Below are 54,305 nucleotides of genomic sequence, written 5' to 3' on the forward strand. Positions count from 1 at the left end.
TGCCCCGGAAGGCCGGCCGGGGAGCCGCGCCCCGGGAGACCGCGCCCGGCGCGGTCCGGGCCGGAAGCCGGTAGCCGTGCGCATGCTGGGGTCTTTGCCGGTACGGGTCCTCGACGACCGGTACCGCGCGGAGGCGCTCGCGATCCTCGACGCCGACCCGGTGGCCAACGTGTTCGTCGGGTCCCGCGTGCACGCGGCCGGGCTCGACCCGCGCCGCCTCGGCGCCCAGATGTGGGGCTACATGCGCGACGGCCGGCTGTCCGCGCTGTGCTACTCCGGCGCCAACCTGATCCCGGTCGCCGCCGGGCCGCAGGCCGTCCGCGCGTTCGCCGAGCGGGCGCAGGCGCAGGGCCGCCGCTGCTCGTCGATCGTCGGGCCCGTGGACGCGGTCGGCGACCTGTGGGAGATCCTCGCGCCGTACTGGGGGCCGCCGCGCGCCGTCCGCGCGGCGCAGCCGGTGATGGCGACCTCCACCGTCCCGGACGTGCCCGCCGACCCGGGCGTCCGGCGGGTGCGGATGGAGGAGTTCGACGTCGTCTACCCCGCCTGCGTCGCGATGTTCACCGAGGAGGTCGGCGTCTCCCCGAACAGCGGCGACGGGGGAGTGCTGTACCGCGCGCGGGTCGCCGAGCTGATCCGCGACGGCCGCGCGTTCGCCCGCATCGAGGACGGCCGGGTCATGTTCAAGGCGGAGGTCGGCGCCGTCACCCCGCGCGCCTGCCAGGTGCAGGGCGTGTGGGTGCCGCCGGACCTGCGCGGGCAGGGCCTGTCGGTGGCGGGCATGTCGGCGGTCGTGCGGGAGGCGCTGCGCAGCATCGCGCCGACGGTGTCGTTGTACGTCAACGACTACAACACGCGGGCACGGGCCGCCTACCGCCGCGTCGGCTTCGCCGAGTACGGCTCGTTCATGTCGGTCCTGTTCTGACCGTCCGCCGCGTGATGCCGCCGGACTTGTCGTTGTCTGCCGGATCTGCGATGGATGCCTGACTCGATGCCCCCCGGCCGATACGATCCGGCCGTGGAGTTCGCCGTGGCGTTGCGGCAGGCCGTCCAGGCCAGCGGGCTGACCCTGGAGCGGATCCGCCACCGGCTCGGCCGGCGCGGCGTGGCCGTCAGCGTGGCCACGCTGAGCTACTGGCAGCGCGGCCGCAGCCGCCCCCGGTCCCGCGCCACCGTCGCCACCCTGGAGGAGGTCCTCGGGGTGCCGCCGGGCACGCTGACCGGCCTGCTCGACGGCGCCGCGCCCGCCCCCGGGGTGCCCGGCGGCGCGCCGCCCACCGCGCCGTCCGCCCTGCCGCCCATGACGCCGGCCGCCTCGGCGAGCGAGCTGTGGCCGGACCCGCGGCGGTACGCGGCGCTCGTCGGGCAGCTCGACCGGTCCGGGGACCACCGGCTCGAACGGCTCGGCGTCCATGACGTCTACCGGCTCGGCGCCGACGGCCGGAGCTGGACCCTGTCGGTCCGCGCCGTGCTGCGGGCGGCCGGCGACGACATCGACCGCGTCGTCTGCGTCCACCGCACCGGCCCCGCCGACCCGGCGGACGAACCCGCCGAGCCGCCCGGGGACGCGGCGACGGCGGAGCTGGCCGCCGTCCGGTACTGCCGGCCCGGACGGGTCCGCGCCGGCGGCGGGCTGACGGCGTTCGAGCTGGTCTTCGACCGCGTGCTCGCGGCCGGCGACACGGCGGTGGTCGAGTACGACCTGCGGCCGTCCGGCCCCCGCCCGCCCGGCCCGCCGGACGGCTACGACCGGCGCTTCTCCCGTCCCGTGCACGACTACGTCGCGGTCGTCGAGTTCGCCGCCGGACGGCTGCCCGCCCGCTGCTACGGCTTCACCGCCGACGGGCCGGGCGCGCCCCGGCGGCGGTTCGGCGAGCTGTGGATCGGCACGTCGGGGAGCGCGAACATCGCGGTCGGGGCCGTCCGGCACGGCATCGTCGGAATCGAATGGGAGTGGCAGTGACCGAACCGGCTGTCGACTTGCCGTCCCCCGGGCCTTACAGTGAGGCTGAAAGTTGCAAGCCCATCAGTCAAGGCCGTAAGGCGGGGGCCGGCCGGAGCGGATCCGGAGGCCGAGCAGTGCAGAGCGTCGCGGAGGACGATCTCCTCCAGGTCCTGCGGTACGGCCCGTTCAACGTGGCGTTGCAGGCCGCCATCCAGGCCCGCGGCCTCAGCCTCGAATCGCTGCGGCGCCGCCTCGACGCGCAGGGCGTCGCCGTCAGCCTGTCCACGCTCAGTTACTGGCAGCGCGGCCGGACCCGTCCCGAACGCGCCGGCTCGCTGCGCGCCGTCCGCGGCCTGGAGGTCATCCTCGAACTGCCCCGCCACTCCCTGCTCACCCTGCTCAAGCCGAACGCCGAGCGCCCGCCGGGGCCGTGGCCGCCCATCGAGGAGCTGTGTCCCGAACCCGGCGTCCGCGACCTGCTGGACGAGATCGGCGACGGCGGCGAGCGCCGGCTCACCGGGCTCAGCCTGCACGACCAGCACGTCATCGGCCGCCGCCGGGAACTGCGCGAGGTGCGCACCCGCGCGGTGTTCCAGGCGCAGCAGCGCGGCGTCGACCGCTGGATCGCCGTCTACCACCACCCGCACGGGCTGCTGCCGTCGTCGCGGACCGCGCGCGGCTGCCGCTTCGGCCGCGTCCGGATGGACGCCTCCAGCGGCCTCATCGCCGCCGAGCTGCTGTTCGACCGGGCCCTCGGACGCGGCGAGACGTACCTGCTCGAGTACGGCTTCGGATTCGACGAGACCGGCCCGCCCGTCACCGAGGAGGGCCGCGGGTTCCGCACCCCCCAGCACGAGTACCTCATCGAGGTGGGCTTCCACCCGGCCGCGCTGCCCGCCCGCTGCTACCGGACCTGGCGCCCGGACGGTCACACCGCCCTGGAGGACGCCGCCGACCTGCGGCTGTCCAGCTACCACAACGTCCACTTCATCGAGTTCGGCATGCCGGCCGGCTACCACGGCATCCGCTGGGAGTGGTCCTAGCCGGTCACGTCACGAGCAGGCCGAGGAGCCGGTCGAGCTCGGCGGCCGGGTCCCCGGTGAGGCCGGCGTGCACCGGCCCCGGCTGGACGATCGTGCTGCGCGGCGCCGTCAGCCAGCGGAACCGCGCGCCCGGCGCCTCCTTCGATGCCTGCCCGGCGCCCTCGCCGCCGCAGCAGATCGCGTCCACGCCCTTCAGCGCGGCCCGCACGCCCTCCAGGTCCAGCGCCGGGTCGAGCGCGAGCAGCCGCCGCTCGTCCAGGTGGGTGCGGCAGCCGAGGTAGTCCAGCGCCCGGCAGTACACCACCACGCCCACGTTCATGCTCTCGCCCCGCTCGACCCGCGGGACGACGCGCAGCGCCGCGTACTCGAACACCGTGGGCTCGCCCGCGCTCCGGATGTTGCTCACGAGGGGCCGCCCAGCCAGCCCGGACGGTTCTCCCCGCGCCGCGTCCCGGTGTCCGGCCGGTGCGCGCTGACGTCCAGGTCGGGCAGCCAGCCGCGCGGCTTGCCGGCGCGCGGCAGCAGGATGTCCACATAGGCGTCCCGCAGCTCCTGCGGGCCCGCGAACCCCGGCTCCCCTTCCAGCCACAGGTCGGGCACCAGCCCGGTGACCTCGCGCAGCAGCTCCTCGGTGATCCTCGGGGCGAGGTCGGCCTCCGCCTCCTCCAGCCGCGTGGCGAACGGGGTCAGCACGTGGTCGTCCACGTCGTACGGGCCGGAGAACAGCCGCGCGGCGTTGGCCCACGCGTGGTGGAAGATCAGGCTCGCGCCGTGGTCGATGAGCCACACGTCCCCGTGCCAGACCAGCATGTTCGGGTTGCGCCAGCTCCGGTCGACGTTGCCGATGAACGCGTCCAGCCACAGCACCCGCGACGCGAACAGCCGGTCCGGCTTCCAGCCGAGCGGGTCGAACCCGAGCGAACCGGGCAGGAAGTCGACGCCGAGGTTCCAGCCGGGGCTGGCCTTCAGCAGGTCCTGCACGTCGGGGTCGGGCTCGTGCCGGCCGATCGCCGGGTCGAGGTCGATGAGCACCTGGTCGGGCACCCGGAAGCCGAGCCGCCTGGCCAGCTCGCCCGCGATCACCTCGGCGATCAGCGCCTTGCGGCCCTGCCCGGCGCCGTGGAACTTCATGACATAGGTGCCGAGATCGTCGGCCTCGACGACGCCCGGCAGCGACCCGCCCTCGCGCAGCGGCGTCACGTACCGGATGGCGGTCACATGTGGCAACACGCCGCAACGCTACCGGGTGCGCGTGCGGCCGGGATAATCGGCGGCATGGCCGTTGAGCTGCTCGACCTGTCCGTCCCGATCACCACGGGGATGCCGGTGTACCCGGGCGACCCCGAGGTGGAGGCCGTCCCGGCCCTGACGGTCGCGGACTCCGGCGTGAACGTCCTGCGCCTGCACATGGGGTCGCAGACCGGCACCCACGTGGACGCCCCGTTCCACATCGACGACGCGCTGCCCCGCCTCGACGAGCTGCCCCTGACCCGCTTCACCGGCCCGGCGGTCGTCATGGACGCCCGCGCCCTGCCGCCCCGGACCCCCCTACCGCCCGACCTGCTCCCGAAGGGCCTGGCCCCCGGCGTCGTCCTCCTCATCGCGACCGGCTGGTCGTCGCACTGGGGAACGGACGACTACCTCGCCCACCCCTACCCGTCGCCCGAGACCGCCGAGGCCGTCGTCGCCGCCGGTGTCCGCACGGTCGGCATCGACGCCCTCAGCGTCGACCGCACCCCGCCGCCCGGCTCGGACGACTTCTCCCTCGCCGCCCACCGCGTCCTCTGCGGCGCCGGCGCCGTCATCGCCGAGAACCTCACCGGCCTCGGGCCGCTCGTGGCCGCGCAGGCCGAGGGCCGCCCTTTCGAGGTCTCCCTGTTCCCGATAGCCCTCGCCGCCGCCGACGGCGCCCCCGTCCGCGCCGTCGCCCGCCTCGGCCGCCACAAAGAAAACTCACCATGACAACGCCACCGCGGCATCGTCATGATGAGCACCGGCCTCATCCGTGTGTCAGACACGGTCCACGTAAGCTACGTGAATCTCCTTTGCCCGGTCATCAATGGCGTACCAGACGCGGTACCGGTCCACGCGCAGACGTCGATCGACGTCGCCATAAGGGAAGGCGGACCGGGGCCGCGGGTCCTCGCTGAGTTGGTCAACGGCGTCGAGGACCGCTTTCGTGCCCTTCGGGTCATCGAGGAAGCGGGAGAGCATGCCCGTCGCTTTGGTCTCCCAGACGATGGCGTAGCTCATGCCCCATCGAGGCCGAGCAACTCGCGAACCTGGTCGGTCGTCATGCCGGGCGGATTGGTGCCGTCGGCCTTCCGCCGGTGGTGCTCGAGAAGGGCGGCCAGCCCTTCGGCCTCGATCTGCGCTTCCCGCATGCGCAGGTACTCGTCCAGCGGGACGACGACGGCGGTCTCGTCTCCGAGGTGAATCGTGTTGCGAGGCTCGTCCGCCGGCAGCTCGTCCATGGCGGTCATGGTATCCGGGTGGTGCTGCGGCCTGTGGGGCGCGATGGGGGGCCGATCGTGGATCGGTAGCTCGCTCATGACGTTGAGGATATAGACGATCACCCATCGTGTTCGCGAGTTGGCGGACGGGCTCGTCCGCTAGTCCGCGTAGCGGCGCGCGAGTGTGCGGAACGCGAGCTTCGGCTCCCAGTGACCGGTCTTCTCGTAGCCGAGCCGCGAGCCCGGCGGAAGCACCTTGACCAGGGAGAATCCCGCCATGTCGAGGTCGTGGCGCGGGTCGGGCGAGGTCGGGGAGCCGGGGTCGATGAAGTTGTAGACGAACGCGCCGTGCACGCCCGCGGCCTCGTAGACGTCGAGCAGCTCGGCGATGTAGCGGGCCTGCGCCCTCTCGTCGCGGACGTACCCCGGCGGGACGACCGGGGGATCCTGCGTCCAGTCGACGATGTCGAACCCGTCGCCGCCGCGCTCGTCCGCGCCCCGGTAGGTGCAGCACCCGAACTCGGTGATGACGACGGGCTTGCCGAAGCGGTGCAGCGCCCGCACGTCGCGGACGTAGGTCGCCTCGTTCGAGGAGTCCCGGTACAGGTCGACGCCGACCACGTCGAAGCCGCGCCAGTCGACGTCCTCCCAGACGCCCGACGTGTAGGTGAGGCGCCCGCCGAACAGCGGCCGGACGGCCCGCAGGGCCTGCCGGAGGAACGCGTTCAGCCGCTCGCCGTACCCCGCGCCCGCGGGCGTTCCGAGGTTGCCGGCGCGCTCCTGCCAGTCCTTGCCGGGCACGAGCCCGGCCATGAAGATCGTCAGCTCGCAGCCGAGTGAGAGGCCGACGCCGGGACGCGCGCGGCGGAGCCGTTCGGCCTCCCGGGCGACCGACGTGACGAACCGCAGCGTCGCGCGGGCGTCGCTGTCGAAGTGGCGCGGCTCGAACCAGACGAACATGCCCTCATCCGCCGCGCAGCGCGCCGCGAGCATGAGGCGCCGCAGGTCGGAGCCGAGGATGATGAGCGCGTTGCAGTGCAGGTCGCGGCGGATCGCCCGGATCTCGCGCCGCACGTACGCGGGGTTCCACACCTCGCGCTCGGTGTCGTAGTTGACGCCGCGCTGCGGCAGCCGCCGTCCCGGAGCCGCGGCCCGCGCCGGCCGGACCGCGGCTCCGTACGCGACGGCCGCCGCCGTCCCGGCGAGCGCCGTCCTGCGGGTGATCGGTGCCTGTGCCATGGGTGCTCCTCGCTGCTCGGGCCGCCTGCGACGAGTCTTTCCGGGACGGCGCGTACGGACAGCGACCACCAGGCCACACCCGCCCCGACCAAAGTCGCCGGACGCGGGAGCCGAAGGTCGACCGTTCGCGCACGGCGGCGAGGCGGCGCCGTCCATCATGGGAGGCCGAGGACGCGCGACGGAGGGAGACCCGGTGCGGGTTTCGTGGGCGACGGACCAGGGGAGTCCCGAGCGGCTCAACGAGGACTTCGTGGCGGCCGCCGGCGGGGCCGTGGTGGTGCTCGACGGGTGCGGGCTTCCGCTCGGCACCGACCTCGGCTGCGTGCACGGGACGGCCTGGTATTCACGCTCACTCGGGACGCGGCTGCTCGCAAGGATGCTGGACGGCCTGGGCCCGCAGGCCGCGCCGCCCGTGGCGCCTCCGGAAGGAGCGCACCGGCCCGGCCGCAGGCCGCTGGTGGCGCGGCTGGCCGGGGCCGTCGCGGACGTCGCGGCGGCGCATCGGGCGACCTGCGACCTGACGGTCCCGGCCACTCCGGCGGCGACCGTCCTGGCCGTGCGCGTCCGGGGCGACCTGGTGGACTACCTGGTCCTCGCCGACTCGACGGTCCTGCTGGAGCGCACCACCGGCGAGGTCGAGGAGATCACCGGCGGCCCCTACTACGCGGCGGCCGACCCGTCGGTGGCCGACTTCGCCATCACCGGGACGCTGCCGGTCGGGGAGTTGCGCCGGATCGTGATGCTGACGGACGGGGCGACGCGGCTCGCCGACACCTTCGGCGTCACCGACTGGCCGGGCCTGGCCCGGCTGGCCGCGGAGCACGGCCCCGCCGCCGTCGTCGAACGGACCCGAGAGGCGGAACGCACCGACCCGCAGGGCCGGCGGTGGCCGCGCCGCAAGATCCACGACGACGCGACCCTCGCCGTCTGCGCGTTCCCGGGCGCCTGACGCGCGAGCTCAGCGGCCGGTCGCGCCGTCGATGAGCTCCCGCAGGATGTCCGCGTGCCCCGCGTGCCGGGCGGTCTCCTCGATCAGATGGGTCAGCGTCCAGCGCCGGGACGGCGCGCGGCCGCCGGGCTTCACCGGGCGGGGGCCCGCTTCGGCCAGGTCGTCCCAGGAGGCGATCCGCTCGTTCGCCGCGGCGTTGGTCTCCCGGTAGGCGGCGAGGATGCTCTCGGCCGTGTCGCCCGGGGCGGGGTGGAACGTGGCCTTCCAGTCGGGGACGTCCTCACCGAGCAGCCAGCACCGCTCCACGTAGGTGAGGTGCCTGACGAGTCCGAGCAGGTTCGTCCCCGACGGTACGCCGGGGGCGCGGGCCTGGTCTTCGGGCACGTCCTCGGCCTTGGCCGCGATCGCGGCGCGCAGGTAGTCGAGGAACCCGGCGAGCACCTCCTTCTCTCCGGGCCCGGTCGACGGCGGTCCGGTGTCGCGTTTCCGCCTTGTGCTCATCGTCCTCCTTGCGGATCCGTCGGATGCCCGCTCCAGAAGCGGGCGGTTCGAGTGATCATTCCCTCCTCGCCGGGTCGGTCGTGCACCACCCTTGCCGGGCCTGGCGCGAAACGTGCCATTGGTTTGCCGATCCGGCAAAGGGCGCCGGCGACCGCTCCCTGTCGGTGGGACCGCTGAGCGAATGCTCGATCAGGGAAAAGTAGGGTGGCGCCGACCGAGGGAGAGGGAGGCCGTAGTGCGGCTGGGGATCACCATGTTCGCGACCGACCTGACCATGCCGCCGCACGAGCTGGCCAGGGAGGCCGAGGAGCGCGGGTTCGCCTCGCTGTACATTCCCGAGCACACCCACATCCCGGTGGCGCGGACGACGGCGCCGCCGACCGGCGACGCGGCCCTGGCGCCCGAGTACGCGCGCACGCTCGACCCGTTCGTGGCGCTCGCCGCGGCGGCGGTCGTCACCGAGCGGATCACCCTCGGGACCGGCATCCTGCTGCCCGCGCAGCGCGAGCCGATCGTCACCGCGAAGGCCGTCGCGACGCTCGACCGGCTCGCGGGCGGACGGGTCGCGCTCGGCGTCGGCTACGGCTGGAACGCCGAGGAGGGCGCCGACCACGGCGTCCCGTGGAAGCGGCGGCGCGCGGTGGTGCGCGAGCACGTGCTGGCGATGCGCGAGCTGTGGACGCGGGACGAGGCGTCCTTCAAAGGGGAGTTCGTGAGCTTCGAGGCGAGCTGGTCGTGGCCGAAGCCCGCCGGGCGCGTCCCGGTGCTGCTGGGCGGCGCCCCGGGGCCGACGCTGTTCGCGCACATCGCCGAGTACGGGGACGGGTGGCTGCCCATCGGCGGCGCCGGCATCCGCGAGGCGCTGCCGGACCTGCGCCGCGCCTGCGCGGAGGCGGGACGCGACATGGTCCCGGTCGTCCCGTTCGGAACGGTCCCGAGCGCGGCGAAGCTGGACCACTACGCCTCGATCGGCGTCGGCGAGGTCGTGCTGCGCGTCCCGGCGGGCGGGCGCGACGCCGTCCTCCCCGTGCTGGACGAGTACGCCGGCGCCTACCTGTGACGCGCGGCTAGCGGATCATGCGGAAGCAGAAGAACGTCGGGAACCGGTAGTACTGGCGCTTGCCGGCCTTCACCGCGCCGAGGATGAGGAACACCCACTGCCCGATGAGCAGCTCCAGGTAGGGGAGGATCAGCGGGATCAGGAACGCGGGCTGCTCGGTGATGATCGTCGGCGGGACGCAGACCGCCGCCACCGCGAGCAGGTGGATCAGCATCGTGAGCTGGAAGTTCAGCGCCTGCGCCGCGTGGAAGCGGGCGAACGGCGAGTCGCGCATCTTCACCAGGTAGATGACGAGGGGCGCGATGAACGAGACCACGAGCGTGCCGACGTAGGCGAAGATCGCCCACGTGTCGTCGTTGTCGCGCGGGGGACCGTACTGCGGTCCGTAGGGAACGCCCGGCGGCCCGTACCCCCACTGCGAGTCGTACGGCCCTTCGGGCGGCGGGCCGGGGGGCTGCCCCGGCGGCTGTCCGTACGGCTGGCCGTAGGGCGGTGGCTGGTCGGTCACGGGGGATTCCTTCGCGCCTGCGGACGGGTCGTCGCATGAATCATAGGCAGCGGCCGGCCGAGCCGGTCCGCCCGCTGGGCGGGACCCGGCGCACCGGGCATCGGCCCGCGCATTTTAGAATCTCGTTCGGCTCAGAAGGAGGCTGCATGAGCGGGGCGATGACCGAACGGCACATGCTCGGCGAGGACGAGGCGGCGCCGCTGGCCGGGCTCGCCGCCCGGGTCCGCGAGCTGACCGAGGCCGCCGTCCTCACCGGCGTCGACGCCGGCGAGGCGCGCGCCGTCGCCGACGAGGTCGCCGCGCTCACCGCCCGGCTCCGGGCCGTGCGGCGGGACGCGCCGCCGTTCCTCGTCACCGACGGCCACCGGATGGACCGGCAGGGCGGCAACCCCGTCAGCGGCGTCCTCAACCCCGTCGCGCCGCCCGTCGACCTCGACGTCACGGCGGACGGGATCGTCCGCGCCGAGTTCACCCTCAGCGACGTCTACGAGGGGCCGCCGTCGTACGTGCACGGCGGGGTGTCGGCGATGGTCCTCGACCAGGCGCTCGGCATGGCCGCCGCGCACACCGGCACCGGCGGGATGACCGCGACCCTCGAGCTGCGCTACCGGCGGCCGACCCCGCTCGGCGTGCCGCTGACCGTCGAGGCGAAGGCCAGCCGCGTCGAGGGGCGCAAGATCTACGCATCCGGGACGATCGCGGGCCCCGACGGCCGCGTCACCGTCGAGGCCACCGCGATGTTCGTCACGCCGCAGCACTTCCTCGTCCAGGAGCGCTGAGCACGAGCGGTCAGGCGGGCGCGGCGGCCTCCCGGACGGCCCCCGCCCGCCGCGGGTCCGGCAGCAGCGCGAGCGCGCCCAGCGTCAGCACCGACGACACGATCATCGCGACCGCGATCGCCCACCAGCCGTAGTCGTGCAGCAGCCAGGTCGCCAGCAGCGGCGCCGGGCCGCCCGCGATGACCGACGCGAGCTGGTAGCCGATGCCGGCGCCGCCGTACCGCAGCCGCGTCGGGAAGCTCTCGGCGATCAGCGACGCCTGCGGGCCGTACTGGATCGCGTGCGGGATCTGCGCCACCACCACGGCGATGACCACCAGCGCCGCCGACTCGGTGTTGATCAGCCCGAAGTACGGGAACGCGAACACCGCGATGAGCAGCGACCCCACCGCGTACACGCGCCGCCCGCCGACCCGGTCCCCGAGATGCCCGGCCGCGGGGATGGTGAACAGCTCCAGGACGGCCGCGGCCGTCACCGCGCTGAGCGCCAGCCCCTGCTTCATCCCGAGGTCCTTGTGTATGTAGGTCAGGGCGAACGAGGTGAAGATGTAGAACGGCATCTGCTCCGAGCACCGCAGCAGCGCGCTCAGCAGGATCTCCTTCGGGTGCCGCCGGACGACCTCGACGACCGGCACCCGGGAGACCTCCCGCTTCTCCACGACTTCCGCGAACAGCGGCGTCTCCATCACCCGGACCCGCACGAACAGCCCGACCGCGACGAGCACCAGGCTGAACAGGAACGGCACCCGCCACGCCCAGTCGTTGAACGCCTTGTCGGCCGACAGCGCGATGGCCGTCATCATCCCGGTGCCGAGGATCAGCCCGATCGGCACCCCGATCTGCGGCAGGCTCGCCATCAGCCCGCGCCGTTTCCGGTCGCCCCACTCCATCGACAGCAGCACCGAGCCGCTCCACTCGCCGCCGACCGCGATGCCCTGCAGGATCCGCAGCACGACCAGCAGCACCGGTGCCGCCGCGCCGATGGAGTCCGTCCCCGGCAGCACCCCGATCAGCGCGCTGGAGATCCCCATCAGCACCAGGGTGACGATCAGCATCGCCTTGCGGCCGAGCCGGTCGCCCCAGTGCCCGAAGATCGCCGCGCCGACCGGCCGCGCCGCGAACCCGACCGCGTACGTCGCGAACGCCGACAGCGTCCCCGCGTAGTCGCTCGACGCGGGGAAGAACACGTCCTTGAACACGATCGCCGCGGCGGTGTTGTAGAGGAAGAAGTCGTACCACTCGATCGAGGTGCCGATCACGCTCGACACCGCGGCCAGCCGCACCTGCCGGCGCCGTTCGCCGCCCGCCGCGCGGGCCGTGCCCGCGCCCCCGGGATCTGAGGCCATGGGAGCCATCCCTTCCGACCGCCCCCGCCGGTCCCAGCGTTGTGATCACGGGGATTCCCGGCCCGCCGCACCCGGAAACCGCTTTCTTTCGCCGGTGGACCGCCTCGTGGACCGCCCGTGGACCGCCGGTGGCGCGGCGTCCGGTTCCGGGCTCGGACCAGGGACGCGACGGGCCGGGCCGGCGCGGACGATCGAGGCGCGATGCCCTATCCGGCATTAGGCACGAATGGGGAAGTTGTTCGGGTCGCGAACAACGATCACCACTGCCGGACGGCACGCGAAATCTTCGATCATATCGGCGCGCCGCCGAGACCGGCCCCGTGGAAATACGGGCATCGCCGCGGCTCCCTTTCCGATCTTCGTCCTCGGGGACATCCGCCGGGCCGTGCCGCATTCTGCGGTGAACCATCGTCACCGAACCGGCGTCCCATATGGTGTTCGCCCTCAAAACGGGATGCGAGGCCGGGAGTTGATCGAAGCCTTTGTGCTCGGCGTGATCGGAAATGTCCTCAGCAATTACATCAGCGGCCTGCTGACCAACAGGCAGACGGAGCGCAACCGAGGGGAGATCGTGGCGCTCATCGAGAGCAAGGTCAAGGAGAACCGGGCGCTGGAGAGCCGGCAGGCGATGGGCGTCGCGGTCCGCGAACTCGACGCGGTCGTGGGCAAGGACCGGGACCTGACCTGGCGGGACGACCGCCTGGTCATCCGGCCGTCCGGGCGGATCCGCAGGTCGCTGCCCGATCCGCAGGCGGCGCTGGAGGAGCTCGTCAACAGCGTGGCCGCCCGGCGGCGCGAGCTGGGGCTTCCGCTCGCCGCCGGCGAGCCGGCGCCCGCTCCCGGCGCGCCGCCGATGGGCGGTTCCGCGGCGGTGGCCGGTTCCGGCAGCGAACCCGCCGAAGGCGATCTGATCCCGCCGGATCGGCCCGCCCCCGCCGGTTCCGCACCGGATCTGCGCGCCGAGGTTCTCGGGCTGCCGGCCGAGGTGCTGCGGGAGAAGGAACGGCGCCGGAGGGAATCCGGGCGTGGCTGAAGCGATAGCGCAGCGTTTCTCCGATGCGGTCGGCCTGCATCTGATCGCCAATTTCCGGCCCGACGTCCAGCCGGGCACTCCGCTGCTTCTGGGCATCCAGGGGCCGCCGGGCGAGGGAAAGACCTACCAGGCCGAACGGATCCTGGAGGACGCCGGAATCCATACCGTCCTGCTGTCCGGCGGTGAACTGGAAAGCCCGAACGCGGGAGCGCCCGCGGCCCGGATGCGGGCCGCCTACCTGGAGGCCGGCGGCTACGCCGACGCGGGGACCCCCGCCGTGGTGCTGCTCAACGACGCCGACGCCGCGATCGGCAGTTGGGGCGAGCTGACGCAGTACACCGTGAACACCCAGAACCTGATCACCGAACTGATGCACCTGGCCGACTACCCGGCCCGGGTGGAGGGCCGGCGGGTCCGCCGGACCCCGGTCATCCTGACGGGCAACGACTTCACCCGCCTGTACGCCCCGCTGCGGCGCAGCGGCCGCATGCGGATCTTCAGCTGGCGCATGCAGCCGGCCGAGCGCGCGTCGGCGGTGCACTCGCTCTTCCCCTGGCTGAGCGAGACGCAGGCCGGCGACCTCGTGCGCCGGTTCCCCGACGAGCCCATCTCCTTCTGGGCGGCGGTGCGGCGGCGGATGGACGACGCCGCCCTCACCACGGCCCTCTACCGGCACGGTCTCGGCGACCTCGCCAGGAGCCTGGTCTCGCGCAGCAGGGTGCGGATCGACGACCGCCCGCACCCGATCGAGGACATCCTCGTGGTGGCCAAGAGCATGGCCGCCGACACGGCCCACGACTTCCTCTCCTCCTAACCACAAGGAACAGGCATGGTCATCGCCAGGACCGCCACGTACACGGCGACCTACGCTCGTGCCGAGCTCATCAAACTGCAGGTCCAGCGCGTCCTGGCGCGCAGCTCCCAGGACCGGGACTTCATCCGCCGCCTCCTCGTCGGCGTCGACAGGCGCTGGATCAGCGAGATCTCCGTCTACGGGCTCGACGGCGCCGACGCCTGCCACGTCGAGCTGTTCATCAGGATCGACTGGGACCGCAACACGATGCACATGTCGGCCGGCCGGGACATGGTCCAGGTCGACGCCGGCTGGGACGGCGGCGTGTCCACCGAGATCGACCTCGCGCTGCAGAAGTTCGAGCTGGTCACCCGCGAGCTCGGGCTCCGCAAAGTGGTCCATTCCCGCTACGCGCCCGGTGTCGACCGGGCCCGGGTCAACCGGGAGCTCGGCTTCCGCAACGCCGACCGCGTGCAGTGGCGCAGCGGCTTCTACGGCACCACGATGAGCATCCCCGAACTGGACGAGGTCACCGTCGGCGTCAACCTGGCCGGCCAGGGCTGACGCCCTTCCCGCTCGGAGGAATGATGGACGGGGCGGCGACTGCCACGATCCCTGGGCTCCGCACTACCAGCAGCTGGTGCAGCCCGCGCCGCACTACCAGCAGGTCAGCGGCGAGCAGCGGCGCATCTGGGACGCCAAGGGCAAGCGCGGCATGGGGTTCGGCGCCGCGTGGTTCCTCGCCGGCCTGCTCATCACGCTGATCACCTACGGCAACGCGTCCGGCCCGAGCGGCGGCGTGTACGCCGTCGCCTGGGGCCCGATGCTCTACGGCGCCTACCGCGTCATCTCCGGCTACCTCATGTTCAAGAAGAGCCGGCAGTAGCGCCCGGAGGCCACGAGGGCGGGCGGTCCGGCACACGGACCGTCCGCCCTTTCGCGTGCGCTCCGAGGGTCGTGGCGCCGGGCCGCCGCCGGCATCGACGCGCGTGGTATGCGCAAAGTGGGTGGTTATTCTGCGCGAAACGCGCAGTAGGCTGCACGGTGTCTCCGGGACGCGCGGTCCCGGGAAGCGTTGTCACGGGAGTGCGCCATGCAAGTGCCGATCAAGAAGAGCCTGGAGCGGGTCCCCGGCGGGATGATGATCGTCCCGCTGCTGCTCGGCGCGGTCGTGCACACGCTGTTCCCCGGCGCGGGCGACTACTTCGGGTCGTTCACCGGCGCGCTGTTCAGCGGGTCGCTGACGATCCTCGCCGTCTTCTACGTGTGCATGGGCGCGAGCATCGACGTGCGCGCGACGCCGTACATCGTCAAGAAGGGCGGCGCGCTGTTCGCCTCGAAGGTCGTCGCGTCGATCCTGGTCGGGCTGGTGCTCGGGCACTTCCTCGGCGAGGGCCCGGTGAGCGGCGGGTTCTTCGCGGGGATCTCGACGCTGGCGGTCGTCGCGGCGATCAACGACACCAACGGCGGCCTGTACATGGCGCTGATGGGCCAGTTCGGCAAGCCGAAGGACGTGGCGGCGTACTCGATCCTGACGATCGAGTCCGGGCCGTTCCTGACCATGGTCACGCTGGGCGTCGCCGGGCTGTCGGCGTTCCCGTGGCAGACGCTGGTGGGCGCGCTGCTGCCGCTGCTGGTCGGCGCGGTCCTCGGCAACCTGGACCACGACATGCGCCGCTGGCTCGGCGGCGCGGCCCCGGTGCTCATCCCCTTCTTCGCCTTCGCGCTCGGCGCCGGCATCGACCTCGAGAGCGTCTGGACGGCCGGGCTGCTCGGTCTCGGGCTCGGCGTCGCGGTCGTCCTCTTCAGCGGCACGATCCTGTTCACCGCGGACAAGCTGACGGGCGGCAGCGGCGTGGCGGGCCTCGCCGCGGCGTCCACGGCGGGCAACGCGGCGGCGGTCCCGGCGATCGTGGCGGGCGCCAATCCCGCCTACAAGGACGCCGCCGCGCGCGCGACCGTGCTGGTCGCGGCGGCGGTGGTGGTCACCGCGATCCTGGTGCCGATCCTGACGGCCTGGTGGGCGAGCCGGGTACGGCACCGGGAGGAGGAGGAACGGGTGGACGAGCCGGTGGACGGCCAGGAAGGCGGGGCCGCGTGATGCGGACCGTCATCGTCGCCGACGACCTGACCGGCGCGGCCGACAGCGTGGTCGCGTTCGCCGGCGCCGCCGTCGCGCTCGACCCGGAGAACGCCTGGCCGGACGCGTGCGTGGTCGCCGCCGACACCGACAGCCGGTACGCGCCGCAGGACGTGGCGGAGGCGCGGGTGCGGGCGGCCGTGCGGCGCGCGGAGCGGGCCGGTGCCCGGGTCGTCAAGAAGATCGACTCCACGTTGCGGGGGCACGTCGGGGCGGAGGTCGCGGCGGCGGCGGAGGCGCTGGGCGCGCGGCTCGTCGTCGTCGTGCCCGCATTCCCCGCGACCGGGCGGACCACGCTGGGCGGCGTCGTGCACGTCGATGGCCGGCCCCTTCCGGAGCGGCGGCACGGCGGGGACGTGGCGGCGCTGCTGGGCGAGGCCGGGATGCGCGTCCGGACGATGGGGCTCGCGAAGGTGCGCGCCCCGGACCTCCATGCGCGTTTCGCGCAAATCGATGGCGTGATCGTCTGCGACGGCGAGACCGACGCGGACCTGGACGCGGTGGCCGCGGCCGTCCCGGAGGGCGCGCTGCTGGTCGGGTCCGGCGGCGTCACGGCGGCGCTCGCCGGGCGTGCCCGCGCGCCGCGCGCCGTCCGCGCGGAGGCGGGTCCTTCGCTCGTCGTCGTCGGCAGCTACTCGGCGCTCGCGCGGTCCCAGCGGCTGGCGCTGATCGAGGCCGGCTGGACGCCGGTGACGCTGCGCCCGGACGGACCGGGGCCCGGCGAGGCGGGCAAGGCCGTCCGCGCCGGGCTCGCGCAGGGCGACGTCGTCCTGTCGGTCGATCCGGACGCGCCCGTCGACCGGAGCCAGGCCTTCGCCACCGCGCAGGCGCTGGCGGAGGCGGCCGCCGGAGCCGCACCGGACGCGGCGGTCCTGGCCGCGACCGGGGGAGAGACCGCGCGGGCGGTGCTGGCCGCGCTCGGCGCGACCGAGCTGCGGCCGGTGGGGGAGCCCGAACCGGGGGTGGTGGCCTCGCGCGTGCCGGGCACGGACGCGCTGTTCGTCACCAAGGCGGGCGCGTTCGGCGACCGCGAGACGCTGGCGCGCGTGCTGCGCGCCGTTTCCGATCAGGAGGAGTGAGGCAATGGAACGCCCGATCGTCGGGATCACCATGGGGGACGCGGCGGGCGTCGGGCCCGAGGTCGTCGTGCGGGCGCTGGCGGACCCGGACGTGCGGCGGGGGAGCCGGCCGCTCGTCATCGGGGACGCCGAGCGGCTGCGCAGGGCCGTCGAGATCACCGGCACCGGCCTGACCGTGCGGAGCGTGGACGGCCCGGAGGACGCGGCGTACGAGCCGGGGACGGTCGACGTCATCGACCTCGACTGCATCCCCGCCGACCTGCCGTTCGGCGAGCTGAGCGCGACCGCCGGGGAGGGCGCCTACCGGTTCATCGAGCGCGCCGTCCGGCTCGCCGTGGACGGACGCATCGACGCGATCTGCACCGCGCCGCTCAACAAGGAGGCGCTGCACGCGGCCGGGCACAGGTTCCCCGGGCACACCGAGCTGCTCGCGTCGCTGACCGGCACCGAGGAGGTGTCGATGATGCTGTCCGCGCCGAAGCTGAAGGTCATCCACGTGACCACCCACATCGGCCTGGTGGACGCGGTCGAGCGCATCGAGCCGGGCCTGGTCGAGCGGACGGTGCGGCGCGGCCACGCGACGCTCGTCAAGGCGGGCGTCGCCGAGCCGCGGATCGCGGTGTGCGGCATCAATCCCCATGCGGGGGAGAATGGGCTGTTCGGCCACGGCGAGGAGGAGGCGAAGATCGTGCCCGCGATCGAGCGGCTCACCGCGGACGGGATCGACGCGCGCGGCCCGCTGCCCGCCGACACGGTCTTCTTCCGCGCGGTGCGCGGCGACTTCGACCTGGTCGTGGCGATGTACCACGACCAGGGGCACGGGCCGGTCAAGGTCATGGGGCTGGAGGCCGGGGTGAACATCACCGTGGGCCTGCCCGTCATCCGGACGAGCGTGGACCACGGGACCGCGTTCGACATCGCCGGGACGGGCGCCGCCGACCACGCGAGCATGCTCGAGGCGATCCGGCAGGCCGTCGAGCTGGCGCCCGCGCGGTCGGAGAGCTAGCGGCCGGAGTGGCCCCGGCGGCCGGAGGAGCCAGGAGGGAAGGCGCGTGGTGAAGGCCGAGGAGCGGCGCGAGCGCATCGCGCGGCTGCTGCGGGAGCAGCCGGTGCGGGTGGAGGACATGGCGGAGACGTTCGCCGTCTCCCCGTCCACGATCCGGCGCGACCTGCAGGTGCTGAGCGACGAGGGCGAGATCGTGCGCACCTACGGCGGCGCGCTGTCGGCCGCGCCCGGCGAGCAGCCGCTGCACGAGCGGGAACGGCTCGCGCTCGCGCAGAAGGCGGCGATCGCGCAGGCGGCCGAGGCGCGCGTGCGGCCGGGGGCGATGCTGCTGCTGGACGCGGGCACGACGGTCGGCGCGCTCGCGGCGCGGCTGGCGTCCTGGTCCGGCATCACCGTGGTGACCAACGGGCTGACGACGCTGGACGCGCTGGCCGACAGCGCGGGCGTCGAGCTGATCGCGCTGGGCGGTGCCGTCCGGCACATCAGCCTCGGCATGATCGGGCCGCTCGCCGAGGGCGCGCTGCGCGCCATCACCGCCGACACCGTGTTCCTCGGCGCGGACGGCGTGGTCGCCGGGCGCGGGGTGTGCGAGGGGACCGCCGAGCAGGCGTCGCTGAAGCGGCTGATGGTCGAGCAGGCGCGGGACGTGTGCGTGCTGGCCGACGCGTCCAAGCTGGGCCGGGCCGATAGCAACTGGTGGACGCCGCTGGACCGGCCGTGGACGCTCATCACCGATTCCGGTGCGACGGAGGAGCAGCTGGCGCCGTTCCGGGCGCGCCGGGAGGTCACGGTGACCGTCGCCGTCCCGTGACGCCTGCCGCCCGGGTCAGTACTCGTAGACCTTCACCGTCGGCGGGCGCCGGTCCCAGGTCGCCACGACGGACGAGGTGTGCTCGTCGGAGAGGAAGTCGACGCGCAGCCAGCGCGCCGCCTCCGTCACGCGCGTCTCGTAGCCCGGGTTCGGTGTCGCCGACACCAGCTTGACCCGCCCGTCGGTGAACGCCAGCGCCGCCTGCCCGCCGCGCGTCGCGAAGCTCCGCACGTTGCCGGACGGCTTCTGCTTGGTGGGTTTGTCGGAAGGCGTGGGAGATTTGCTGGGCTTCGGCCCCTGGTCCTCGCCGGCCGCCGGACGCGGCGCCGACGTCGGCGACCCGACGCTCGTCGGCGGGCCCGGGAGCGTGGACGGGCTGCCGTGGATGACCGGGCCCGCGATCGGCGGCGGCGCCGAACGCTCCGACACCGCGCCGCGCACGACCCCGCGCACCCCGAGCCAGGACAGCGCGACCGCCAGCGCGGTCGCCACCGCCCACGGGGCAACATACGACATCGCCCGACGCATCGACACATGGTGGCATACGGTTCCGCCATGGCGAGTGTTCTGGTTGTCGAGGACGACGCGAACGTCCGTACCGCCTTGATCCGCGAACTGAGCGCCCGTTCGCACGTCGTGCGCAGCGTCGGCACCGCGATGGACGCGCTCCGCGAGGTCACCCAGTCGCCGCCGGACGTGGTCATCCTCGACCTCGGGCTGCCCGACCTGGACGGCGCCGAGGTGCTGAAGATGCTGCGCGGGGTGTCCGACGTCCCGGTCATCATCGCCACCGCCCGCGACGACGAGCCCGAGATCGTCCGGCTGCTGAACGCCGGCGCCGACGACTACCTGATCAAGCCGTTCTCCGCCGAGCACCTCAGCGCCCGGCTCGCCGCGGTGCTGCGCCGCTCCGCGCGGTCCGGGCCGTCCGCCGAGATCAGCGTCGGCGGCCTGCACATCGACCTGGACCGCCGCGAGGCCCGGCTGGACGGCGAGTCCCTGGAGCTGACCCGCCGCGAGTTCGACCTGCTCGCCTACCTCGCCGCCCGGCCCGGCCGGGTCGTCGCCCGCCGCGAACTGCTCGCCGAGGTGTGGCGGCAGGCCTACGGCGACGACCAGACCATCGACGTGCACCTGTCCTGGCTGCGCCGCAAGCTGGGCGAGACCGCCGCGAAACCCCGGTACCTGCACACCGTCCGGGGCGTCGGGGTCCGGCTGGCCGAGCCCGGTCCGCGCGCATGAGACGCACGCTCGTCCTGGTGTCCCTCGCGGTCACCTCGATGGTCGCGCTGGCCTTCCTCATCCCGCTGGCGCTGACCGTCCGGGAGATCGCCCGGGACCGCGCGCTGACGACCGCCGAACGGCAGGCCAGCGCGCTCGGCCCCGTGCTCGTCGTCACCGAGGACCCGGCCGCGCTCGAACGCGCCGTCGCCAGCACCCAGGCCGGCGCCGCCGGCCGCATGACCGTGCACATGCCGGACGGCACGCTCGTCCCGAAGCCGGGCCCCGGCGACCCGTCGGCGCGTCCCGAGCAGCTCATGGAGGCGGGCCGCCGCGGCCGGTCCTACACCGCGCGCGTCTCCGGCGGGTACGCGCTGCTCCAGCCCGTGTCGCTGGACGCCGGCCGTACCGCCGTCGTGGAGGTGTTCCTGCCCGACGGCGACCTGACCCGCGGGGTGTGGAAGGCGTGGCTGGTGATGACGGCCGTCGCCGCCGCGCTCGTCGCCGGGTCCGTCGTCGTCGCCGACCGGCTCGGCAACCGGATGATCCGCTCGACCCGCCGGCTCGCCGAGGCCGCCGCCGCGTTCGGCGACGGCGAGATGTCGGTCCGGATCGAGCCGGACGGGCCGCCGGAGCTGGTCGAGGCGGGGCTGGCGTTCAACGCGATGGCCGACCACGTCGTCCAGCTGCTGTCGGCCGAACGGGAGATGGCCGCCGACCTGTCGCACCGGCTGCGCACCCCGCTGGCCGCCCTGCGGCTCAACGCCGAGGCGCTCGGCGACGGACCGGTCCCCGACCAGACCCGCGAGGCCGTCGACCGGATCGAGCGCGAGGTCGACCAGATCATCCGGACCGTCCGGCGCCCCACCCGGCGCGGCAGCTGCGACGCGTCCAAGGTGCTGCGCGACCGCGTCGCGTTCTGGTCCGTGCTCGCCGAGGACGAGGGCCGCTCCTGCGAGCTGATCGGCGCCGAGGGCCCGGCGCCGCTGCCGCTGCCCGGCACCGAGCTCGCCGCCGCCGTGGACGCGCTGCTCGGCAACGTCTTCCGGCACACCGCCGAGGGCACCGGCTTCGTCGTCACCCTGCACCAGGGCCAGGGCGTCACCGGCATCCTCGTCGCCGACGGCGGACCCGGCATCACCGACCCCGACGCGGCCCTCAAGCGCGGCAGCAGCGGCGGCGGCTCCACCGGCCTCGGCCTCGACATCGCGCGCCGCGCCGCCGAGTCGACCGGCGGCTACCTGCGCATCCACCGCAGCGTCCTCGGCGGCGCCCAGGTGCAGATGTGGTTCCGCACCAAGTGGCTGCCCCCGACCCGCCGCTCCCGCCGGCTGGTCCGCCGCCGGCACTCCCGCACCTGATCAGTCCCGCACGTGGTCGCCCGTCGCCCCGTCGATCAGCTCCCGCAGGACGTCCAGGTGCCCGGCGTGCCGCGCGGTCTCCTCGATCATGTGGATCAGCACCCAGCGCAGCGACACCGTCCGGCCGGACCATGACGTGCCCGTCGCGTCGAGGTCCAGCTCAGCGATCACCTGGTCCGCCGCCGCCCGCGACCGCTCGTAGAACGCGGTGATCCCCGCCGTGGTCTCGTCCGCCTCGACCCGCAGGTCCATCTCCGGATCGTCGTCGTCCAGCGGCAGGGGCTCGGTCTCCCGCCCGAACGTCTCGCAGAACCACGAGTACTCCATGGCCGCCAGGTGCTTGGTCAGCCCCAGCAGCGTCGTCCCCGACGGCGTCATCACCCGCCGCACCTGCTCGTCGTCGAGCCCGTCCAGCTTCCACAGCACGACGTCCCGATGCCGGTCGAGGCTCGCTTGCAGGCTTTCCTTCTCATCACCGACGAACGGCACGTCTCTCATCCGACGACCGTACCGGGCCGGCGCCCCGACGGACGCCGGCCCCCGTTCACCACGTCAGCGGCAGTTGGAGTACTTGACGTACCACTTGCCGTTCCCGTCGCCGAGCTTGTAGTCGGCGATCCAGAACTTGTCCGGGAGCCGCACCCACAGGTACCCGTCCCTGCGCTGGACGGTGTCCCAGTCCGTGGTGACCTGGCTGTTGTGCTTGAGGACGCGGACGACGCGGTAGCGCAGCCCCGGCCCCTCGCGCAGGTTCAGCCCGCCCGTCGGCAGGACCCGGCCGTGGCACCAGTGCTGGCGCAGCTCGTCCCGCACCATCAGCCGGTGCATCGCCTTCGCGGCGCCCTTGCGGCCGACCTTGATGGCGCCCGGACCGTGCCCTTCCTCCCCGTCGTGCGGCGGCCGCGGCTGCGCCTGCTGCGCGCCGCCCTGCCCCGGGTTCGGCGGCGGCTGCTCGCCCGCCGCCGCGCCGGCGCCCAGCGCCGTCCCGGCGAGCACGGCACCGGCCAGGGTCGCGCCGAGCTTTACCCCTACATGCATCCTGTTCCTCCAGTTTCGTCCAGACCGACAGCCCGGTCACCACCCAGAGTGACAGAATGACATCAGAAAGTAACGGCCCTCGAGCCCGCTCCACCCGCCGGCACCGCCCACGCGGCGCCTCGCACGGATCTTGTTGAGGGTGCTGAGCCCGGTGTCAGCGCGTGCGCACGGGCAGGCGACCGGCGACGAGCGGGACGACGATCGCCGCGGCCACCAGGTGGGCGGCCATGAGGACGGCCCGGGTCGACGGGGCCGCCGGGACGATGAGGTCGGGCACGAACGACAGCGCCGTGAGAACGGCGGTGACCGCCACGAACGTGCGCCTGGGCGTCGCGGCCCAGCGCCGCAGCGCCACGGCCAGCACCAGGCCGATCGCGGCACACGCCAGCGTCAGCTGCGTGAAGCCGAGCAGCGGAATCGGTGCGCCGTCGATCTCCAGGGACACTCCCGCGCTTTTCGCGACGGCGCCGAGAGCGGTGGTGGCCAGCGCGGCGCCGACGGCGGCGAGCCCGCCGGTGCGCCACAGCGGAACGGTGCGAGGCGAGGTCGCGGCGGTCGTGGACGCGACTGCGGTGTAGCTGGAGACGCTCATGGGCTCTTCCCTTTCGTCTTCGCGCGAGGCGACGTGGTTTCGAAAGGGCAGACCAAGCGGACCGCGCGAACTCATCGGTCGAGTTGAAACAGTGACATCGCCGCACGTCACCGACGTGAGCACACCGAAATCGACAGCCGACCGCGCGTCAGTTTCGCGGCTTGTCCTGCTTCCACGACAGGGGACCGGGCAGGTCGACCCGGTGCGCCCGCGCACGGGAGTTCCAGGACCACCGACCGACCTTGATCGTCCAGGACGAGAACCCGTTCTCGGTGAAGTTGAGAACCAGAGGTCCGTACCGCTTGCGCTTCCGGAACATGATGCCCATCGCCGCTGCTCCCTTCTCGCTCCCTCACAAGCGACGCGGAACTGCCCCGTAGATCGTCGGCCAAACAGGCGCCCTTCAGCGGACGGCCCGCTATCCCGACAACGGTCGGACCGAGCCGCCCCCGCACCAGCGAAGAAGGCGTCCGGTCGGAATATCGGCCACTGATGAAGAAGGGCCAGGACAATGGCACCGTCCGATAGCCGCCTACAGCTTCTACACCGAGACCGTCCGGGTCACGCTCCGCAAGGCCGACGGCACGCGGCAGTACTCCGGCTACTGGGACGGCACTCGGCCGACGGGACGTAAGCCAACACGCCTACAGCCAGACCATCTCGCCGCATTACTACCTGTCGTACGACGTCAAGGCCGAGGTGAAGGAACGGGCGACCAACCGGATCGTCGCCCGCGCCACCGCGTACTGCCTCTACATCGCGCCCTGACCGGCGCCTGCTCGGCCGTCGCGCCGCGGCGTCAGCGGAGAGACGAGTCGGCGAGGGCCTGAGCGGAGGCGTCCGGGACGTAGGCCGCCATTGCGGCGATGAGAGTTCGGATGCCGCGGCGGATGTCCGGGGTGAGCGAGGCGTTGCGAGCGACGTCGAGTTCGTTGGCGACGGTGAGGAGGGCGAAGCCGGTGAGGTCGGCGCCGGCCAGGGCGACGACCTCGCCGGTGAAGCGGTCGGTGAGCGGGAGCGGCGCCGCGCCGAGGCGGGCGTAGGTCTCGCTCCGGTCGCAGGCGTCGTAGAGGTAGACGAGGCTTTCGGCCTCGTCGCCTATCGTCTCCCGCAGTCGGGCCCGCCGGTCGAGCGGCAGCAGCGCGTGCGGGAAGCCATCGGTGCCGTAGGCGGCGTGGCAGAGCGTTGCGAGGCTCAGACGCCGCCCCCCGCCCCAGCCGTCCACGAGTTCGCGCACCCGCTGCAGGTGGTCGAGGAGGTTGCCGCCGGGGTGGTCGACCTCCCCCGCGCCGAGATCGCGCAGCAGCGCCAGCGCCGGCCACTCGGCGGTGGCGGAGATGGCCTCGGCCAGTGCCACCGGTCGATCGCGGGCGACGAGGTGCCCGGCATCGCCGACGCATGTGACCGTGGCGTGAGGAGCCAGACGCAGGAACCGGTCGACGTCGCCGTCCGTCACGGCCGACCCGCTGCCGCCGCGGACGAGCAAGACGGGCACGTCGAGCTCCGCGGTGATCCGCCGCAACCGTGGAACCTGGGCGAGGACGTCCTCGACGAGCTCGCTGTGGACGTCGAGCATGCCCCCGTCGGCGAGGAAGCCGCGGACCCGCTGGGGTTCCAGATCGGGCACGACGTCCACCAGCACGAGGCCCGCCACTCTCGCCCGGACGGCCGGGTCGCTCAGGGCGGCGATGGCGGCGAGCCCGCCGAGCGAGGCGCCGACGACCACGCATCCCGGCCGCTCGGCGTGGAGCATGGCGGCGACGTCGTCCGCGCAGGGCGCGAGCGCCCGCACCGAGCCGCCGCTGTCACCGTGACCGCGCTGGTCGAAGGCCACGCACCGGAACCCGGACTCGACCAGGACGTCGGTGACCGGCGTCCACACCTGCCGGCGTTCACCACCGGCGTGGAGCAGGAGGACGGTGGGCCCGGCACCGACCTCCCCACCGCGCAGGATCGTGTCAGGACGGACGATGCTCCGCGCGGTGAAGCCGATCACGGCGGCCCCCTTACCTTGGGATCAAGGCAAGACGCTAGGCAGCCAACCTTGGCCTGTCAAGGTAAGGTCTGCCGAGTGACACGTTCGCGGGTGCGCCGCCCGCCCGAGGAGGCGCGGCGCCTGATCCTGGACGCCGCCGAGCGGCTCCTGGCCGAGGGCGGTGTGGCCGCCGTCCAGGTCCGGGCCGTCGCCGCCCGCGTCGGCATGACCGATGCGGGGGTCAACCACCATTTCGGCTCTCGCGACCGTCTGCTGGAGGCACTGCTCCGCCATGGCGGCCGGAAGATCCGGGCCGGCGTCGAGGAGGTGCTGGACTCCTGGCTCGACCGCGGCGCCGACATCGGTGAGCTGGTCGACGCCTTGGCGGTCTTCTACCGCCGGGGCTACGGCGAGCTGGCGATGGCGCTGCACGCCGCCGGATGGCGGGACGAAGGGTCGGGAATGCTCGACCCGGTCGTCGACGCGCTGCACGCCCTGCGCCCCGACGCCGCCGCCATCCCCGTCGAGGACACCCGGCTGGCCGTCGCCGCTCTCCACCAGGCCCTCGCCACCGAGCCGCTGTACGGCCCGGCGTTCCGCCGCAGCGCCGGCCTCACCGGCCGGGCGGCCACCACCCCCGGCCCACAACTCCGCTGGTGGACCACCCACCTAGCCCGCGCCCTCGACCTCCAATAACGCGATGTCGGGACCTGGTGCTCGGTCAGTCCTCGACGTGCGCGGTCATCATGATCGACACGAGCACGTCCGGCAGCTCGACCCCGAGCCGGGCGACCGCGCGCGCCGGCGGCTCGGTGACGAACACTCTGGCGTACTCCTCGTTCATCCCCGCGAAGTCCGCCGGGTCCGCGAGCAGCACGGTGACCTGCGCCACCTCCTCCAGCCTGCCCCCACCCGCCTCGACGACCGCCTTGCAGTTGCGCAGCGCCTGGCGCGTCTGCTCCTGGATCGTCGCACCCGCCAGTTGGCCGGTCGCCGCGTCGATCCCGACCATGCCCGACACGTAGATCACCGATCCGGCCCTCACCCCCTGGCCGTACAGCGGCGAACTCGGTGCCTTGTCCGACTGGATGATCTGCTTTTTCATCCGCCGACCTTCTCTCGTTTCGGGTCGGCGGGGCACCGATGCCCCGCCGGGCCACTGGTCTTGGTCTTGGTCTTGGTCGGTCAGGGGCGGTTGGAGATGCCGGGTCGTCGGTGTGTGCCGCCTACTGATCGATGATGGTGTCGTTGCCGCCTCGGCCTTCATAGCGGTTCAGGCCGGTGCCGCCGAACAGGTGGTCGTCACCCGGGGTGCCGATCAGCGTGTCGTTGCCGTCGGTGATGTGGCCGTCCACGAACGGGTTGCCCCCGCCGAACTCCGTGAGCCGGGCCGTGCCGGCGGGCAGGCCGTTGGCGTCGAGCACGTCGTCGCCGTCCCCGCCGAAGACCGTGAGATCGTCGACCTGGTTGGCCAGCACCGTCTGGGACGTGCCGAACACCTCGACGCCCGACGTCGGTGATCCGGCCAGCCTGATCCGATCGGCGCCCACGGTGCCGCGGAAGAGCAGCCGGTTGAAGCGCTCGGTGGGGCCGGCGTGCGGGGCGAAGTTCACCTTCACCACACCGATACCGGCACCGGGTGCGTCATTCACGCTCACCTCCCTGGTGATGACCGTCGTGTTCGGCGCCTGGAGGTCGGGGACGTTCAGCTTCACGAGCTCGAACCCGCTGATCTCCATGTCGACCTTCGAAGGCGTGTCCGGAGGGCTGAAGGGATCCGGCGGGATGAGGACGAAGGCCCGTGGTCCCCTCGGCGCGATGTTCACGACTTGCTCGGGGCCGGTGTTGAACAGCAGGGTGTCCTTGCCCGTGTCGGGGCTGACGTGGTCGTTGCCGTCGCCGGGGTTCCAGGTGAACTCGTCGTCGTCTTCGCCCAGCGCGACGGTGTCGATGCCGGGACCGCCGACGGCCTTGTCGTTGCCGGTGCCACCGGTGATGGTGTCGTCGCCGCCGTTGCCGGAGAGCGCGTCGACCCCTGGGCCGCCGGTCAGGGTGTCGGCTCCCGAGCCGCCGGTCAGGGCATCGTTGCCGTCGCCGCCGAGGAACTCGCCCTGCGGCATGGGGCCGTTGGTCTCGTCGATCCGCAGGGTGTCGTTGCCGTCGCCTCCGTCGACGCGGACGCGCTGCACGTTGCCCGTCGTCGGAGCACCGCCCAGCACCTGGAGGCCGTTGAGGGTGATGGCGCCCGCCGTGGTCCTGCCCACGGTGATGCTGTTGGCCGCGGTGTCCCCGACGATGTTCAGGACGCCGCCGCTGAAGGTGACGGTCGTCGCGGCACGAGCCGGCGTCCCGCCGATGAGCGCGGTCCCCAGGACCACGCCGGAGGCGAGGAACGCCGCGCCCAGCCGTCTGTGATCATTCATGTCATGCCTTCCCTCAGGGGCGAACCGCGTGTGCCGTTCGGTCACACGGCGGGCGTTCGCCGCTGGGGGCACCTTGACCGACCGGGGAACCGCCGGGCATCCGTGCCCGCCACGGGACCGGTGATTGCGTGGTGGCCACGGATGCCCCCTTCCCGCACCGGAGCGCACGCTTCTCGCACAGGTCCATCGGGGACCTGCACGGAAGAGCGGAGAAGCTCATGACCACCGCGACAGGCAATCCGCCGATCGATGAGGCCGAACTCCAGGCGTTCCTCGGGCAGGCGGTCGTCGACATGGGGGCCGCGATCTCCGGACTGCTGCTCCACCTCGGCGACCGGCTCGGCCTCTACAAGGCGATGGCCGGCGCCGGGCCGATCACCTCGGCCACGCTGGCGCAGCGCACCGGCACCTCCGAGCGCCTCGTCCGCGAATGGCTCGGCAACCAGACGGCCGGCGGCTACGTCGGCCACGACCCCGCCGCCGGCACCTACGAACTGCCGCCGGAGCACGCCATGGTCCTCGCGAACGAGGACAGCCCGGTCTTCCTCGGCGGCGCCTTCGAGGCCATCGCCTCCTGCTACGCCGACCACGAGGTGCTGGCCGAGGCGTTCCGCACCGGCGCGGGCGTCGGCTGGGCCGAGCACGACCACCGGCTGTACTCCGGCATCGTGCGGTTCTTCCGCCCCGGCTACGCCGCCCATCTGGTCGAGGAATGGCTGCCGGCGCTGGACGGCGTGGTGGAGAAGCTGCGGTCGGGGGCGAGCGTGGCCGACGTCGGATGCGGGCACGGCGCGTCCACGGTCATCATGGCCCGGGCGTTCGAGCGGTCGACGTTCGCGGGCTTCGACCCGCACGACGCCTCCGTCGAGGCCGCCCGCACCGCCGCGAGGGAGGCCGGCCTGGAGCAGCGGGCGAGGTTCGACGTCGCGTCCGGGCGGGACTTCCCCGGCCTGGGCTACGACCTCGTGTGCCTGTTCGACGCCCTGCACGACATGGGCGACCCGGTCACCGCGGCCCGCCGCGTCCGGCGGTCGCTGGCACCGGACGGCACGCTGCTGCTGGTCGAGCCGTACGCGGGCGACGCGCTGGAGGAGAACCTGAACCCGGTCGGGCGGGTCTACTACGGCCTGTCCACGGTGATCTGCACGCCGGGCTCGCTGGCCCAGGAGGTCGGGCTGGGACTGGGCGCGCAGGCCGGTGAACGCCGGCTGACCGAGGTGCTGCACGAGGCCGGGTTCCACCACGTGCGGCGCGCGGCCGAGACCCCGTTCAACCTCATTCTCGAGGCCAGGCCATGACCGCCGTCCCCATGCCCGCCAGCCCGAACTCCCCCTGGGTGCGCTGGTGCCCGCCGAGGGACACCAGCGTGCGAGCCCGCTGGTAACGGCACCCGGCATCGACGTGCCGCCGTTCGCTCACGCGAGCCGCATCGGACTGAGCCCTTGATGTCAGCGGTCATTCAGCGACCGTTCTCGGCTGGAGCCAGAGCGGGCAGGAGGGCATCCGCGCCCGCTACGGATCCGAGGATTGCGTGGTGGCACCCATGCCCGGCACGGATGCGCCCCTCAGATATGCGACAAGCACGTCCCAGGGCTGAAAGACGGACGACGTCCAGTCGGGTTTGCGCCACATCGATGCGCCGCTATCAAGGGATGTTCGCCGTGCGGTGGCGCGCCGCACGTTGCCGGTGCGGGTTGCTGTGGTTGTGACCTTGCCCTTCGCGGGTCCGGTCATCGCAACCTCGGGAGCCAACGTGACTCGAGGTCGTTCGACTCGGGTCGACTGTGCCGGACGGTTCCCCTGGGCTCCTTCCCTTGTTTTTGCAGGTGAGTGGCTACCGGATCGGCTCTCCCGGACGGGCCTGGACGGGGCCCGAATAAGGCTTGCTCAGCCCTTCCCTAAGTGAGGGTTAAGGGGGTTCTGGGTTGGGTGGGGGCGGCTTAGCGTTGGGCTTGTTCACATCGGAAGACGGCGGAGGTGCACAGGCGGAGAGCAGAGCGAACGTCGGCTGAGGTTCCGACTGAGGTTCCTGATTGAGACAGGTCTCTGGCCCGCACGGCCCCGTTACCCCGCTCTGGGGCCGTGCGGGCCAGAGGCCTGTTCTCAGTCGCGGGGGAGGGCGCCGAGCAGGAGGAGGCGGAGGGCGTCGGCGGTGCCGGTGGCGGCGGTGTCGCCGGTGGCCAGGCGGCGGACGGCGAGGCCGTAGAGCATGGCGACGATCGCGGGGGCGTGGCGTTCGGCGTCGGGGATGCCGAGGGCGGTGAGGACGGCGGTGGCGAGCCGGTCGTAGGCCTCGACGGAGCGGGTGGAGGTGTCGCGGATGGCGGGGTCGCGGGCGGCGTGCAGGTGCAGTTCCAGGTTGGCGATCTGCTCGGGGCCGTTGGCGAAGTCGACCACCGCCTTCTCGACCAGGTCGGCGGCGTCGACCGGGGCGATGCCGGATTCGCGGAGGCTCTCGGCGTAGGCGGCGATGCGGGCGATCTCGGCGTCGACGAAGGCGCGCAGGGCCTCGCGGAGCAGTTCGTCCTGGCTGGGGAAGTGGTAGGTGAGGGAGCCGAGGGAGACGCCGGCCGACCTCGCGACGGCGCGGTTGGTCACGGCGCCGATGCCCTGCTCGCCGATCAGGCGGAGGGTGGCGTGGAGGATCTCGTCGCGGGCGCTCATCGCTGCACAGTCTTCCCTACGGGCGGCGCGGACCGCTATCGTTCGTTCGAACGAACGATACATGGGAGGCGCGCGTGGAGCTGGGGCTGGCCGGGCAGGCGGACGCGCTGCGGAAGGGGGAGGTCTCCTCCGCGGAACTGGTCGGGGCGTCGCTGGAGAGCATCGGGCGGCAGGAGTCGCTGGGCGCCTTCCGAGTCGTGCGGGAGGCCGCGGTCGAGGAGGCGCGGGAGGCCGACAAGCGGCTGGCCGAGGGCGAGCGGCTGCCGCTGCTCGGGGTGCCCGTGGCGATCAAGGACGATACGGACATCGTGGGGGAGACCACCCCGTTCGCGGTGGCCGGCGACCACCGGCCGGCGGAGCGGGACGGGGAGGTCGTGCGCAAGCTGCGGGCCGCCGGCGCGGTCATCGTGGGAAAGACGACGACGTGCGAGATCGGGTTGTGGCCGTTCAGCGAGTCGCCGGAGTACGGGATCGCGCGGAATCCGTGGAACCCCGAGTACACCCCGGGCGGGTCGTCGGGCGGGTCGGCGGCGGCGGTCGCGGCGGGCATGGTCGCGGGCGCCGTGGGGTCCGACGGGGCGGGCTCGATCCGGATTCCGGCGGCGTGGACAGGGCTGGTCGGCATCAAGCCGCAGCGGGGACGTGTTTCCGGCCATCCCCACACCGACCCTTTCAACGGGATCACCGTTTGGGGGCCGTTGGCGAGGAGCGTCAAGGACGCGGCGCTGATGCTCGATGTGCTTTCGGGCAGCCATCCCGATGACGTCTACCAGGTGGGTCGTCCTGTACTGCCTTTCGTGGACGCGACGAGGCGGGAGCCCGGGAAGTTGCGCATCGCCGTTTCGTATCGGACGGCGTTCGGGGTGAGCGGGAAACTCGATCCGGAGATCCGGGAGGCCGTCGAGCGGGTTTCGAGAAGGCTCACCGAATTGGGGCACAAGGTCTTTCCGGCCGATCCCGATTACGGGCTGGTGGGGCTCGGGCTCGTCCCGCGCGGGACGGCCGGGGTCGCGGACTGGCTCGACGCGATGCCGAACCCGCGGCCGGAGGCGCGCACGGAGGTCGAGGCGCGGATCGGGCGGACGCTGGGGAAGCGGCTGCTTCCGCTGGCCAGGAGGATGGACCCGTACTTGAGGAGAAAGGTCGGGCGCATCTTCCGTTTCGCCGATGTGGTGCTGACGCCGACGACCGCGCAGCCGCCGTTGAAGGTCGGCGCCTTCGACGGAGCCGGCTATCACAAGACGCAGTCGGGGGTCGCCGCCGCGTGCCCGTATGCGTGGACGTGGAATGTGCTGGGGTGGCCCGGCGTGAACGTCCCCGCGGGATTCACGCGCAATGGCCTGCCGATCGGGGCGCAGCTTCTCGGGCACGATTCGGACGAGGCGACGCTGATCTCGCTGGCCGCGCAGCTGGAGGCCGTCGAGAGGTGGACGGAACGCCGCCCGTGAAAGGAGCGGGCCGCCGGTGATCCGGCGGCCCGTCCTCGTCAGTAGCCGGCGCCGGTCAGCAGGCCGCCGTCGACCTGGACCTCGCTGCCGGTGCAGTAGGACGAGTCGTCCGACGCGAGGTAGACGACCAGGCCGGACACCTCCTTGGACTTGCCCATCCGGCGAAGGGGGAGCGCCTTCATGAGCGCGTCGGCGCTGTCGGCCTTGGCCGCGATGATGTCGTCCTGCATGAACAGCGGGGTGATGATGCCGCCGGGGTGGATGGAGTTGACGCGGATCCCGTCCTTGCCGAGTTCGCGGGCGGCGGACTTGGTGAGGCCGCGGACGCCGAACTTGCTGGCGCTGTAGGCGGCGAGGCCGTCCGCGCCGACGAAGCCCTCGGTCGAGGAGACGTTGACGATCGAGCCGCCGCCGGCCGCGCGCATCGCGGGCGTCACCGACTTGATGCCGAGCCACTGGCCCATCAGGTTGACCTCGATGATCAGCCGGAACTCCTCCAGCGCCATGTCCTCGATGGTCTTGTGACGGAGGATGCCGGCGTTGTTCACCAGGATGTTCAGCGCCCCGAAGGTGGACGTAGCAGTGCCGATGGCGTTCTGCCAGTCGTCCGGCGATGTCACGTCCATCCGGACGAACCGGACGTCGTCCCCCAGTTCGGCGGCGAGCTTCGCGCCTTCCTCCTCCAGGACGTCGCCGAACACCACCTTCGCCCCTTCGGCGACGAAGCGCTTCACGTGGGCCTTGCCCATGCCCCGCGCACCACCGGTGATCAGCGCCACCTTGCCGTCAAGCTGCCCCATCAACGCTCCTCGTTCCCAGCGGGCACCGCGACCGCGGCGTCCCACCAAACTAGCGAACGCTTGGTTTCGTCAACAAGGGGGCCCGGCCCGGTGCCGGACGCCCGGTCACCGCGTGCGCAGCCCGTCGAACAGCAGGGCCAGCATCCGGTCGGCGTAGGCCGCGGGATCCGGTGCGCGCTCGGCCGCGACGCCGATCGCGTTGGTCAGCCGCAGCAGGTCGGCGGCGTCGGCGTCCGTCCGGATCGCGCCCGCCCGCTGCGCCCGCTCCAGCAGCCCGCCGACCGCGTCGCGGATCGCCCCGGCGGCCGCGCCGAGCCGCGTCGCCGCCCACCGCGCCGACATCGCCTCGATGATCACGGTCGAGGTGCCGCGCGGGCTCATGGCGCCGTCGAGGTAGCCGCGCAGCCAGCCGGCCAGCGCCGCCTCCGGGTCCGGCTCGCCCATCAGCCCGGCGGCGTGCGCGAGCAGCCCGTCGATCCGCTCGCTCAGCACCGCGTGCAGCAGGTCGTCGCGGGTGGGGAAGTGCCGGTACAGCGTCCCGGACCCGACGCCCGCGCGCCGGGCGATGTCGTCCAGGGACGCGCTCGTGCCGTGTTCCATGAAGGCCGCGCGGGCCGTGCTGATCAGTCGCTCGTAGTTGCGGCGGGCGTCGGCCCGCATCGGGCGCGGTTGCATGGGCACCGTCCAGCGGTGGCGCGGACGGCCGGGACCGGCCGCCGCCTGTTACCCGAAAAGCCTGCCATCTCGCCGGACGTACGTCGAGGAGGACGGCGTTCTCTGCCGTCAGGTTCCGAGCGCGTCGCGCGACAGCCGATCCGACCTGCGGGTCGTCTCCGGAAGGCGGTACTCGGGCGCGAGCGCGAGGACGGTGCGGCACGCCGAGTCGAGGTCGGCGCGGTGCCCGACGGACACGAACACCGGCTTGACGCCCTCGCGGGTCCGCAGCACCCGCCCGACCTCCTCGCCGCCGTCCAGCAGCGGGCTCGCGTCGCCGCGCCGCCCGCCCGGCGGGTCGTAGGTCCCGACGAACGCGGTCTTCCCGACGCCGATCGCCGGCAGGCCGGTGAGCACCCCGAGATGGCAGGCGAGGCCGAACCGGCGGGGATGCGCGACCCCGAACCCGTCGCAGACGAGCAGGTCGGGCGTGGTCCTGAGCGTCCGGAGCGCGTCCAGCAGCGTGGGCAGCTCGCGGAAGGCGAACAGGCCGGGGACGTAGGGGAAGGCGGCCGTCCCGACGGCGACCGACTCCTCCACGACGCCGAGGGTCGCCGCGTCCAGCACCACCACGGCGGCGGCCAGCCGCGTCCCGGTCCCGCCGCCGTCGCCCGCGTACGAGACGTCCAGCCCCGCGACCGTGCGCGGGCTCGCCGGCCCGGCGACGTCGAGCTCCAGCAGCGGGCGCAGCCGGTCCTGGATCGCCTCCGCCTCCGCCGGCGTGGACGGCCACGGGTGCAGGTCGCGTACCTCCATGAACCGGCACGCTACCGCCCGTACCGCGCCCATCGCCCGGGCGGCCTGCGGGCTACCGTGACGGAGGTCGGCGCGAGCGGCGGAACGGAGGCCCGATGGACGGCATGGCACTCGGCGGGCGCACCGCCGTCGTCACCGGAGGCGCCGGCGGCATCGGCCGGGCGATCTGCGCCGACCTCGCCGCGCTCGGCGCCCGCGTCGTCGTCGCCGACCTCGACCTGCCCGCCGCCGAGGACGTCGCGGGCGAGATCGGCGGCACCGCCGCGCACGTCGATCTCGCCGACCCCGCGTCCATCGACGCGTTCGCCGCCGGGGCCGGGCCCGTGGACGTGCTCGTCCACAACGCGGGCGTCAGCATCGTCGAGCCGTTCGCCGCCAGCGACCCCGCCCACTGGGACCTGATGTGGCGGGTCAACCTGCGCGCCCCGATGCAGCTGACCCGCGCCCTGCTGCCCGGGATGACCGGGCGCGGCTGGGGGCGGCTCGTCTTCGTCTCCTCCGACGGCGCCCGCGCCGGATCCGGCGGCGAGGGCGCCTACGCGGCCACCAAGTCGGGCCTGTTCGGGCTGGCCAAGACCCTCGCCCGCGAGGCGGCGGCAGGCGGCGTCACCTCCAACGTCGTCTGCCCCGGCCCCACGGACACGCCGATGGTCCGGGCGGTGTCCGACCGGCACCCGGACCTGCTCGGCAAGCTCGCCAAGCAGATCCCGCTGCGCCGCATCGGCCGCCCGGACGACGTCGCCGGCATCATCGCGTTCCTGTGCACCGACCGCGCCGGGTACATCACCGGCCAGACCATCTCGGTCAGCGGCGGCATCACCATGCAGTGACCCGGCCCACCCCAGCGACCCGGCTCAGCCCAGCGACGCGGCTCAGCCCAGCGACGCGTACGCGGCCTCCGTCAACCGGAAGGCGCGCAGGTCGCCGGACAACTGCTCGCCCATCCTGTTCGGCAGGTACGCCAGCGCCAGCCCGGCGTCGCGGTCGCCGAGCCCGATCGAGCCGCCGGCGCCGGTGTGCCCGAACGCCGTCTCCCGGGCCGCCTTCGGGACGAAGAACGTCTGCGACGGCCGCATGAAGCCGAGCCCGAACGAGCTGTCCACGATCAGCGTCCGGTCCGGCCCGGACACCCGGCGGCGCATGGCCTCGCTCAACGTCTCCGGGCGCAGGATGCGGCCCGCCACCAGGTCACGGTAGAACCCCGCGAACGCCGGCGCGGTCGCGAGCATCCCGGCGGACGGCCAGCCAGCCCGCAGCACCACCGGGTTGTTGTACCCGCCCTTGCCCGGGTGCGGGTTGTTCAGCGCCCGGTTGGTCGCGCTTCCCGGATCGGTGTACGCCGCGGCGAGCCGCTCCAGGACGTCGCCGGCCGCGGCCTTCGGGGCGTCGGCGCCGCCGGAGACCCGGCCCCGGGCGGTCATCTTCGCGGCCCGCTCGATCACCGCGTCCGGCGCCCCGATCCACAGGTCCCGGTCACCCGCGAACTCCTGCTTCACGAACTCGCCGACCGTCCGCCCCGACAGCCGCCGGACGATCTCGCCGGCCAGCCAGCCGTACGTCAGCGCGTGGTATCCGTGCGCCTCGCCCGGCGCCCACTCGGGCTCCTGCCCGGCCAGCAGGTCGGCGAGCGCCTTGGCGTCCGCCGCGTCCTCCGCCGACACGGTACGGCCGAACGCGGGCAGGCCGGCCTGGTGCGACAGCAGGTGCGCGGCGGTCGCGCCGCCCTTGCCGTGCTCGCCGAACTCCGGCCACCATGCGGTGACCGGGCCGTCCACCTCGTAGGCGCCGCGCTCGGCGAGCAGCAGCGCCGCCGCGGCCGTCACCGCCTTGGTGCAGGAGAAGCCGAAGCAGGGCGTGTCGGCGGCCCATGCGCGTCCCGTCCGGTGGTCGGCGACGCCGCCCCACAGGTCGACGACCTTGCGGTCGCCCGCGTACACGGCGACGGCGGCGCCCAGTTCCCTCCCGTCGGCGAAGTTCTGCTCGAACACCTCGCGGACGGCGGCGAACGCCGGATCGCAGTGGCCCTGCACAGTGCTGCTCATGCCCGGTCCTCTCAAGGGGGGTTTCTAGAATCATGCTCGAAGATTCCAGTGGACCGGGCAGCGGCCCCCGCCTCGGCGCGTTACCAGTGGTCGCGGTGCACGACGTCCTCGAACTCCCGCCGGGCCGGGTTCCGCACGGGCTTCAGCGGACGGCCCGCCGGATACCCGAGCGCGACCAGGTAGGCGCAGAACCGGTCGTCCGGCAGCCCGAGGACCCGGCGCGCCACCCCCTGGTCCATCACCGTCGCGTGCCCGCTGCCGATCCCGAGGTCGACCGCCGCGAGCATGATGCTCAGCATCGCCTGCCCCAGGTCGAACCGCGCGGTCTCGCGCTCGCCGGGGTCGTCGTAGTCCCGCATGACCAGCGCGATGGTCGCCGCCGAACCGGGAACGTGCGCCGCGTACTCTCCCGCGGCAGCCAGCTCCTCCAACTGCTCGCGCCGGGTCACCACGACGAAGTCCCACGGCTGCCAGTTCTTGGACGACGGCGCCCGCCGCGCCGCCTCGAGGATGCGGTCGAGGTCGTCCGGCGGGATCGGCCGGTCGCTGTACTCCCGGACGTTGCGCCGGGACATGATGGCGTTCGAGGTCTCCACGCCGGTGCGCTACCCGCCCCCCACCCCGGGAAACGGCGAGGTCAGGGCCACCCCGCCCCGGGCACCTCGACGTCCGTGACCAGGACCCGGCCGCTTCCCGGCCGCACCGGCTCCGGCTCGGTCATGCCCTGCCATTCCGCCGCGGTGATGAACAGCGTCGTCCCGGCGGGCCCGCCCAGCACGCAGGCGAACGCGCCCCGGTCCAACTCCACCGTGTCCAGGACCTCGCCGCCCTCGGCGACGCGCGCGCACCTCTTGTGGGGAACGTCCGCGTACCAGACGGCCCCCGCCGCGTCGACGCAGATGCCGTCCGGTGTCCCGTCGCCCAGGTCGGCCCAGACCCGCCGGCCCGACAGCCCGCCGTCCGCGCCGATCTCGAAGGCCACCAGCTCGCCCCGATAGGAGTCGGCGACGACCAGCGTGGAGCCGTCCGGGGTCACGGCCATCCCGTTCGGGAACGCGATGTCGCCGGCCACCTCCCGCACCGTCCCGTCCGCCGCCGCCAGGAACACCGAACCCGGCCTGAACTCCTCCCCGGCCATCGGATTGAACCCGGGCCGGTTGACGTAGGCGTTGCCGCGGCCGTCCACCACGATGTCGTTCCACCCCGTCCGGCCGAGGTCGGCGTACACGGCCAGCGCCCCGTCGTCCTCCCGCCGCAGCAGCCGGCCGCCCGGCGAATCGACGATCGCCAGCCCGCCGTCCGGCAGCCACGCCGTGCAGAGCGGCAGCGACTCCACCCGCGCGACCACCTCGCTGCGCCCGTCCGGATCCGCGGCGACGACCTCACCGGCCGACCAGTCGGAGAAGTACACCCGCCCGTCATGCCACCGCGGCGACTCCACGAGCCCGCGCCCGCCGACCAGCGTCCGAACCTCCCGCACCTTCATCACCCGCACCTTCCGCCGAGAACGTCTCACCCCTACACGAACATCCGTGCCCAGGATCGACACCGGCGGCGAAATAAATCGTCGCGGGTTAGTAGCGGCTGTAGTGGTGGGCGGGTTCGGGGACGGGCTTCTCCGCGGCGGGTGCCGGCTTGGTGCGGCCGAACTCCAGGGTCAGCAGTGCCGCGGCCAGCCACACGATGTCGAACCATGAGCGGAAGACGATGCTGCGCGGCTTGTAGGCGGGGCGGAACTTCTTGTCGAACAGGTACAGCGACTCGACCGCGATCAGCGGGTCCAGCAGGTGCAGCGCCTGGTAGCCGGCCTTCTCCAGGGCGCCGCGCTCCTCGGCGTCCAGGAGTTCGCGGAAGGCCGCGAAGTTCAGCGAGACCAGCGCGTGGCCCTGCTCGCCGGCGTACTCGATCATCTCGGCGATCAGCCGCTCGTTGACGCCGTTCGGCCCGCCGGGGGCGCGCCGCATCGCGTCCAGGCTGATGCCCTCGCCGGCGGTCACGTACCGCTGGAAGGCGATCGGCTTCTTGTCCTCGCCGTAGGCTATGGCGACGACCGCGCCCGGGTGGTAGCCGGTGAGCAGCTCGTCGAGGTTCATCGAGAAGCCGCGCTCGGCCGCGCCGCCGAGCGAGCGCGACGCCACGTCCAGCAGCGCGGCCCGCAGGTCGGGGGAGAGATCGCGCTCGGGCACGATCTCGGTGGTGACGCCGGCGTTGACGGTCCGCTTGACGGCCTGCCGGACGTTGCGCATCTGCCGGCCCGACAGCGTGAACTCCGCCGGCCGGACGACGACCTCGTCGCCGAAGCCGAACGAGCGCAGCGGGCCCCATTCGGGCAGCAGGTCGGCGCTCGCGCCGAGCACCGCGGGACGCCAGCCGGTCGTCCGGCACAGCGTGAGGAACTCCTGGACCGCCGCGGCGTGCGACCTCGGGTCGCCGACGGGGTCGCCGCCCGCCACCGCGACGCCGAACAGCACCCGGTAGCCGATCGCGGCGCGCCCGTCCGGGCTGAAGACGTAGGACTTGTCGCGGCGCAGCGCGAACGGGGCCAGGGTGTCCGAGCCCGGGTGCGCGACCAGGCCGGCGACGCGGCGCCGCTCGTCCTCGTCGCCGGGCGGCGGCGCCGGGTCCGGCGCGAGCAGCGTCATCACGAGGGCGAGGAGGCCGACCGCGCCGGCCAGCCCGAGCACCCCGGGCAGCCAGGACGCGCCGTCGATGCGCGCGCCGGTGGCGCCGAGGCCGCTCGCCACGACCTGCACGGACCGGACGGACACGCCGCCCACCAGCAGGGACCCGGCCACCGCGGCGATGACCAGGATCGCGCCGGTCTTCACGGCGGTGCGGACGCGGTCGGGGTGCGGGCGGACCGGGAACCGGTCGCGCTCCAGCCAGAGCCCGACGAGGACGGCCGCGAGCAGCGGCACCCGCCACAGCGCGTCGTCGCCGGCCACGACGGCGAGCAGGCCGAGGACGACGAGCGCGACGAGGCCGTACCAGGCCGCGCGGCGGCGCAGCAGGACGCCGCGCGCCACCAGCAGCAGCACGAGTGCCAGCGACACCGCGTGGGCGGGGGCGAGGGGCGAGCCGGTCACCACCCGCGAGAGCCGGTCGAGCCAGTGCGGGGCCCACGCCATGGCGGGCACGGCGATCAGTACGGCGACGAACGCGGCGACGAGCGCCAGCGGCCAGACGGGGAGCGCCTGGCCGTCGGGCCGCTCGGCCGATTTCGCTGCATGCACGAGAAGGACACCTCCGCAGAGCTCCAACCAAGATCCTTTGGAACTCATTCCCCGGATCGGACGTTATCTTTGGCCGCTCATGGTCAGCGTCGTCCGGACACCTCCTTTGACGCCGCTTCCGGCGTTTCCGGCGGTCCCTCGCCCCAGGACGGCCGTACCCGGCCACCGGGAGGGAAACTGGCTAGTCTCGTGGGGATGAAGAGGCTCCTACTCGTTCACCACACGCCCTCGCCGTCCGTGCAGGCGATGTTCGAGGCGGTGCGCGCGGGGGCGTGCACGGACGAGGTCGAGGGCGTGGAGGTCGTGTCCCGTCCGGCGCTGACCGCCTCCGCCGTGGACGTCCTCGAGGCGGACGGCTACCTCCTCGGCTCCCCTGTGAACCTCGGCTACCTCTCCGGGGCGCTCAAGCACTTCTTCGATCAGATTTATTACCCGTGCTTGGAGGAGACAATCCGCCGTCCGTTCGGGGCCTTCCTCCACGGCAACAACGACGCGGCCGGGGCGCTGCGGGCGCTGGAGTCCATCACCACGGGGCTGAAGTGGAAGGCCGTCCAGCCGCCCGTGGTGGTGACGGGGGAGCCGGGCAAGCCCGACCTGGAGGCGTGCTGGGAGCTCGGCGCGGTCGTCGCGGCGGAGCTCGGCACCGTTTGAGTCCGCCGCTTCTCGGTAGCGTGCCCGCATGAGCGGTTTCCGTCACGTGGTGATGTTCAGGTGGGCCGAGGGCACGACGATCGGCCAGCAGGAGGAGGTCGCGGCGAAGCTGCGCGAGCTGACGGGGGTCATCCCGCAGATACGTGGGTACAGCGTCGGCCTGGACGCGGGCGTGAACCCGGGCGCCTACGAGTTCGTCGTGGTCGCGGACTTCGCGGGAAAGGACGACTACCTGGTGTACCGCGACCATCCGGCGCACCGCGCGGTGATCGACGAGTTCATCACGCCGATCGTCGCGGAACGGGCGGCCATCCAGTACGAGACCTGACGCGGGCGCGGCGGCCGGCGGGCGGGGCCGGGCGGTGTGCGCTGTCCCACACGATCCTTACCGAGCAAGCGCTTGTGTCTGAGCACTTTTCGGGTTAGTTTCACAAAACGCCCGCCGGGAACGGATCGCGCCCCGTTCCCGGCGGACGGCCTCACCCTCGGCGCGCCCGCCGCGCGGCGCCCCGGGCGGCGCCCTCGTGGGAACGGTCCGATTCCGTCCGCCGCCCGGATCGTCGTACGGTTGCGCCGTCGGATCCGGGCCGCCGCGGCCCGGCGGACCGGGGGAGCAGGCGTGATCACAGTGGTGCTGGCCGACGACCAGTCGCTGGTGCGGGCCGGGTTCCGGATGCTCCTGACCGGCGAGGACGGCATCGAGGTCGTGGGGGAGGCCGAGGACGGCGACGCCGCGGTGGAGCTGGCCCGCCGGCTGCGCCCCGACGTGGTCCTCATGGACCTGCGGATGCCAGGCACGGACGGGCTGGCCGCCACCCGCCGGATCGCCTCCGACCCCGCCCTCGACGCCGTGCGCGTGCTGGCCCTCACCACCTACACCGACGACGAGCACATCTACCTGGCGCTGCGCGCGGGCGCGGCCGGATTCCTGGTCAAGGACATGGAACCCGCCGAGCTGGTGAACGCCGTCCGGGTGGTCGCGGGCGGCGAGTCGCTGCTGGCCCCCGCCGTCACCCGCGCGGTCATCGAGGGGTTCGTCGGCGGACGCCCCGAACCCGCGCCCGCGGCCCTCGGCCGGCTCGCGGCGCTCACCGGGCGGGAGCGGGAGGTGGTGCGGCTGGTCGGGCGGGGGCTGTCCAACGCCGAGATCGCCGAGGAGCTCGCGGTCAGCCCGCTCACCGCCAAGACCCACGTCAGCCGGGCGATGAGCAAGCTCGGCGTGCGCGACCGGGCCCGGCTGGTGGTGCTCGCCTACGAGTCGGGGCTGGTCACCCCCGGGTCCGCGAATTCATGATCTCGTCGCGGAGCTGCTGGGGCGTGGGGGCCTCCAGCAGCCTCGGCCCGCCCCGCAGCGGGACCATGGCCCACCAGGAGCCGGTGGCCCGCCCGTACCAGACCCGTACCCCCGGAAACTGTTCCTGCAGGCCGCGCGCCGTGGCGGCGCGGATGGCCGCGGGCGTCGGCTCGTCCTGGCCGGCGCCCTGTGGAGCCGTCATGCCGCCCTCCCCCCAAAGATCTCCTTAGTAACAGCGTCCCCACGGGCCAATGCGACACCCCTACTCGGCAAATTGTGACTAAGCACACTATGAAGGTTCGGCGCGGTCGACGGTGGGATACCGCGCCGGATGTACTCCAGCGGAAGTAGCGGACGGCCGGGAAGCCGCCGCACGCCCGACGACCCGGGCGGGGTGCGGGAGCCACGATTCAGGGAACGACACGTTCTCTACCCGCGGGCTCCCGCGAAGGTGGTTCCCATGAAACTGGCCAGGCTCGCCCGGGTCTGCTACCGCGGGCGGCGGCTCGTCGTCGTCGCCTGGATCGTCGGCGCGCTCGCCGTCCTCGTCCTCGGCTACGGCTTCGCCGCGAAACCGCTCAACGACTTCACCGGCGGCGCCTCCCAGTCGGCGACCGCCAAGAAGCTGCTGGACGAGCACTTCCCGAAGCGCAGCGGTGACACGATCACGCTCGCCGTGCGGGCGGACGCCGGGGTGCAAGCACCGGACGTCAAGGCCCGCGTCACCGCGGCGATCGACCGGCTCGCCAGGACGCCGCACGTCGCCTCGGTGACCTCGCCCTACGAGGTCCCCGGGCAGATCTCCAAGGACGGCCGCACGGCGTTCGCCACCGCGAACCTCGACGTCCCCACCGACGACGTGCCGGCCTCGGACGTCACCAAGCTCATCAAGGACGTCCGCAGCGACTCCGGCCCCCTCCGGATCGAACTCGGCGGCGGGGCGATCGACAACGCCGAGACCTCGGGCGGCGGGTCGTCGGAGGGCATCGGCGTGCTCGCCGCCGTCGTCATCCTGCTCGTCGCGTTCGGCTCGGTGCTGGCGATGGGGCTGCCGATCGTCACCGCGCTGCTCGGCATCGGCTCCGGTCTCGGGCTCATCGCGCTGATCGCGCACCTGCTGCCCGCGCCGTCGTTCGGGCCGATCGTCGCCGCGCTCATCGGCATCGGCGTCGGCATCGACTACGCGCTGTTCATCGTCACCCGCTACCGGGAGGAACTGGCCGCCGGAAAGGAGCCGGAGGAAGCGACCGTCACCGCCATCACCACCGCCGGACGCGCCGTGCTGTTCGCCGGCAGCACCGTCGTGATCGCGCTCATGGGCCTGTTCGTGATGCAGCAGAAGCTGTTCAACGCCGTCGCCGTCGCCGCCGGCGTGGCGGTGCTCATGACGATGCTCGCCTCCGTCACGCTGCTGCCCGCGCTGCTCGGCTTCACCGGGCGCGCCATCGACCGGCTGCGCGTGCCGGGGCTCGGCCGGGCGCGCCGCCCGCTCGCCGAGCGGTGGGCGCGGGTCGTCCAGCGGCACCCCGTCGTCACCGGGCTGTGCGCCGCCGCGCTGCTGCTCGTGCTCGCGGTGCCGGCGCTGTCGATGCGGCTCAGCCTGCCCGACTCCAGCACCCAGCCGCACGACACCAGCGCCTACGCCGCGAACCAGATCATGGCCGAGGGCTTCGGCCCCGGCACCGCCGCACCGCTGGTCATCGTCACCCGGGGCGGCGACCCGGCGCCGGTCGCCGCGGCCGTCGGCGCCGCACCGGGCGTCGCGGCCGTCCAGCCGCCGCGCGGCAGCCCCGACGGCGCCGTCTCGCTGATCATGGCGTTCCCGAAGACCGGCGCGCAGGACGAGGCGACCCCGCAACTGGTGCACCGGCTCCGCGACGACGTGCTGCCCCGCGTCACCGATGGGAAGGGCGTGCGCGCCTACGTCGGCGGCCAGAACGCGGCGTCCATCGACTTCGCCGACGACGTCCAGACCCGGCTGCCGTGGCTCATCGCGGTCGTCGTCGGGCTGTCGCTGGTGCTGCTGGTCGCGCTCGTCCGCTCGCTGGCCGTGGCGCTGCAGGCCGCGCTGATGAACCTGCTGTCGATCGCCGCCGCCTACGGGGTGCTGACCGCCGTCGTGCAGTGGGGCTGGGCGGGGAAGATGCTCGGCTTCCCGACCTCGATGCCGGTCACCACCTGGGTGCCGCTGATGATGTTCCCGATCCTGTTCGGGCTGTCCATGGACTACGAGGTGTTCCTCGTGTCGCGGATCCGCGAGTCGCACGAGGCGGGCGTCCCGACCCGGGAGGCCGTCGCGCGCGGCCTCGCCGGCACCGCGCGCGTCATCACCGCGGCCGCCGCGATCATGGTGATGGTGTTCCTGTCGGTGCTGCTCGGCGCGAACATCGCGGTCAAGCAGATCGGCCTCGGCCTCGGCGTCGCCATCCTGATCGACGCGACGGTCGTGCGGATGGTGCTGGTCCCGGCGCTGATGGAGCTGTTCGGGGAGAAGAACTGGTGGCTGCCCGGGCCGATCGCCCGGCTGCTGCCGCGCCGCCGCCCCGAGGCGGCCGAGGCGCGCCCGGAGGTGCCGGTCCGGGGCTAGTGGGTGTTGATCCCGTCGAACATGACCTTGATGTAGTGCTCGCCGAGGCTCTGGGCGTCGAGCCGTCCGCCGGGCTTGAACCAGCGGACGGCCACCCAGATGGTGTCGCGGATCATCCGGTAGGTCAGCCGCGGGTCGAGGTCCTCGCGGAACAGGCCCTGCTCCTGGCCCGCCGCGATGGTCTCCACCCACATCTTCTCCACCTCGTCCTCGGACTTGGTGAGGTAGGCGAAGCGGTCCATGCCCTGGAGGTAGTTCCAGTCGTTCTGCATCACCGTGATCGCGGCACGGTGCGGCTCCAGGCAGTTGAACGCGACCCGGACGAGCCTCGCGATCGTCTCCCGCGGGTCGCGGCCCGCGTCGATCTCGGCCCGGTAGGCGGCCATGGTCTCGTCGAAGAAGCCGGTGAGGATCTCGTCCACGATCGACTCCTTGGAGTCGAAGTGGTGGTAGAGGCTGCCGGACAGGATGCCCGCCTCGTCGGCGATGTTGCGGACCGTGGTGGCCTGGAAGCCCTTCTCCGCGAACAGCTCCGCGGCCAGCCTGACCAGGTGCTCGCGGCGCTCCGACGCCAGGGCCGGCGAGCCCTTGCCGCGGCGGCGCGCGCCGCCCTCGGCACGGGCCCCGGCCCGCCCGGAATTCGCGCTCGTGGTCGTCACCCTCTCATTATGCCGTGCGCGCCCAACCGCTTGCTCAGTCCGCGCGTCAACGGCAGTTTACGGTGTGCACAAGCGCTTGTTCTAGATCCCGGCGCCGCCCGCACCCGGCCGTCCCCCATACCCTCGGACCATGCCCGATGTGATCGTCTTCGACCTGTTCGGCGTCATCGCCCGCACCCAGACCCCCGAGGCGGTGCGGGAGATCGAGGAGGTCGCCGGCGTCTCCGGCGCCTCCTTCTGGGACGCGTACTGGGCGCTGCGGCCCGGTTACGACGCCGGCCAGGACAGCACCGCGTACTGGGCGGACGTCGCCGCCGCCCTCGGCACCGGGTTCCCCGACGTGCCCGCGCTGATCGACGCCGACCTGCGCAGCTGGACGAACGTCGACGAGCGCATGGTCGCCCTCGTGCACGAACTGGCCGACGGCGGCCGCACCCTCGGACTGCTCTCCAACATCATCGCCGACCTGGTGCCCCGCTTCGAGGCGCGGCACCGCGAGTGGCTGTCCCGGTTCGACGCGCTCACCTACTCGTGCGCCATCGGCGTCGCCAAGCCCGACCCGCGCGCCTACCGCATCTGCGCCGAACGCCTCGGCGTGAAGCCCGCCGACGTGCTGTTCATCGACGACACCGAGCGCAACGTGCTCGCCGCCCGCGAGACCGGAATGGCCGCCGAGGTCTTCACCGGCCCCGACCAGATCCGCGCCCTGCTCGGCTAGAGCCCGGCTACAGGCGCACGACGAGCTTGCCGGTCGCCTTGTCGGCCTCCATAAAGCGGTGCGCGTCCGCGATCTCGTCGAGCGCGAAGACGCGGTCGATGTTGGGCCGGAACGTCCCGTCGGCCACCCCGTCCACGAGGCGCTGCAGGGCGGCGGCACCCGCCGCCCCCTGCACGTCGTCGCTGTGGAACACGGTGAGCCGCGTCCCGCTCGCCATCGCCTGCATGGGCTCGAACTCCTTGAGCGCCCATTCGCCGCTCAGGATGCCGGTCATGCACACCGTCCCGCCCTTGCGGACGAGCCCGAGCGAGTCGACGAGCGTCGCGGCGCCGACGAGTTCGAGCACGTGGTCGGGGCCGTCCGGGACGATGGCCCGCACACCGTCCGCGATACCGCCGTCGTCCACGACGACGTGGTCGGCGCCCGCCGCCATCAGCGCCTCGGCCTTCGCGGGGTTGCGCGTCGTCGCGATTGTCCGGAGGTCGAGCCCCCGGGCCAGCGACAGCGCCGCCATCCCGACCGACGACGTCCCGCCCCGCACCAGCAGCGTCCCGCCGCCGTCCGGGCGCAGGGCCTCGAGCGAACCCTGCGCGGTCAGGTACGTCTCGGGCAGCGCCCCGAAGACCTCCCAGTCCAGCTCGGTCGCGACGGGGATGAGCAGGCCGTCCGGGAGCAGCGCGTACTCGGCGTAGCCGCCGTCGAACGCCCGCCCCATCTCGCCCATGACCGCGGCGACCCGCGTCCCCGGCGCCAGCACGCCGCCGGCGGCGACCTCCCCGACGCACTCGATCCCCAGGATGCGCGGGAACCGCACGCCGGGGGAGTGCCCCTGCCGGGTGAACATCTCCGACCGGTTCAGCCCGAACGCCCGGACCCTGACCAGTGTCCACCCGGGCCGCGGCTCGGGCACCGGCACCTCGCGCACCCGCAGCACGTCCGGCGGCCCCGGCCGCTCCGCGACCGCCGCCCGCATCATCGTCGATTCCACGAAAGGGAGAACTACCCGCCCCACCGAGATCATCCCGGTGGCCGCGCATGGACCGGGCCGTCCCGGGAACTAGCCACCGCACATCAAATGGACGTAGTGTCCAATAGAGGTGGGCGCGCGTCGAGGGACCCTTGGGGGTGACGGCATGCGCGCTTCTCAGCGGCATCGGGTTCCGGTGCGGGCGGCCGTGCGGCGGTCGCGGGTGCTGGTCGATCTGTGGCTCATCGCGCGGCCGGCGATCTGGCTGGTCTCGCTGGTGCCGTTCTATGTCGGGCACCTGCTCGCGACGCGGTGGCTGATCGCCGGCCAGGACGCGTGCGTGCCGGTCGGCGGCGGGTGCCTGGAGGCCGTCACGCCCGTGCTGACCGGGCTCGTCGTGTGGGGGCCGCTGGTGTGGCTGGCGGTCCTCGCCATCAACGACGCCTTCGACCTGGACGGCGACCTGAAGAACCCGCGCAAGGACGACGCGCCGCTGGTGGAGGGACGGCTGAGCGTGCGCGGGGCGCTGGTCGCCGCGCACGTCACCGCGGCCGCCGCGCTGCTCGTCGCGCTGACGGTCCGTCCGGCGTTCGCGCTGGTCACGCTCGGGTTCCTGGTGCTCGGATGGCTCTACAGCGTGCCGCCGGCCCGGCTGAAGGACAGGCCCGGGTTCGATGTGGCGACCAACGCGGTCGGCGTCGGCGGGTTCGCGCTGCTGGCCGGATGGACGGTCGTGCGCCCCATCGGAGGCTTCCCGTGGGTGATGGCCGCCGAGGGCGTCCTGGTGGCGACCGCGCTGTACATCCCGACGACCGTCACCGACTACAAGGCCGACCTCGCCAGCGGGTACCGGACCATCGCCGTACGGCTCGGCCCGCGCGGCGCCTACCGGATCGGGCTCGCGGCGTGGACGCTGTCCTGCGCGCTCGCGGTGATGCTGGCCGCGACCGGCCACGTGTTCCCGCACCGGACGCTGTGGACGCAGGCCACGTTCGCGCCGCTGCTGGTCTGGGTGTACCACCGCTTCCTCGGACGGGCACGCGAACCGGGCGAGGTCCTGCACGGCATCATCGTCGCGAGCTGGACGTTCCTCGTCCCGTACCTGGTGTTCGCGCTGATGTACGCGCGGGTGCTCTGACCGGTCAGCCGGACGGGGGCGGCGGGAGTTCTCCGCCGGCCTCGGCGGCCCTGGCGAGACGTTCCCGCAGCGTGCGGACGAGCGCGTCGCCCTGCTCGGTGAGCCGCTCGATCGCGGGCAGCGCCAGGTCGTCGCGGACGGTGTCGGCGAGCAGCTCGTCGTACTCGTGCGCCCGGGCCGCGATGGACTCCAGGTGGCGGTGTGCGGCCAGCGCCTCGTCGGCCGCGCGGGCGCGCTCGGCGTAGCGTTCGAGCGCCTCGATCCGGCGCGTCACCGCGGCCACCGAGATGTCGAGCTTCTCGCGCAGCGGGCGCAGCGCCGCCTCCACCTCCGGCAGCGGCGAGCTCTCGGTCATCTCCTCTTGCTCGCGCCGCAGCTTCGACTGCCGCGCCAGCACCTGCGCGATCTCCCACTCCTGCCGGGGCAGGGTGACGGCGTTGTCGACCGCGTCGAGCAGCCCCTCGCGGTTCACCTGCGAGTCGCGGACGGCGTCGACGGCCGTCTGCACCCGGGTGAGCATCAGGCGGCCCTGGTCGTCGAAGTCCTCGGGGGTGAGGTAGCGGTGCCGGCGCCGCTCCAGCTCCCGGGCGCGGCGCAGGTCGAGCGAGACCGACGGGGTGCCGAGCGCGACCAGGACCGCGAGCATGCCGAGGCCGATCAGCCACAGCGAGCCGAGCAGCGGCGACCCCAGCAGCCCGAGACCGAGGACGGTCAGCGGGGCCAGCCACAGCAGCGGGCGGCGGCGCGCCACGAGCGTGTCGAGTTCGGCGCGCAGCGCGGGATCCGCGACCGGACGGGGCTCGGCCGCCGGCGCGTCCCCGGCGCGGCGGGGCGGGGCGATCCGCCGCCAGTACGTGCCGACATGGGTCTCGAACGCGAAGTCGGCGGACTCGATCTCGACCTCGACGGCACCGGCCGGCAGCGGCCACATGCCGACCGGGTCGCCGCCGCCGGGGCCCGTGAAACGGACCCACCAGCCGCCTCCCGCGTCGTCGCACCGGTACCGTCCCGGGGCCACGTCGATACCGACGAAGTACGTACCGATTCCGGGGATGGACTCGTTCCACGCGCCACTGGTCACCGGCGACCTCCGACCCGACCTCTCGCCGTGCCCCTCGCCCCCCTCCGGCGAGGGCCGTCCCACCGTGCTGCGCCCGCGACAGGACCGACGCCCGGGAGACGACAACAGTTGCATTACCCACATCGTCCACGGGAAAGCCGCGTCGTGGACATCGGAACCGGTTTGGAATACTCCATGGGTGCGACCCGACTACGACCCTCTTGACGACCCGCCGTGGGCGATGCAGCTGGTGGTACGCGCGGAGAAGGCCGATCCGCCCGGTCACGGCGCCGTCTGCGAGGCCGCGGCGACCGCCGTCGTCCGGCTGCTCACCGACCCGCGCGCCGCCGAGCCCGACGGCGAGTGGCGGCAGGCCGTCCACGAGTGGGAGTCGCGGCGGATCCGGAAGGTGATGCGGCGGGCGCGCGGCGTCCGCTGGCCGGAGGCGCAGGCGCTGCCGGGCGTCACGGTCGAGCACGCCGGCGCGCAGGTGCGCGCGTTCCCGCCCGGCCCCGTCGCGGACGTCCCGCCGCAGCTGGCGAGACTCCAGGTCGCCGGGCTCGACCTGGCGGACGCCGAGGAGCCGGCGCCGCCGCCCGGGCCGCCCTACGCGGCGCTCGCCCTGAACCCCGGCGTGACGATGACGACCGGCAAGGCCGCGGCGCAGAGCGGGCACGCGGCCCAGATGCTGCTGCGCCAGGGCCGCCGCAAGGACGTCGCGGCGTGGCTCGAAGGCGGCGTGCGCGTCCACCTGACCAGGGACGTCCCGTGGGCGCGCTGCGTCAAGGAGGCGACCGTCGCGGTCCGCGACGGCGGGTTCACCGAGGTGCCGCCGGGGACGATGACCGCCGTCGCGTGGATCGTTCGCTGACGTCCGGAACCGCCGGGACGCGCCGGACCGGCGGCCGTCCCAGCGGTGGCGTCAGGACCGCGGCAGCCGGTTGAGCGCCGCGAGCGCGAACTCCTGCGTCCGGGTGAGCCGCCGCGGCCCGCCGTCCGGGCCCGCCTCGCCGCCCTCGCCGGGCCCGGACCCGGTGCTGGCGCGGACCGCCGCACCGCTGCCGACCTGTGCCTTCGCGCTCAGCCCGTACGAGACGAACAGCAGCACCACGAAGCCCGCCAGGTAGAGCAGGTGCTCCAGGAGCCCGCCCCACCGGCCGTCGAACACGTCGAGGACGGCGAACACCGCGAAGCCCGCCATCCAGCCGGCCAGCGCCGGGACGAACCACACGTCGCGGCGCCGGACCATCCCCAGCGCGGCGGCCGCGACGAGCAGCGCCTCGACCGCCTTGGCCAGGACCAGCAGCGTCCCGGCGTTCCCCGAGCCGAAGTAGTCGCCCAGCTCGTCGCGCCGGTCGCTCCAGAGCAGCGCCGCGCCGGCCAGGCCCGTGAGGCCGTACGCGACGAGGAACACGCCGACCGCGTAATGCATCCGGTGCCAGGTGCCGTGCACGGCGGGAGGCCCGGTCGCGCCGTCCGCCGGGCGCTCGGGCAGCCGCTGGTCGGGCCGGGTCCACTCCGGGTTCGCGCTCGCCATCGCCATCGCCATACGCCCCAACTTCCCCCTTCAGGTCCTCTGCGCAAGATATCCCGGATGCCGTTCCCGGCCGCCCGGACACCGCGCCCTTTGCGACGCTCGCCGCGGCGGCGGAGTTCGCGGCGCATCGCGCCGACCGGCCCGAAGTGCTTGCACCCGGGCCGGTGAAGGTGGAGGGTGAGACCTCGTCGGGCCGCGCGGAATCCATGGGGAAGACGAGGATGACGCCTGACGATACGGGAACCGCCGCGCCCGCTCGGACGCGGATCGAATATCTGGAAGAGCTCGGCGACGAGCTGGTCAAGCGAGGCCTGCGGGTGCGTCTCACCCTGCCCCGCGGCCAGTCGCCCAGCCTGCACGTGATGAATCCGGACGCCTCCGCCCTGACGGAGAACATCCTCGCGGAGCGGGGCGCCGACGGATGGTGGTACTGGTGGTCGTGGGCGGAGCGCATCGCGCCCGCCGACGACGTCGCCGTCGCGGCCGACCGGGTCGCGCTGGTCCTCGCGGTTCTGTAGCGATCCGGGTCAACGCGCTCGCGCGACGGTCGAGGCACTGAGGCACCTGGTCATGCGGCACCGTCCCGGCGCACTCCGGGACGCGGCCGCATGACCACGGCGTCCGCCGTGCCCACCGTCCCCGTCGCACCGTGCCCGCGACCGTGACCGCGCCTTTCCTACGTCCCGCTGCCGCCGTGCCCGCGCCGGGCGGAGTGTTCCGCTCGGCGGTTGACCACTGGTCGGGGTGAATGTTGAGCCGCCGAACATATGCCCGGTGCGCGCCCCGCCGCGGCGCCGTGCCAGGTCACCGGCGCCGACCGGCGCGGCACACTGTTTCCCCCGTGTTGATCTCGCGTTACGGGATTGTTACTGGCCACAACAAATTAGCCGGGCCGCAGGACTGGCGTACCGGACGAGGCGGACATAAGTTGCGGGACACAACATTCACGCCGGTGGATGTGCGATCTCGCTCACCGGCGCTGCGAACCCCCGGCCGCGCCATGCGGCCACCCCCAAGAAAGGACCCGGGCAATGCGCAAGGGGATCCTCAGCTTCATGGCCCTCTCGGCGGCCGCGGCGCTCACCCTGTCCGCGTGCGGGGACGACAACGGCGGCGACAAGGGCTCCGGCTCCGGTTCCGGCGCGGTGAAGGGCAAGGTCGGCGTGATCTTGCCCGACACCACCTCGTCCGTGCGCTACGAGAGCTTCGACCGGCCCTACCTCGAGCAGGCCTTCAAGGCCGCCGGCGTCCAGTACGACATCCAGAACGCCGAAGGCTCGACCCAGCGGTTCCAGACGATCGCCGACCAGATGATCACCAGCGGCGTGACCGTGCTGCTCGTGGACGGCATCGACTCCAACTCCGCCGGCGCCGTCCAGCGCAAGGCGCAGTCCCAGGGCGTCAAGACGATCGACTACGACCGGCTCACCCTCGGCGGCGTCTCCGACTACTACGTCTCCTTCGACAACGTGAAGGTCGGCGAAGAGCTCGGCAAGGGCCTGCAGAAGTGTCTCGGCGACAAGAAGGCGAACATCGCCTACCTGAACGGCTCGCCGACCGACAACAACGCCACGCTGTTCGCCAAGGGCGCGCACAACATCCTCGACGCGGCGACGAACTACAAGAAGGTCGCCGAGCAGGCCGTCCCGGACTGGAAGGAGGACAAGGCCGCGACGATCTTCGAGCAGATGTACACCGAGCAGCACGGCAAGATCGACGGTGTCCTCGCCGCCAACGACGGCATCGGCAACGCCGCGATCTCCATCCTGAAGAAGAACCAGCAGGCCGGCAAGGTCGCCGTCACCGGTCAGGACGCCACCCTCCAGGGGCTGCAGAACATCCTGGACGGCACCCAGTGCATGACCGTGTACAAGCCGGTCAAGCAGGAGGCCGACGCCGCCGCTGGTCTCGCCGTGTCCATCATCAAGGGCCAGAAGGGCCAGACCAACGGCACCACGAACGACCCGCAGGGCAAGCGCGACGTCCCCTCGGTGCTGCTGAACCCGATCGGGGTCTTCAAGGACAACGTCAAGCAGGTCACCGACGACCAGTTCGTCAAGGCCGCCGACCTGTGCAAGGGCGCGTACGCGGCCAAGTGCAAGACCGCCGGCATCCAGTGACCTCTCACTGACCCTCGTGGCGGGCCCCATCCGCTGAGGACGTCCCGGGAGCCCGGAACCCCGGGACGTCCGGGGGCCCGCCACGGGCCCACGCCAGACCTGGAAGGAATCACGTGGCAGAAAACGGAGACCCCGTCCTCCGCCTGACCGGGCTCAACAAGAGCTTCGGCGCCGTCCATGTGCTGCACGACGTGGACTTCACCGTGCGGCTGGGGGAGGTCATGGCCCTCGTCGGCGACAACGGCGCGGGCAAGTCGACCCTCATCAAGTGCATCGCCGGCATCTACCCGACCGACTCGGGGACGATCGAGTTCGACGGCAGGCAGGTCACCGTCGACGGGCCCAAGGCCGCGGCCGACCTCGGCATCGAGGTCGTCTACCAGGACCTCGCGCTCGCCGACAACCTCGACATCGTGCAGAACATGTTCCTCGGCCGCGAGCGCCGCAAGGGCATCGTGCTCGACGAGGCGTCCATGGAGGAGGCGGCCCGGCAGACCCTCGCCCGGCTGTCGGTCCGCACCGTCAAGTCGGTGCGCCAGCAGGTCGCGAGCCTGTCCGGCGGGCAGCGGCAGACCGTCGCGATCGCCAAGGCCGCGCTCTGGGAGTCCAAGGTCGTCATCCTGGACGAGCCGACCGCCGCGCTCGGCGTCGCGCAGACCCGGCAGGTCCTCGACCTCGTCCGGCGGCTCGCCGACACCGGGCACGCCGTCGTGCTCATCTCGCACAACATGAACGACGTGTTCGAGGTGGCCGACCGCATCACCGCGCTCTACCTCGGCCGGGTCGCCGCGGACGTGGCCCGCTCCGAGGTCACCCACGGCCAGGTCGTGGAACTCATCACCGCCGGCCGCTCCGGTGATCTCGGCCTCGCGCCGCAGACCGCCGCCGAGAGCATCTGAAAGGGGGACCGAGGTGTCCACCGAACTCCCCGGAGGCAAGGAGACCGCCGTGAAGCTGGCGGACTCGGACTTCGCCGCCGACAGCCGCGAGCACGACGTGCGCTCGGCGCTGCTGGACTACTGGGGCCGCATCCGGGCCGGCGAGCTGGGCGCGCTGCCCGCGATCCTCGGCCTCGCCGCGCTGATCGTGCTGTTCACGGCGCTGCGGCCCGACACGTTCCTCAGCAACGGCAACATCGCGAACCTGTGCACCCAGGCGCTGCCGATCGTGATCCTCGCGATGGGCCTGGTCTTCGTGCTGCTGCTCGGCGAGATCGACCTCTCCGCCGGCGTGGCGAGCGGCGTCTGCGCCGCGGTGATGGCCAAGCTGATCGTCGACAGCGGCCAGCCCTGGTACGTCGCGGTGATCTCCGCGCTCGCGGTCGGCGTCGTCATCGGCACGGCGATCGGCTGGCTGGTCGCGGCCGTGCGCATCCCGTCGTTCGTGGTGTCCCTGGCGTTCTTCCTCGGCATCCAGGGCATCACGCTGTGGCTGATCGGCGACGGCGGCACGGTGCCGGTCCGCGACGACTTCATCGTGGCGCTGGCCAACAAGAACATGCCGATCTGGCTCGGCTGGACGCTCGCCGCGGTCTGCGCGGCCGGCTACGCCGCGACGCAGCTGCTGCGCTGGCGCCGCCAGCAGACCCGCAACCTGCACTCCCGGCCGGTCCAGCTCGTGATCGCGCAGTCGGTCGTGGTCGCGGCGGCGCTGCTGCTCGGCACCTACCTGCTCAGCCAGGACCGTGCCGCCAGCCCGCTGATCTTCCTCGGCGGCGTGCCGTGGGGCGTCCCGCTGGTCGGCGTGCTGCTCATCATCTGCACGTTCGTGCTGGCCCGCACCCCGTACGGTCGGCACATCTACGCGGTCGGCGGCAACTCCGAGGCGGCCCGCCGCGCGGGCATCAACGTCACCCGGATCCGGATCTCGGTGTTCATGATCGGTTCCGGCTTCGCGGCGGTCAGCGGCATCGTCGCCGCCTCCCGGCTGAACTCGGTCACCCCCGACGCCGGCGGCGGCAACACCCTGCTGTACGCGGTCGGCGCCGCGGTCATCGGCGGGACGAGCCTGTTCGGCGGGCGCGGCAAGGCCCGCGACGCGGTCCTCGGCGGCCTGGTCATCGCCCTCATCGAGAACGGCCTCGGCCTGCTCGGCACCAAGGCGTACCTGAGCTTCCTGATCACCGGCGTGGTCCTGCTCTTCGCCGCGAGCATCGACGCGCTGGCCCGGCGCCGGCGCAGCAACACCGGCCGGTGACCCCGTGCCGGCCGAGCCGCTGAAGGCCGGGACCCCGTGAACGGCCGGGACGCCCGGGAGCCGATGGCACGCGCCACCGGCTCCCGGGCCCTGCCGTACGGTCCCGCCCGGCCCCCGGGCCCCGCGGAGCCCCGTCTCGACGGCGCCGCACGCGTTTCCCGGGCCGCCGACGCTGCTGATACGCTCACGGCCCACGACCGATCGGCGCGCGGCGACGCGGCACGGTGGGAGCCCCTCGGCATGGCAGTGACGCCCGTTCTCGATCTGCGCGGCATCGACAAGAGCTTCGGCTCCGTCAAGGTCTTGCAGGACATCGCGTTCTCGGCGTACCCCGGCGAGGTCACCGCGCTCGTCGGCGACAACGGCGCCGGCAAGACGACGCTGGTCAAGTGCATCGGCGGCATCCACCCGCCGGACGCGGGGGAGT

62 protein-coding genes (1 of these 62 running past the window's edge) are annotated in these 54,305 nt (G+C 73.0%); 33 read left to right on the forward strand and 29 right to left on the reverse strand.

Annotated elements, in window-relative coordinates:
- Positions 1–82: 82 nt before the first annotated feature.
- The 3 genes from ACA514_RS25255 to ACA514_RS25265 all read left to right on the forward strand — a co-directional run bounded on the left by ACA514_RS25255 (position 83) and on the right by ACA514_RS25265 (position 2,988).
- A complete protein-coding gene (locus ACA514_RS25255) occupies positions 83–925 on the forward strand; it encodes a GNAT family N-acetyltransferase (protein WP_375043692.1) in 843 nt (280 codons plus the stop codon).
- Positions 926–1,018: 93 nt separating this feature from the next.
- Complete coding sequence (locus ACA514_RS25260; protein WP_375043693.1) at positions 1,019–1,963, forward strand: hypothetical protein; 945 nt, start codon at positions 1,019–1,021, stop codon at positions 1,961–1,963.
- A gap of 116 nt (positions 1,964–2,079) precedes the next feature.
- A complete protein-coding gene (locus tag ACA514_RS25265) occupies positions 2,080–2,988 on the forward strand; it encodes a hypothetical protein (RefSeq protein WP_375043694.1) in 909 nt (302 codons plus the stop codon).
- A gap of 4 nt (positions 2,989–2,992) precedes the next feature.
- On the opposite strand, the gene ACA514_RS25270 is transcribed toward ACA514_RS25265, so the two are convergent.
- Both ACA514_RS25270 and ACA514_RS25275 read right to left on the reverse strand, forming a co-directional pair.
- Positions 2,993–3,394: a DUF3037 domain-containing protein gene (locus tag ACA514_RS25270; protein WP_375043695.1), complete on the reverse strand. Its 402-nt coding sequence runs from the start codon at positions 3,392–3,394 to the stop codon at positions 2,993–2,995.
- Positions 3,391–4,218 carry a HipA family kinase gene (locus ACA514_RS25275; RefSeq protein ID WP_375043696.1) on the reverse strand — a complete coding sequence of 276 codons (828 nt, stop codon included), beginning with the start codon at positions 4,216–4,218 and terminating at the stop codon, positions 3,391–3,393. The genes ACA514_RS25270 and ACA514_RS25275 overlap by 4 nt, the downstream gene beginning before the upstream one ends.
- A 45-nt stretch (positions 4,219–4,263) precedes the next feature.
- On the opposite strand from ACA514_RS25275, the gene ACA514_RS25280 reads away from it, so the two are divergent.
- Positions 4,264–4,950 carry a cyclase family protein gene (locus ACA514_RS25280; protein WP_375043697.1) on the forward strand — a complete coding sequence of 229 codons (687 nt, stop codon included), beginning with the start codon at positions 4,264–4,266 and terminating at the stop codon, positions 4,948–4,950.
- 48 nt (positions 4,951–4,998) lie between these two features.
- On the opposite strand, the gene ACA514_RS25285 is transcribed toward ACA514_RS25280, so the two are convergent.
- The 3 genes from ACA514_RS25285 to ACA514_RS25295 form a co-directional block, all read right to left on the reverse strand.
- A complete protein-coding gene (locus tag ACA514_RS25285) occupies positions 4,999–5,241 on the reverse strand; it encodes a type II toxin-antitoxin system RelE/ParE family toxin (protein WP_375043698.1) in 243 nt (80 codons plus the stop codon).
- Positions 5,238–5,462, reverse strand: coding sequence for a hypothetical protein (locus tag ACA514_RS25290; protein WP_375043699.1), 225 nt, complete (start codon positions 5,460–5,462; stop codon positions 5,238–5,240). Before ACA514_RS25290 ends, ACA514_RS25285 begins: the two co-directional genes overlap by 4 nt.
- A 138-nt stretch (positions 5,463–5,600) precedes the next feature.
- Positions 5,601–6,680, reverse strand: a complete 1,080-nt coding sequence (locus ACA514_RS25295; protein ID WP_375043700.1) for a hypothetical protein — start codon at positions 6,678–6,680, stop codon at positions 5,601–5,603.
- Positions 6,681–6,873: 193 nt separating this feature from the next.
- Here ACA514_RS25295 and ACA514_RS25300 point away from each other — a divergent pair, with 193 nt between their 5' ends.
- The gene (locus ACA514_RS25300; protein ID WP_375043701.1) at positions 6,874–7,629 is read left to right on the forward strand and encodes a hypothetical protein; all 756 of its coding nucleotides are present in this window, start codon (positions 6,874–6,876) and stop codon (positions 7,627–7,629) included.
- A gap of 9 nt (positions 7,630–7,638) precedes the next feature.
- Here ACA514_RS25300 and ACA514_RS25305 read toward each other — a convergent pair whose 3' ends face one another.
- On the reverse strand, positions 7,639–8,130 hold the full coding sequence (locus ACA514_RS25305; RefSeq protein ID WP_375043702.1) for a DinB family protein: 492 nt from the start codon (positions 8,128–8,130) through the stop codon (positions 7,639–7,641).
- Positions 8,131–8,365: 235 nt separating this feature from the next.
- On the opposite strand from ACA514_RS25305, the gene ACA514_RS25310 reads away from it, so the two are divergent.
- Positions 8,366–9,190, forward strand: coding sequence for a TIGR03619 family F420-dependent LLM class oxidoreductase (locus ACA514_RS25310; protein ID WP_375043703.1), 825 nt, complete (start codon positions 8,366–8,368; stop codon positions 9,188–9,190).
- Positions 9,191–9,197: 7 nt separating this feature from the next.
- On the opposite strand, the gene ACA514_RS25315 is transcribed toward ACA514_RS25310, so the two are convergent.
- Complete coding sequence (locus ACA514_RS25315; protein ID WP_375043704.1) at positions 9,198–9,698, reverse strand: DUF4870 domain-containing protein; 501 nt, start codon at positions 9,696–9,698, stop codon at positions 9,198–9,200.
- Between the two features lie 146 nt (positions 9,699–9,844).
- Here ACA514_RS25315 and ACA514_RS25320 point away from each other — a divergent pair, with 146 nt between their 5' ends.
- Positions 9,845–10,477, forward strand: coding sequence for a PaaI family thioesterase (locus ACA514_RS25320; RefSeq protein ID WP_375043705.1), 633 nt, complete (start codon positions 9,845–9,847; stop codon positions 10,475–10,477).
- Positions 10,478–10,487: 10 nt separating this feature from the next.
- Here ACA514_RS25320 and ACA514_RS25325 read toward each other — a convergent pair whose 3' ends face one another.
- A complete protein-coding gene (locus ACA514_RS25325) occupies positions 10,488–11,822 on the reverse strand; it encodes an MFS transporter (RefSeq protein WP_375043706.1) in 1,335 nt (444 codons plus the stop codon).
- 469 nt (positions 11,823–12,291) lie between these two features.
- On the opposite strand from ACA514_RS25325, the gene ACA514_RS25330 reads away from it, so the two are divergent.
- From ACA514_RS25330 to ACA514_RS25365, 8 genes are all read left to right on the forward strand, one after another.
- Positions 12,292–12,855, forward strand: a complete 564-nt coding sequence (locus tag ACA514_RS25330) for a hypothetical protein (protein ID WP_375043707.1) — start codon at positions 12,292–12,294, stop codon at positions 12,853–12,855.
- Positions 12,848–13,669 (forward strand): AAA family ATPase, encoded by an 822-nt coding sequence (locus tag ACA514_RS25335; protein ID WP_375043708.1) that lies wholly within the window; start codon positions 12,848–12,850, stop codon positions 13,667–13,669. Before ACA514_RS25330 ends, ACA514_RS25335 begins: the two co-directional genes overlap by 8 nt.
- Before the next feature lie 15 nt (positions 13,670–13,684).
- The gene (locus ACA514_RS25340; RefSeq protein WP_375043709.1) at positions 13,685–14,212 is read left to right on the forward strand and encodes a hypothetical protein; all 528 of its coding nucleotides are present in this window, start codon (positions 13,685–13,687) and stop codon (positions 14,210–14,212) included.
- 76 nt (positions 14,213–14,288) lie between these two features.
- Positions 14,289–14,534: a hypothetical protein gene (locus ACA514_RS25345; RefSeq protein ID WP_375043710.1), complete on the forward strand. Its 246-nt coding sequence runs from the start codon at positions 14,289–14,291 to the stop codon at positions 14,532–14,534.
- 207 nt (positions 14,535–14,741) lie between these two features.
- The gene (locus tag ACA514_RS25350; protein WP_375043711.1) at positions 14,742–15,749 is read left to right on the forward strand and encodes a 2-keto-3-deoxygluconate permease; all 1,008 of its coding nucleotides are present in this window, start codon (positions 14,742–14,744) and stop codon (positions 15,747–15,749) included.
- On the forward strand, positions 15,749–16,867 hold the full coding sequence (locus ACA514_RS25355; RefSeq protein WP_375043814.1) for a four-carbon acid sugar kinase family protein: 1,119 nt from the start codon (positions 15,749–15,751) through the stop codon (positions 16,865–16,867). Before ACA514_RS25350 ends, ACA514_RS25355 begins: the two co-directional genes overlap by 1 nt.
- 4 nt (positions 16,868–16,871) lie before the next feature.
- Positions 16,872–17,873, forward strand: a complete 1,002-nt coding sequence (gene pdxA / locus ACA514_RS25360) for a 4-hydroxythreonine-4-phosphate dehydrogenase PdxA (RefSeq protein ID WP_375043712.1) — start codon at positions 16,872–16,874, stop codon at positions 17,871–17,873.
- 46 nt (positions 17,874–17,919) lie between these two features.
- Positions 17,920–18,684 carry a DeoR/GlpR family DNA-binding transcription regulator gene (locus ACA514_RS25365; protein WP_375043713.1) on the forward strand — a complete coding sequence of 255 codons (765 nt, stop codon included), beginning with the start codon at positions 17,920–17,922 and terminating at the stop codon, positions 18,682–18,684.
- 15 nt (positions 18,685–18,699) lie between these two features.
- Here the strand turns inward: ACA514_RS25365 and ACA514_RS25370 are convergent, their stop codons facing one another.
- Positions 18,700–19,200, reverse strand: coding sequence for a hypothetical protein (locus tag ACA514_RS25370; RefSeq protein WP_375043714.1), 501 nt, complete (start codon positions 19,198–19,200; stop codon positions 18,700–18,702).
- A 39-nt stretch (positions 19,201–19,239) separates the two neighbouring features.
- On the opposite strand from ACA514_RS25370, the gene ACA514_RS25375 reads away from it, so the two are divergent.
- Positions 19,240–19,926, forward strand: a complete 687-nt coding sequence (locus ACA514_RS25375; protein WP_375043715.1) for a response regulator transcription factor — start codon at positions 19,240–19,242, stop codon at positions 19,924–19,926.
- Positions 19,923–21,266 (forward strand): sensor histidine kinase, encoded by a 1,344-nt coding sequence (locus ACA514_RS25380; RefSeq protein WP_375043716.1) that lies wholly within the window; start codon positions 19,923–19,925, stop codon positions 21,264–21,266. The genes ACA514_RS25375 and ACA514_RS25380 overlap by 4 nt, the downstream gene beginning before the upstream one ends.
- Here the strand turns inward: ACA514_RS25380 and ACA514_RS25385 are convergent, their stop codons facing one another.
- The 5 genes from ACA514_RS25385 to ACA514_RS25405 all read right to left on the reverse strand — a co-directional run bounded on the left by ACA514_RS25385 (position 21,267) and on the right by ACA514_RS25405 (position 24,892).
- On the reverse strand, positions 21,267–21,764 hold the full coding sequence (locus ACA514_RS25385) for a DinB family protein (protein ID WP_375043717.1): 498 nt from the start codon (positions 21,762–21,764) through the stop codon (positions 21,267–21,269).
- A 54-nt stretch (positions 21,765–21,818) separates the two neighbouring features.
- A complete protein-coding gene (locus ACA514_RS25390) occupies positions 21,819–22,304 on the reverse strand; it encodes a hypothetical protein (RefSeq protein WP_375043718.1) in 486 nt (161 codons plus the stop codon).
- A 154-nt stretch (positions 22,305–22,458) separates the two neighbouring features.
- On the reverse strand, positions 22,459–22,896 hold the full coding sequence (locus ACA514_RS25395; protein ID WP_375043719.1) for a DUF6069 family protein: 438 nt from the start codon (positions 22,894–22,896) through the stop codon (positions 22,459–22,461).
- A 148-nt stretch (positions 22,897–23,044) separates the two neighbouring features.
- Entirely contained in the window at positions 23,045–23,224 is a 180-nt protein-coding gene (locus tag ACA514_RS25400; RefSeq protein ID WP_375043720.1) for a DUF4236 domain-containing protein, read from the reverse strand.
- 471 nt (positions 23,225–23,695) lie between these two features.
- Complete coding sequence (locus ACA514_RS25405) at positions 23,696–24,892, reverse strand: alpha/beta fold hydrolase (RefSeq protein WP_375043721.1); 1,197 nt, start codon at positions 24,890–24,892, stop codon at positions 23,696–23,698.
- A gap of 75 nt (positions 24,893–24,967) precedes the next feature.
- Between ACA514_RS25405 and ACA514_RS25410 the strand changes: the two genes are divergently transcribed.
- Complete coding sequence (locus ACA514_RS25410) at positions 24,968–25,567, forward strand: TetR/AcrR family transcriptional regulator (RefSeq protein ID WP_375043722.1); 600 nt, start codon at positions 24,968–24,970, stop codon at positions 25,565–25,567.
- Positions 25,568–25,592: 25 nt separating this feature from the next.
- Here ACA514_RS25410 and ACA514_RS25415 read toward each other — a convergent pair whose 3' ends face one another.
- On the reverse strand, positions 25,593–25,976 hold the full coding sequence (locus ACA514_RS25415; RefSeq protein WP_375043723.1) for a RidA family protein: 384 nt from the start codon (positions 25,974–25,976) through the stop codon (positions 25,593–25,595).
- 121 nt (positions 25,977–26,097) lie between these two features.
- On the reverse strand, positions 26,098–27,294 hold the full coding sequence (locus ACA514_RS25420) for a calcium-binding protein (RefSeq protein WP_375043724.1): 1,197 nt from the start codon (positions 27,292–27,294) through the stop codon (positions 26,098–26,100).
- Positions 27,295–27,512: 218 nt separating this feature from the next.
- On the opposite strand from ACA514_RS25420, the gene ACA514_RS25425 reads away from it, so the two are divergent.
- The gene (locus ACA514_RS25425; protein WP_375043725.1) at positions 27,513–28,592 is read left to right on the forward strand and encodes a class I SAM-dependent methyltransferase; all 1,080 of its coding nucleotides are present in this window, start codon (positions 27,513–27,515) and stop codon (positions 28,590–28,592) included.
- Between the two features lie 805 nt (positions 28,593–29,397).
- On the opposite strand, the gene ACA514_RS25430 is transcribed toward ACA514_RS25425, so the two are convergent.
- Positions 29,398–29,958, reverse strand: a complete 561-nt coding sequence (locus ACA514_RS25430) for a TetR/AcrR family transcriptional regulator (protein ID WP_375043726.1) — start codon at positions 29,956–29,958, stop codon at positions 29,398–29,400.
- Between the two features lie 74 nt (positions 29,959–30,032).
- Between ACA514_RS25430 and ACA514_RS25435 the strand changes: the two genes are divergently transcribed.
- The gene (locus ACA514_RS25435) at positions 30,033–31,406 is read left to right on the forward strand and encodes an amidase (RefSeq protein WP_375043727.1); all 1,374 of its coding nucleotides are present in this window, start codon (positions 30,033–30,035) and stop codon (positions 31,404–31,406) included.
- 38 nt (positions 31,407–31,444) lie between these two features.
- Here the strand turns inward: ACA514_RS25435 and ACA514_RS25440 are convergent, their stop codons facing one another.
- From ACA514_RS25440 to ACA514_RS25450, 3 genes are all read right to left on the reverse strand, one after another.
- Positions 31,445–32,206, reverse strand: coding sequence for a glucose 1-dehydrogenase (locus tag ACA514_RS25440; protein ID WP_375043728.1), 762 nt, complete (start codon positions 32,204–32,206; stop codon positions 31,445–31,447).
- Positions 32,207–32,311: 105 nt separating this feature from the next.
- Positions 32,312–32,881: a TetR/AcrR family transcriptional regulator gene (locus ACA514_RS25445; protein WP_375043729.1), complete on the reverse strand. Its 570-nt coding sequence runs from the start codon at positions 32,879–32,881 to the stop codon at positions 32,312–32,314.
- A 108-nt stretch (positions 32,882–32,989) separates the two neighbouring features.
- Positions 32,990–33,676, reverse strand: a complete 687-nt coding sequence (locus tag ACA514_RS25450) for an endonuclease V (RefSeq protein WP_375043730.1) — start codon at positions 33,674–33,676, stop codon at positions 32,990–32,992.
- A 95-nt stretch (positions 33,677–33,771) separates the two neighbouring features.
- Between ACA514_RS25450 and ACA514_RS25455 the strand changes: the two genes are divergently transcribed.
- On the forward strand, positions 33,772–34,506 hold the full coding sequence (locus tag ACA514_RS25455; protein WP_375043731.1) for an SDR family NAD(P)-dependent oxidoreductase: 735 nt from the start codon (positions 33,772–33,774) through the stop codon (positions 34,504–34,506).
- A gap of 42 nt (positions 34,507–34,548) precedes the next feature.
- On the opposite strand, the gene ACA514_RS25460 is transcribed toward ACA514_RS25455, so the two are convergent.
- The 4 genes from ACA514_RS25460 to ACA514_RS25475 all read right to left on the reverse strand — a co-directional run bounded on the left by ACA514_RS25460 (position 34,549) and on the right by ACA514_RS25475 (position 38,951).
- Positions 34,549–35,718 (reverse strand): serine hydrolase domain-containing protein, encoded by a 1,170-nt coding sequence (locus ACA514_RS25460; RefSeq protein WP_375043732.1) that lies wholly within the window; start codon positions 35,716–35,718, stop codon positions 34,549–34,551.
- 80 nt (positions 35,719–35,798) lie between these two features.
- Positions 35,799–36,314 carry a nitroreductase family protein gene (locus tag ACA514_RS25465; RefSeq protein ID WP_375043733.1) on the reverse strand — a complete coding sequence of 172 codons (516 nt, stop codon included), beginning with the start codon at positions 36,312–36,314 and terminating at the stop codon, positions 35,799–35,801.
- Positions 36,315–36,355: 41 nt separating this feature from the next.
- Entirely contained in the window at positions 36,356–37,204 is an 849-nt protein-coding gene (locus ACA514_RS25470; protein ID WP_375043734.1) for an SMP-30/gluconolactonase/LRE family protein, read from the reverse strand.
- A gap of 88 nt (positions 37,205–37,292) precedes the next feature.
- Positions 37,293–38,951, reverse strand: coding sequence for a bifunctional lysylphosphatidylglycerol flippase/synthetase MprF (locus ACA514_RS25475; protein WP_375043735.1), 1,659 nt, complete (start codon positions 38,949–38,951; stop codon positions 37,293–37,295).
- A gap of 195 nt (positions 38,952–39,146) precedes the next feature.
- On the opposite strand from ACA514_RS25475, the gene ACA514_RS25480 reads away from it, so the two are divergent.
- The 3 genes from ACA514_RS25480 to ACA514_RS25490 all read left to right on the forward strand — a co-directional run bounded on the left by ACA514_RS25480 (position 39,147) and on the right by ACA514_RS25490 (position 40,896).
- The gene (locus ACA514_RS25480) at positions 39,147–39,602 is read left to right on the forward strand and encodes a flavodoxin family protein (RefSeq protein ID WP_375043736.1); all 456 of its coding nucleotides are present in this window, start codon (positions 39,147–39,149) and stop codon (positions 39,600–39,602) included.
- A gap of 28 nt (positions 39,603–39,630) precedes the next feature.
- Complete coding sequence (locus tag ACA514_RS25485) at positions 39,631–39,930, forward strand: Dabb family protein (protein ID WP_375043737.1); 300 nt, start codon at positions 39,631–39,633, stop codon at positions 39,928–39,930.
- 291 nt (positions 39,931–40,221) lie between these two features.
- On the forward strand, positions 40,222–40,896 hold the full coding sequence (locus ACA514_RS25490; protein WP_375043738.1) for a response regulator: 675 nt from the start codon (positions 40,222–40,224) through the stop codon (positions 40,894–40,896).
- On the opposite strand, the gene ACA514_RS25495 is transcribed toward ACA514_RS25490, so the two are convergent.
- Positions 40,871–41,098, reverse strand: a complete 228-nt coding sequence (locus ACA514_RS25495) for a hypothetical protein (RefSeq protein ID WP_375043739.1) — start codon at positions 41,096–41,098, stop codon at positions 40,871–40,873. The two genes, ACA514_RS25490 and ACA514_RS25495, sit on opposite strands and share 26 nt — an antisense overlap.
- 258 nt (positions 41,099–41,356) lie before the next feature.
- Here ACA514_RS25495 and ACA514_RS25500 point away from each other — a divergent pair, with 258 nt between their 5' ends.
- The gene (locus ACA514_RS25500; RefSeq protein WP_375043740.1) at positions 41,357–43,483 is read left to right on the forward strand and encodes an MMPL family transporter; all 2,127 of its coding nucleotides are present in this window, start codon (positions 41,357–41,359) and stop codon (positions 43,481–43,483) included.
- Here the strand turns inward: ACA514_RS25500 and ACA514_RS25505 are convergent.
- Positions 43,480–44,142, reverse strand: coding sequence for a TetR/AcrR family transcriptional regulator (locus tag ACA514_RS25505; protein WP_375043741.1), 663 nt, complete (start codon positions 44,140–44,142; stop codon positions 43,480–43,482). The genes ACA514_RS25500 and ACA514_RS25505 overlap by 4 nt on opposite strands.
- Before the next feature lie 130 nt (positions 44,143–44,272).
- On the opposite strand from ACA514_RS25505, the gene ACA514_RS25510 reads away from it, so the two are divergent.
- The gene (locus tag ACA514_RS25510; RefSeq protein WP_375043742.1) at positions 44,273–44,860 is read left to right on the forward strand and encodes an HAD family hydrolase; all 588 of its coding nucleotides are present in this window, start codon (positions 44,273–44,275) and stop codon (positions 44,858–44,860) included.
- Between the two features lie 7 nt (positions 44,861–44,867).
- Here ACA514_RS25510 and ACA514_RS25515 read toward each other — a convergent pair whose 3' ends face one another.
- Positions 44,868–45,848: a zinc-binding dehydrogenase gene (locus ACA514_RS25515; RefSeq protein WP_375043743.1), complete on the reverse strand. Its 981-nt coding sequence runs from the start codon at positions 45,846–45,848 to the stop codon at positions 44,868–44,870.
- Positions 45,849–45,993: 145 nt separating this feature from the next.
- Here ACA514_RS25515 and ACA514_RS25520 point away from each other — a divergent pair, with 145 nt between their 5' ends.
- Positions 45,994–46,965 carry a UbiA family prenyltransferase gene (locus ACA514_RS25520; protein ID WP_375043744.1) on the forward strand — a complete coding sequence of 324 codons (972 nt, stop codon included), beginning with the start codon at positions 45,994–45,996 and terminating at the stop codon, positions 46,963–46,965.
- Positions 46,966–46,969: 4 nt separating this feature from the next.
- Here ACA514_RS25520 and ACA514_RS25525 read toward each other — a convergent pair whose 3' ends face one another.
- Positions 46,970–48,046, reverse strand: a complete 1,077-nt coding sequence (locus ACA514_RS25525; protein WP_375043745.1) for a hypothetical protein — start codon at positions 48,044–48,046, stop codon at positions 46,970–46,972.
- Between the two features lie 178 nt (positions 48,047–48,224).
- Here ACA514_RS25525 and ACA514_RS25530 point away from each other — a divergent pair, with 178 nt between their 5' ends.
- Positions 48,225–48,896 (forward strand): hypothetical protein, encoded by a 672-nt coding sequence (locus tag ACA514_RS25530; RefSeq protein ID WP_375043746.1) that lies wholly within the window; start codon positions 48,225–48,227, stop codon positions 48,894–48,896.
- Positions 48,897–48,947: 51 nt separating this feature from the next.
- Here the strand turns inward: ACA514_RS25530 and ACA514_RS25535 are convergent, their stop codons facing one another.
- Positions 48,948–49,562 carry a hypothetical protein gene (locus tag ACA514_RS25535; protein ID WP_375043747.1) on the reverse strand — a complete coding sequence of 205 codons (615 nt, stop codon included), beginning with the start codon at positions 49,560–49,562 and terminating at the stop codon, positions 48,948–48,950.
- Positions 49,563–49,783: 221 nt separating this feature from the next.
- Here ACA514_RS25535 and ACA514_RS25540 point away from each other — a divergent pair, with 221 nt between their 5' ends.
- The 5 genes from ACA514_RS25540 to ACA514_RS25560 form a co-directional block, all read left to right on the forward strand.
- The gene (locus ACA514_RS25540) at positions 49,784–50,080 is read left to right on the forward strand and encodes a hypothetical protein (protein WP_375043748.1); all 297 of its coding nucleotides are present in this window, start codon (positions 49,784–49,786) and stop codon (positions 50,078–50,080) included.
- Positions 50,081–50,593: 513 nt separating this feature from the next.
- Positions 50,594–51,682, forward strand: coding sequence for a sugar ABC transporter substrate-binding protein (locus ACA514_RS25545; RefSeq protein ID WP_375043749.1), 1,089 nt, complete (start codon positions 50,594–50,596; stop codon positions 51,680–51,682).
- Between the two features lie 113 nt (positions 51,683–51,795).
- Positions 51,796–52,581 carry an ATP-binding cassette domain-containing protein gene (locus ACA514_RS25550; protein WP_375043750.1) on the forward strand — a complete coding sequence of 262 codons (786 nt, stop codon included), beginning with the start codon at positions 51,796–51,798 and terminating at the stop codon, positions 52,579–52,581.
- Between the two features lie 13 nt (positions 52,582–52,594).
- A complete protein-coding gene (locus ACA514_RS25555; RefSeq protein WP_375043751.1) occupies positions 52,595–53,878 on the forward strand; it encodes a sugar ABC transporter permease in 1,284 nt (427 codons plus the stop codon).
- Positions 53,879–54,118: 240 nt separating this feature from the next.
- On the forward strand, positions 54,119–54,305 hold the 5' end (the start) of the coding sequence (locus tag ACA514_RS25560; protein ID WP_375043752.1) for an ATP-binding cassette domain-containing protein. Its footprint extends 572 nt past the window's final position; the window shows 187 of its 759 coding nt (coding positions 1–187); it begins with the start codon at positions 54,119–54,121; its stop codon lies off the right edge, out of view.

This window comes from Actinomadura sp. NTSP31 (assembly GCF_041951385.1).
Taxonomy (GTDB): Bacteria; Actinomycetota; Actinomycetes; order Streptosporangiales; family Streptosporangiaceae; genus Spirillospora; species Spirillospora napierensis.

Coding starts and splice junctions, on each gene's coding strand:
- ACA514_RS25440 (WP_375043728.1), bottom strand. CDS start 32,206: ATGGGGCAGCTTGACGGCAAGGTGGCGCTGATCACCGGTGGTGCGCGG.
- ACA514_RS25370 (WP_375043714.1), bottom strand. CDS start 19,200: ATGTCGTATGTTGCCCCGTGGGCGGTGGCGACCGCGCTGGCGGTCGCG.
- ACA514_RS25395 (WP_375043719.1), bottom strand. CDS start 22,896: ATGAGCGTCTCCAGCTACACCGCAGTCGCGTCCACGACCGCCGCGACC.
- ACA514_RS25425 (WP_375043725.1), top strand. CDS start 27,513: ATGACCACCGCGACAGGCAATCCGCCGATCGATGAGGCCGAACTCCAG.
- ACA514_RS25535 (WP_375043747.1), bottom strand. CDS start 49,562: ATGGCGAGCGCGAACCCGGAGTGGACCCGGCCCGACCAGCGGCTGCCC.
- ACA514_RS25430 (WP_375043726.1), bottom strand. CDS start 29,958: ATGAGCGCCCGCGACGAGATCCTCCACGCCACCCTCCGCCTGATCGGC.
- ACA514_RS25385 (WP_375043717.1), bottom strand. CDS start 21,764: ATGAGAGACGTGCCGTTCGTCGGTGATGAGAAGGAAAGCCTGCAAGCG.
- ACA514_RS25320 (WP_375043705.1), top strand. CDS start 9,845: ATGAGCGGGGCGATGACCGAACGGCACATGCTCGGCGAGGACGAGGCG.
- ACA514_RS25415 (WP_375043723.1), bottom strand. CDS start 25,976: ATGAAAAAGCAGATCATCCAGTCGGACAAGGCACCGAGTTCGCCGCTG.
- ACA514_RS25455 (WP_375043731.1), top strand. CDS start 33,772: ATGGACGGCATGGCACTCGGCGGGCGCACCGCCGTCGTCACCGGAGGC.
- ACA514_RS25540 (WP_375043748.1), top strand. CDS start 49,784: ATGACGCCTGACGATACGGGAACCGCCGCGCCCGCTCGGACGCGGATC.
- ACA514_RS25305 (WP_375043702.1), bottom strand. CDS start 8,130: ATGAGCACAAGGCGGAAACGCGACACCGGACCGCCGTCGACCGGGCCC.
- ACA514_RS25255 (WP_375043692.1), top strand. CDS start 83: ATGCTGGGGTCTTTGCCGGTACGGGTCCTCGACGACCGGTACCGCGCG.
- pdxA (WP_375043712.1), top strand. CDS start 16,872: ATGGAACGCCCGATCGTCGGGATCACCATGGGGGACGCGGCGGGCGTC.
- ACA514_RS25380 (WP_375043716.1), top strand. CDS start 19,923: ATGAGACGCACGCTCGTCCTGGTGTCCCTCGCGGTCACCTCGATGGTC.
- ACA514_RS25545 (WP_375043749.1), top strand. CDS start 50,594: ATGCGCAAGGGGATCCTCAGCTTCATGGCCCTCTCGGCGGCCGCGGCG.
- ACA514_RS25470 (WP_375043734.1), bottom strand. CDS start 37,204: ATGAAGGTGCGGGAGGTTCGGACGCTGGTCGGCGGGCGCGGGCTCGTG.
- ACA514_RS25290 (WP_375043699.1), bottom strand. CDS start 5,462: ATGGACGAGCTGCCGGCGGACGAGCCTCGCAACACGATTCACCTCGGA.
- ACA514_RS25295 (WP_375043700.1), bottom strand. CDS start 6,680: ATGGCACAGGCACCGATCACCCGCAGGACGGCGCTCGCCGGGACGGCG.
- ACA514_RS25450 (WP_375043730.1), bottom strand. CDS start 33,676: ATGGAGGTACGCGACCTGCACCCGTGGCCGTCCACGCCGGCGGAGGCG.
- ACA514_RS25350 (WP_375043711.1), top strand. CDS start 14,742: ATGCAAGTGCCGATCAAGAAGAGCCTGGAGCGGGTCCCCGGCGGGATG.
- ACA514_RS25445 (WP_375043729.1), bottom strand. CDS start 32,881: ATGCAACCGCGCCCGATGCGGGCCGACGCCCGCCGCAACTACGAGCGA.
- ACA514_RS25500 (WP_375043740.1), top strand. CDS start 41,357: ATGAAACTGGCCAGGCTCGCCCGGGTCTGCTACCGCGGGCGGCGGCTC.
- ACA514_RS25325 (WP_375043706.1), bottom strand. CDS start 11,822: ATGGCCTCAGATCCCGGGGGCGCGGGCACGGCCCGCGCGGCGGGCGGC.
- ACA514_RS25400 (WP_375043720.1), bottom strand. CDS start 23,224: ATGGGCATCATGTTCCGGAAGCGCAAGCGGTACGGACCTCTGGTTCTC.
- ACA514_RS25480 (WP_375043736.1), top strand. CDS start 39,147: ATGAAGAGGCTCCTACTCGTTCACCACACGCCCTCGCCGTCCGTGCAG.
- ACA514_RS25390 (WP_375043718.1), bottom strand. CDS start 22,304: ATGCATGTAGGGGTAAAGCTCGGCGCGACCCTGGCCGGTGCCGTGCTC.
- ACA514_RS25510 (WP_375043742.1), top strand. CDS start 44,273: ATGCCCGATGTGATCGTCTTCGACCTGTTCGGCGTCATCGCCCGCACC.
- ACA514_RS25420 (WP_375043724.1), bottom strand. CDS start 27,294: ATGAATGATCACAGACGGCTGGGCGCGGCGTTCCTCGCCTCCGGCGTG.
- ACA514_RS25375 (WP_375043715.1), top strand. CDS start 19,240: ATGGCGAGTGTTCTGGTTGTCGAGGACGACGCGAACGTCCGTACCGCC.
- ACA514_RS25495 (WP_375043739.1), bottom strand. CDS start 41,098: ATGACGGCTCCACAGGGCGCCGGCCAGGACGAGCCGACGCCCGCGGCC.
- ACA514_RS25280 (WP_375043697.1), top strand. CDS start 4,264: ATGGCCGTTGAGCTGCTCGACCTGTCCGTCCCGATCACCACGGGGATG.
- ACA514_RS25340 (WP_375043709.1), top strand. CDS start 13,685: ATGGTCATCGCCAGGACCGCCACGTACACGGCGACCTACGCTCGTGCC.
- ACA514_RS25460 (WP_375043732.1), bottom strand. CDS start 35,718: ATGAGCAGCACTGTGCAGGGCCACTGCGATCCGGCGTTCGCCGCCGTC.
- ACA514_RS25485 (WP_375043737.1), top strand. CDS start 39,631: ATGAGCGGTTTCCGTCACGTGGTGATGTTCAGGTGGGCCGAGGGCACG.
- ACA514_RS25520 (WP_375043744.1), top strand. CDS start 45,994: ATGCGCGCTTCTCAGCGGCATCGGGTTCCGGTGCGGGCGGCCGTGCGG.
- ACA514_RS25355 (WP_375043814.1), top strand. CDS start 15,749: ATGCGGACCGTCATCGTCGCCGACGACCTGACCGGCGCGGCCGACAGC.
- ACA514_RS25285 (WP_375043698.1), bottom strand. CDS start 5,241: ATGAGCTACGCCATCGTCTGGGAGACCAAAGCGACGGGCATGCTCTCC.